We start from the raw sequence: 53,308 nt of genomic DNA on the forward strand, positions 1-53,308 counted from the left end.
CTTCATGATCCACGCGAACCGGCTCGGCCAGGCGAGCTTCGTCGGGCGCTACGGCCGATCGAAGTGATCCGGGGAAGCCCGGTGTAGCTCCACGGCGCGCGCGACCTCGCGTCGCCTTCCGCGTCGGGGCGCGGCGCGAACGCATCCGGGGCGGGGTCGCGCGCCGTGGGGTGCGGTTCAGCTCGACCGGCGATCGAAGCGGCCGAGCGTCCGCTCGACGATCGCCGCGTTCTGCGCCGCGATCGCGCGGAACGGATCCGAGACGCGGTCGTCGTTCGCTGCCGCGCGCCAGAAGTCCGCGGCCGCCGCGCCCGCCGACGACCAGACGGCTTCGTGCCCCGGCTGCGGAAGCGGAGCGTTGAAGCTTCGCGCCGGCACGTCGCCCGCGACAGGCGCATAGCCCATCGGCAGCATGCCGTAGACCGGCGCGAGGTCCAGCGTGTCGTCGTCGCGCGGCAGGAACGACAGGTTGCCGAGGTGCATGTCGGCGTTCGCGATGAACCGGCCGAAGGCGTCGAGCCAGCGCACGCGCTCCACGATATCGGGCGAGATCCATCGCAGCGCCGCGAGGCGTTGCGCGGCTTCGACCCAGCGACCCGCGCCGGCGGGGAGGCTCAGGTATTCGGCGTTGAGCGCGGCGAGCGAGACGACCGCGCGCCGTCCGCGCGCTCCGATGCGATCGAACCGGACGACTTCGAGGAACACGCGGGAGCCGCCTTCGACGATCTCCGACGCCGCGGCGTCGATCCCGCGCGCGCGGAGCGTCTCGAGCGCGAGGTGCTCGCACGCGAGGAGATCGCACCAGCGGCGCGCGCTCGGCGAAAACTCCGACGGCGAGAACTTCACCAGCGCGTGCCGCGCGGCGTCCGACGTTCCCACGAGCGCGCCGAACTTGGGCTCTGCCCCGCCGACGAGCGCGCCGGGCGTCACGCCGGCGATCGCATCGTTCGCGAGCATCGGATAGACGCGCGCGCGGTCGTCCCGGGGCACCGGTTCCCGGTCGCGCGCGAGCGACTCGTAGTTTCGGCGCGCGGACGCTTCGCCGAGGACGAGGTCGCCGGGAAGATCCTCGCCTGCGTGGAGGAGCGCCACGAGCGTGTCGTCGTCGGACCAGTCGTCCGGACGGTCGGGCAGCCGCAACTCGGCGTGGCGACGGGCGAACGATTGCCCGAGGAAGCCCTTGGGACGCGCGTCGAAGCACGGGAGCGGCAGGCCGGCGAAGACGCCGTCGCCGCGTCCACCACGCATCCACCGCGGCAGCGGGGCCGCATCGTGGACGCAGCAGCCGGCCGGCGCCAGCGCGGTCGCGCGTCCGAGGCGGACCATCGATCCGTCGGGCGCGACGCGGAAGAACGGGAACCCGGAACCCAGGTCGCGGATCGGGCGGGTCGCGGCGTAGCGTCGGGCGCGCGTCGCTCCGATGCGCACGATGCTGTCGCCGGCGCGCGCCACCAGCCGGGAGAAGCTCGCTTGCGACCCCACGCCCAGGGCCCGCATCAGCGGTGCGGCGGTCGAAAGCGGCGACCGGCGCAGTTCGGCCACGAGGGCGGACACGTCGCTGGCAGTCGTCACCGAAGGTGCGTCACCGGATCCAAAGTGGATGAATTGTCAGTCAGTGACCTATTTGCTGTCAATGATTTACATTGGCCAATCCGAGAAATTCAGAATGAATCGCTCGGACTGAACGCAACCGAGCCGCTCGGCTCGCTGACTCTGCGTGCTCATCTTGGGTCAAGTCGAAATGGTTGAATCACTGGATGAAATAGCCACGGCAGTGCATGATGTATGTGCTTGAATATCAGTGAATTGCGCACATGCAAGCGCCTGGATGAATGAATCCACCGCCCGGCAGGAGGTCAGTCGTCCTGCGCCGCCACCCGAACCGCGTACCCGCCCGACTTCTCGTCGCGCTCCAGCGTCAGTGCCCCCGCGTCGCGGGCCGCCTCGAGCATGGCGTTGAACGACCGGAAGCCGTAGTAGCTCTCGGCGAACCCCGGCCGGACCCGCTTCAGCGCCTGCTTCACCATCGACCCCCAGACCTTGTCGTCGCCGCCACGCTCGGAGGCGAGCGCCTCCACGGTCCCGACGATGAGGTCGATCGCCTCCCCCCGTCGCGCGTCGTCGGACTTCGCGGCCGGCGGCGGCGCGGGGTCGTCCGCCGGGGGCTCGGCCTTCGCGGCCTTCGCCCCGCTCGCCGCGGCCTTCGCGGGCGCCTTGGCCCGCGGGGTCCCGGCCTTCTTCGCCGCGCGCTTCCTCTGCTCGCGCACGAGGTCGTCGTAGTAGATGAACTCGTCGCAGTTCGCGATCAGGAGGTCCGAGGTCGAGTTCTTGACGCCGACGCCGATGACCGTCTTGTCGTTCTCGCGCAGCTTCGACACCAGCGGCGAGAAGTCCGAGTCGCCGCTGATGATGACGAAGGTGTCGACGTGCTCCTTGGTGTAGCAGAGGTCGAGCGCGTCGACGACCATCCGGATGTCGGCGGAGTTCTTGCCCGACTGGCGCACGTGCGGGATCTCGATCAGCTCGAAGCTCGCCTCGTGCATCGGCGCCTTGAACGCCTTGTAGCGCTCCCAGTCGCAGTACGCCTTCTTGACGACGATCGAGCCCTTGAGCAGCAGGCGCTCGAGCACCTTCTTGATGTCGAACTTCTCGTAGTTCGCGTCGCGCACGCCGAGCGCGACGTTCTCGAAGTCGCAGAACAGCGCCATGTTGGAAGTGTCGCTCTCGCGGGCCATCATGGCCTCCAGGGTTCGGCGGGTGCGCCACGATACCACCCGCCTGTGGGAAACTGGGGTCGGACTCGACTTCCCAAGCGCGCGGGAAACCAGGGTCAGACTCGACTTCCCGGACGCGTTTCGTTCAGAGCACCCTGTTCCGGAAGAGTCGAGTCTGACCCTGCTTTCCCTGCCTTCCCCCGAACGATGAACGCTCCGCCCCGTCCGCTGTCCGCCGTCGAGGCCCGCGTGCTCGGCGTCCTCGTCGAGAAGGAACGCACGGTGCCCGACAGCTACCCGCTGTCGCTCAACGCGATCGTGCTGGGCGCCAACCAGAAGACGAGCCGCTCGCCGACGATGGAGCTGGCGGAAACCGACGCGCAGGCGGCGCTCGACGCATTGAAGGGCCTGTCGCTCGTCGTCGAGACCTCCGGCGGACGCGTGATGCGCTACGCCCACAACCTGCCGCGCGCGCTCGCGATTCCCTCGGAGTCGGCGGCGATCGTCGCCACGCTGATGCTCCGCGGCCCGCAGACACCCGGCGAGCTGCGCATCAACTCCGAGCGCCTCCATCGTTTCGCCGACGTCTCGTCGGTCGAGGCCTGCCTCGCCGAACTCGCCGCGCGTCCGGCGGGCGCGCTGGTCGTCGAGCTGCCGCGCGCGAGCGGCGCGCGTGAACGCCGCTGGGCGCACCTCTTGTCCGGAGCGCCTGCGGCGGTCGCGGACGCACCTTCGCCGGCCGATCGCGCGCACGACGGCGATCGCCTCGCCGCGCTGGAGGCCCGCGTCGAGCGGCTGGAGCGCGCGCTCTCCGAGATCCGCGGCTCGCGCGACGCGTAGCCTGCGCGGCGCCAGCATTGCCCGATCCCAGTCGCGCGGGCACAATCGCAACCCCGGCGCGCACCGCCAGCCCCTTCCCCGAACCGGACATGGACATCCAGACGTTCTACGAAGCCAGCAAGCCCATCGTGATCGCCTTCGCGCTCAAGGTCGCGGGCGCGCTCGCGATCTACATCGTCGGCCGCTGGCTGATCGGCTTCGCGACCGGGCTCATCACGCGCGCGCTGGAACGCCACAAGACCGAACCCACGATCATCCGCTACATCGCGAACGTGATCGCGGTGGCGCTGAACGTGCTGCTGGTGATCGGCATCCTCGGCTACTTCGGGGTCGAGACGACGTCGTTCGCGGCGCTCATCGCCGCCCTGGGCATCGCGATCGGCGCGGCGTGGGGCGGGCTCCTGTCGAACTTCGCGGCCGGCGCGTTCATCCTGGTGCTGCGTCCGTTCAAGGTCGGCGATTACGTGAACGCCGGCGACGTCGAAGGCACGGTCCGCGCGATCGGATTGTTCTCGACCGCGATCGACACGCCCGACAACGTGCAGACCTACGTCGGCAACGCGAAGATCATGGGCGGCAACATCCGCAACTTCTCGGTGAACCCCCATCGCCGCGTCGAACTCACCGCGCAGCTCGACCACACCGTCGACCCGATGGACGCGATCGCCCGCCTGAAGGAGGTGCTGCCGTCGATCGCCAACGTCGAGCAGTCGCCCGCACCCGACGTCGAGATCCTGGGATTCAACGAGCGCGGTACGCAGCTCGCGGTGCGACCCTACACGCACACCAACCACTACTGGCAGGTGTACTTCGACACCAACAAGGCGATCCGCCAGACGTTCGCGGCCGCGGGCTACCCGGTGCCCGAGGAGTACACGCGCGAACGCGAAGTCTGAACCGATCTTCCGCAGGAGAACGCGATGGGCATGCTCGACGGTTTGCTGGGACAGATCCTTTCGGGAGCGATGCAGCCGGGAGCGGCCGACGACGGCGGCCTGCCCGGGATGAGCGGCATGGGACGCGCGTCCGGCGGCATGGGCGGTCTGGGCGGCCTGGAATCGATCCTGGGCGGTGGTGGCGGCGGCGCGGGCATGGCGGGCGCCGCGGGAGCCGGCGGCCTGATGGCGGTGCTGCTCCAGATGCTGCAGCAGAACGGCGGAATCGGCGGAGTGCTCTCGCAGTTCCAGCAGGCCGGCTACGGCAAGCAGGCGGACTCCTGGGTGGCGAACGGGCAGAACATGCCGATCAACGGCGACATCCTCTCGAAGGTGCTGGGTTCGGGGCAGCTCGACCAGATCGCGCAGCAGCTCGGCATGTCGCGCGGCCAGGCCGCCGACCAGATGGCTTCCGCGCTCCCCGACGTGGTCAACCACATGACGCCGAAGGGAAGCGTGCCGTCGAACGGCGACGACCTCGTCAATCGCGCGCTCGAGATGCTGCAGCGCGGAGGACGGTAGCGTCGGAACTCGGCAGGCACGGTGCTTGCCTTCCCCGAGGCGGGGAATATTCCGCTGGACCGGACGAGGCTCGCGCCGCGACGATACTCCGTGCACCACGCGGACGCACCCGCTGTCCGTATCCATCGGAGGTTTCATGCGCACGCTCGCCACTCTCGTTCTCGCCGCTTCGATCGCTTTCCCCGCCTGGGCGCAGCCGGGCGGCGGCATGCACGGCGAGTCCCTGCCCGCATCCGTGATCGTCGAGGCGTCGACCGACGCGATGAAGACCAACGTCACGACCGACATCACCGACATCTGGTGGCTCGAGTCCGAGTCCGGCTGGGGCATCCAGTTCGTCCACAACCGCAACATCCTCTTCGCCACATTGTTCGTGTACGGCGCGGGCAACGTGCCGACCTTCCTGGTCGCCGTGCTGGAGAGCACGACCTTCGGCGGCGGCACCTTCACCGGACCCCTCTACGCGACGACGGGTTCGCCCTACGGCGCGCCGTGGAATCCAGCCGCGGTGTCCGATGCCGTGGTCGGCACGATGACCTTCCAGCTCACCGGCATCGGGACCGGCAACCTCAGCTACAACGTCGGCGCGACCAACGTCTCGAAGGTGATCAGCCGCCAGACGCTGCGGTTCGAGGACAATTCCGGCGACTACCTCCTCACCGACACGTACAGCGGCACGGGCTCCGGCGGCTGCGGGACCGGCGCGGAACAGGGCACGCTGAACGTCGTGCAGTCCGGCGCCTCCGCCACGCTCACGATCAACTGGGACGGCAACCTCTGCACGTTCCCGACCACCTACTCGCAGACCGGCCGGTTCGGGCAATACCAGGGAACGATGTCGTGCTCGAACGGCACGACCGGGACCGCGAACTTCTTCGAGGTGCACAACCGGGTGAAGATGCTGACCGGTCGCTATTCGATCTCGAACAGCCTCGGCTGCAGCTACCAGGGCCGGTTCGCCGCGATCGCGCCGACGCCGTAGCGGTCGGTCGCAGCTCAGCGGCGGTTACGCGCGAAGCGGCGGCATCGCCTTCGCGCCCGGCCGGCCCAGGCGCTCGCGCACGAGGTCGATCGCCGCGCGCAGGGCATAGACCTGGCCCGCCGCCGAACCGGGGAAGGCCGCCTCGTTCAACTGCGCCTCGAGTTCGTCGAGCCGGGGCAGGAAACCGGCGATCCGCTCCGGCGACGGCGAATCGCCGATTTCGTCCTCGAGTTCCCCCAGGCGCGCGTACCAGCGCCCGATGCGCGCGTTGATCCGGTACTCGTAGAGCACCGGCATGAACCGCAGCACCGGCAGCAGCACGGCGAAGATCGGAATGAGGAGCAGGATCAGTCGATCGGCGAGGTTCGCGAGCCAGTACGGCAGGTAGCGCTTGAGGAACGGCTTGCCCGAACGGTAGAAGCGCTCGGCTTCGTCGGCGAGCGGCACGTCCTGGTTGCGCGCGTTCGGAAACTGCCCGGCGTCCGCGACGATCGAATGCGCGCCGTGGATCGAACTCGCGGCGTCGAGCAGCAGGTACATGAGCGCCGGATGCAGGTCGCTTCGCACCAGAAGGTTCGCGTTGACGGCGATCGTGTGCACGTCCGCGCGCGGCAGGTCGCGCGCGAGGTCCGACACGCCGCGCGGCACCACGAAGTTCGAGATCGCCCCGGACCGCCGCGCGTACGCGTCGCCGCGGACGAACGGCAGCACATGCACCTGCGGCATCGCGAGCAGGCGGACGATGACCGGCGACGCCGGCCCGGCGATGAAGAACGCCGCGTCGATCTCGCCGCGCTCCAGCGCGTCGGCGGCCTCGGCGCCGGTCGTCAGGACCAGCGTCGCGCCGTTGGCCGGGATGCCGCTCGCGTCGAGCAACCAGCGCGCGAGCGGGCGCAGGCCGCTGCCCTGCGGGCCGATCGCGATGCGGCGGCCCTCGAGGTCGCGCAGCATCTTCGCGCCGATGCCGTCGCGCACGAACACCCACACGACCTCGGGGTAGAGGGCGCCGAGCGAGGCGACCGGAGACTCGGCGCCTTCGGGCACCGGCGGGAGCGTGCCGCCCTGCACGAACGCCGCGTCCGCCTGCCCGCTCGCGAGGCGTTCGGCGTTCTGGACCGAGCCGTTCGAGTTCAGGAGTTCGATCGTGACGCCGTTCGCGCGGAAGAATTCGCGGTAGCGTTCGCCGTAGCGGGCGTAGTCGCCCCCCGCCGCGCCCGACGACAGGACGAGATGGTCGGGCGGCGCGGGCTGCACGAAGCGCAGCGTGAACCAGAACGCCAAGGCGACCAGCGCCGCCATCGGCACGCCGATCACCACCGCATCGCGCCACGAGATGTGGTTGACGTCGATGCGGCGTCGCGCGTTCGGTTGCCCGGGCGTCATGGCGGCGGTAGCGTAGCAGAGGCCGGCGCCGTCGTCCGCGCGTGCGACAATCCGCCCTCGTCCCGCAAGCCGACCCCGCCTTGAATGCCCCGTCGCTGGTGGTCGCCCTCGTGCTCGGCGTCGTCGAGGGCCTGACCGAGTTCCTGCCGGTGTCCTCGACCGGCCACCTGATCGTCGCGGGGTCGCTCCTCGACTACACCGGCGAGCGCGCCAAGGTGTTCGAGATCGCGATCCAGTCGGGCGCGATGCTCGCCGTCGTCTGGGAATACCGCAGGCGCTTCCGGGGCGCCATCACGGGCATCGCGACCGACCGCGCCGCGCAGCGCTTCGCCCTCCATCTCGCGATCGCGTTCGTTCCCGCGGCCGCGCTCGGGCTGGCGATGGGCCACGCCATCAAGGCGGCGCTGTTCGCGCCGGTGCCGGTCGCCATCGCGTTCATCGCCGGCGCGTTCGTGATCCTGTGGGCCGAGCGTCGCGTGAAGGCGAATCCGGCGAGCGTGCGCGTCGCCGAGGTCGACCAGATGACCGCGGCCGATGCGCTCAAGGTCGGCATCGCGCAGGCCTTCGCGCTGATTCCGGGCACGTCGCGCTCGGGCGCGACGATCATCGGCGGCATGCTGTTCGGGCTCTCGCGCAAGGCGGCGACCGAGTTTTCGTTCTTCCTCGCGGTCCCGACGCTCCTCGCCGCCGGCGCGTACTCGCTGTGGAAGAGCCGCGACCTCCTCTCCGCCGCCGACGTTCCGGCGTTCTCGGTCGGATTCGTCGCTTCGTTCGTCTCGGCGTTCGCCTGCATCCGCTGGTTCCTGCGCTACGTCAGCCGGAACGACTTCGTGCCCTTCGCGTGGTACCGCATCGCGTTCGGCGTCCTGATCCTCGCGACCGCGTGGAGCGGCACCGTGCGCTGGTCGTGAGTTCCGTCCCCGACGACGCCGCTCGCCGTGTCGCATCCCGTGCGGGCGCGGACCCGTGGATCGGCCCCGCGTGCGCGATGCTCGGCACGCTCGGATTCTCGTTCAAGGCGATCCTGATCAAGCTCGCGTACGCGGCGGCGCCGGTCGACGCGATCACGCTGCTCGCGCTGCGCATGCTCTATTCGGCGCCGCTGTTCGTCGTCATGGCGTGGTGGGCCGGCCGGAACGCCGGGCCGATCGAGCGGCGCGACCTCCTCGCGCTCCTCGGGCTCGGCTTCCTCGGCTACTACCTCGCGAGCCTGCTCGACTTCATCGGGCTGCGCTACATCACGGCCTCGCTCGAACGGCTGATCCTCTACCTGTATCCGACGATGGTGGTGATCCTGTCGGCGCTCTTCCTGCGCAAGCCGGTCACGCGGCGCGCGGCCGGCGCGCTCGCGCTGTCCTACGCGGGCATCGCGCTCGTGTTCCGCCACGACGCCACCGTAGGCGACGCGACCGGCACATTGGTGGGCGGAGGGCTCGTCTTCGCGGGCGCGCTCGCCTACGCCGTCTACCTCGTGACCGCGGGCGGCGTGATCGGCCGCATCGGCTCGATGCGGTTCACCGCGCTCGCGATGCTCGCCTCGACGGCGTTCGTGCTCGCGCACTTCGCCATCGCGCAGCCGCTCTCCGCGCTCGACGTGGCGCCGCGCATCCACCTGCTCTCGCTCGCGATGGCGGTGTTCTCGACCGTCGTTCCCACCTGGCTCGTCGCCGAGGCGATCCGCCGGCTCGGCGCGAACGGCACGTCGCTCGTCGGCTCGCTGGGGCCGGTGTTCACGATCGCGTTGGGCGCGATGCTCCTCGACGAACCCATCGAAGCGATCCAGATCGCCGGCGCCGCGCTCGTGCTGGCCGGCGTCGCGCTCGTCAGCGCGAAACCGCCCGGTCAGGTCGAGCCGCGCTGAATCCCGCGCGGCGCCGCGATGGCGGCGCCCGAAGCGTAGAATGTCGGCGAGTCCCGTTTCGCCGCATCGTCAGGAGTCGACCATGTCCCCCGATACCATCGACCGCGCGTCCCCGGCGCTCGCGGATGCTTCGCTGTTCCGGCAGCAATGCTACGTCGACGGCCGCTGGCACGACGCGAAGAGCGGCAGGACCTTCGACGTCGTCGATCCGGCGACCGGCCGCAGGATCGGCACCGTGCCGGACTGCGGCGCCGCCGAGACGCGCAGCGCGATCGGCGCGGCGACGCGGGCTTTTCCCGGCTGGGCGGCGAAGACAGCGAAGGAGCGCAGCAACATCCTGCGCCGCTGGTTCGACCTCATCACCGCGAACGCCGGCGACCTCGCGCTCCTCCTGACCACCGAGCAGGGCAAGCCCCTCGCCGAGTCGAAGGGCGAGGTGGGAATCGCCGCGGCCTACGTCGAGTGGTTCTCCGAGGAGGCGCGCCGCGTCTACGGCGAGGTGATCCCGACCGCGTGGCCGGACCGGCGCCTCGTCGTGATCAAGCAGCCGGTCGGCGTGTGCGCGGCGATCACGCCGTGGAACTTCCCCTGCTCGATGGTCGCGCGCAAGGTCGCGCCGGCCCTCGCGGCGGGCTGCACCGTCGTGATCAAGCCAGCGGAGGCGACGCCGTACTCCGCGTTCGCGCTCGCGGAACTCGCGCACCGCGCGGGCTTCCCGCCCGGCGTGCTGAACGTGGTCACCGGCGACGCGCCGGCGATCGGCGGCGAGCTGTGCGCGAACCCCGACGTGCGCAAGCTCTCGTTCACCGGATCGACCGAGGTCGGCCGCCTCCTGATGGCGCAGGTCGCGCCGACGATCAAGAAGCTCTCGCTCGAACTCGGCGGCAATGCGCCGTTCATCGTCTTCGACGACGCCGACCTCGACGCCGCGGCCGACGGCGCGATCGTCTCGAAGTACCGCAACGCCGGCCAGACCTGCGTGTGCGCGAACCGGTTCTTCGTCCACGAGAAGGTCTACGACGCGTTCGCGGCGAAGCTCGCCGAGCGCGTCCGCAGGATCGAGGTCGGTCCGGGCACGAAGGCCGGCGTCGCGCAGGGCCCGCTCATCAACGCCGAGGCGATCGCGAAGGTCGAGGACCACGTCGCCGACGCGACCGCGCAGGGCGCGAGCGTGCTCACCGGCGGGCGCCGTCACGCGCTCGGCGGGACGTTCTTCGAGCCGACGGTCCTCGCCGGGGTGACGCCGGCGATGAAGATCTTCCGCGAGGAGACCTTCGGCCCGGTCGCGCCGCTGATCTCCTTCTCGCGCGACGACGAGGTGGTCGAACTCGCGAACCGCACCGAGTTCGGACTCGCCTGCTACTTCTTCGCACGCGACGTCGGGCGCGCCTGGCGCGTCGCCGAGGCGCTCGACTACGGCATGGTGGGCGTCAACACCGGCCTCATCACGACCGAGGTTGCCCCGTTCGGCGGCGTCAAGCAGTCGGGCCTCGGGCGCGAAGGCTCGAAGCACGGCATCGAGGAGTACGTCGAGATCAAGTACATCGCCTTCGGCGGGCTCGGGCAGTAGCCGGGGGTCAGCCCCCTCGCGTCGCCGCTACCATCCGGTCGGCAGCTTCCGCTCGATGGTGATCGTGCGGTCCTCGATCGAGAGGTAGCCGCCGGCGGTCAGGTCCTTGAACAGCTTGCCGATCATGTCGCGCGACGCGCCGACGCGCTCGGCGATCGCCTGCTGCGTCAGCTTCTCGGGCACGACGTGGCGCCCGTCGTCGGTCGGAACGGCGAGCGCGTTCAGCAGGCGCACGAGGCGGCCGTAGACGTCGGTGAGCGCGAGGCTCTTCACGTCCTCGGTCGTCTGCCGCACGCGCATGATCAGCTTCTCGATCAGGTGCAGCGCGAAGTCGGGGTTCTTCAGGATGAACTCGCGGAACTGCTCGCGGTGCACGACGGCGCACACGGTCGGCTCGATGGTCACGACCGATGCCGAGCGCACGCCGCCGTCGAGCGTCATCTCGCCCACGTACTCGCCCGCGCCGTGGAACGCGATCGCGAACTCGCGCCCCTGCGCGTTGCTCGCGTAGACCTTCACCCGCCCGGACAGCACGATGTAGAGCGCGTCGCCCGAGTCGCCCTCGTGGATGAGGACGGTGTTCTTCGGGAACGTGCGCACGACGCCGGTCTCGGCGATCGCGCGCAGCGTCGCCTCCTCGAGGGGCGCGAACGGATCCTGCGGAATCGGCGGCGCGGGCACGTGGGACGGCGTCGTGGGCGGCGTGGCGACGCCGGATGCTAGCACGCGTCAGAAGTCAGTTGACAGTTGGCAGTTGACAGTGGCGCCGGAGTCTCCGGTGGCGGCGCATCGAGCGGCTTTCGCTGTCCTGGTGGGTCGGGCTTCAGCCCGACGGGGTTCGCCGCATCGAAGCGAAAGGCGTCCGACTGAAGTCGGACCCACAATCGTCCGGCTTCAAGCCGGACCCACGAGCGATCCGCGGCTTTCGCCTTCCTGGTGGGTCGGGCTTCAGCCCGACGGGGTTCGTGCGCATGGGCAGCATCGCGTCGGCCTGAAGGCCGACCCACAACGGTGGCGCGCTTGTCGGCCTGAAGGCCGACCCACCACTCTCCCCCGTAGGTCGGGCTTCAGCCCGACGGGGTTCGCCGCGTCGAAGCGAAAGGCATCCGACCGAAGTCGCACCTGTGGCGAGCCCTCCGCAGCCGGAATCCCGTGGTCCTGCGGTCAATCGATCTTGCGCCGGTCCTCGATGACCTTGCCGTCGTTCGCGAGCGCGCCGGGCGGGTGGAACGCCACTTCGCCGCGCAGCTTGGTGACGTCGCGGATCGACGCGACGATGGCTTCCGCGTGCGACGACGCGTGGTCGGCGACCTCGACGTGCAGTGTCATGCGGTCCTGCGCGTCGGGGTTGTCGACGACGAGACGGGCACGCAGGATCTCGGAGTGGCGCCGCGCGATCGCGTCGACCTGCGCCGGATGCACGAACATGCCCTTGACCTTCGTGGTCTGGTCCGCGCGTCCCATCCAGCCGCGGATGCGGAGATTGGTGCGGCCGCAGGGCGAGCGGCCGGGCAGCACCGCGGAGAGATCGCCGGTCCCGAAGCGCACCATCGGATAGTCGGCGTTCACGAGTTCGGTGACGACGACTTCGCCGACCTCGCCGTCGGGCACCGGGTCGCCGGTACCGGGACGCACGATCTCGACCAGCACGCCCTCGTCGACGATGAGGCCCTCGCGCGCGGGCGACTCGTAGGCGATGCTGCCCAGATCGGCCGTCGCGTAGCACTGGTAGGCCGCGATCCCGCGCGCGGCGAACAGCTCGCGCAACGCCGCCGGGAACGCCTCGCCCGACACGAGCGCCTTCTTCAGGCTCCGCAGCGCGACGCCGGCTTCGTCGGCCTTCTCGAGCAGGATGCGCAGGAACGACGGCGTGCCGCCGTAGCCGTCGGGCGCGAGATCGGCCATCGCCTGCACCTGCAACTCGGTGTTGCCGGTGCCGGCGGGAAACACGGTGCAGCCGAGCGCGTGCGCGCCGGTCTCGAACATCGAGCCGGCCGGCGTCAGGTGGTAGGCGAAGGTGTTGTGCAGGAGGTCCCCGGCGCGAAAGCCTGCTGCGTGGAACGCGCGCGCGAGCCGCCAGTAGTCGGGCGCGCCGCCTTCCGGCTCGTAGATCGGGCCGGGCGATGCGAACACCCGCTTCACGCCCGCGCGTCCGCCGCCCCACCCGGTCGCGGCGAACCCGCCGAACGGGCGCGCGGCCTTCTGCAACTCGACCAGCTCCGACTTGCGCGTGACCGGCACCTTCGCGAGCGCCGCACGCGTCGTGAGCGCCGCAGGGTCCACGTCGGCCAGTCGCCGTGCGAATGCAGGTGCGTGCGCCTTCGCGTGCGCGACCTGCTTCGGCAGCCGCTCCAGGATCGCGCGTTCGCGCGCCTCCGGGTCGCGCGTCTCGAGCGCGTCGTAGTGGTCCGTCATCGCGATCCGGTCGCCTCCGTGCGTCATGCCAGCCAACGCTTGCGCCGCCGGTAGTGCTTGACGTCGCGGAAGCTCTTGCGGCCCGCCGTCGACAAGCCGAGGTAGAACTCCTTCACGTCCTCGTTGCTCGCGAGCCCCTTCGCGTCGCCGTCCATCACGACGCGCCCGTTCTCGAGGATGTAGCCGTAGTTCGCGTAGCGCAGCGCCACCATCGTGTTCTGCTCGGCGAGCAGGAACGAGACGCGCTCCTTGGCGTTGAGATCGCGCACGATCTCGAAGATCTCCTCGACGATCTGCGGCGCGAGGCCCATCGACGGCTCGTCCAGCAGGACCGTCTTCGGGCGCGCCATCAGCGCGCGGCCGATCGCGGTCATCTGCTGTTCGCCGCCCGACGTGTATCCGGACTGGCTCGAGCGCCGCTCCTTCAGCCGCGGGAAGTAGTGGTAGACGCGCTCCAGTGCTTCAGCGAGCTCGCCGCGCCCGCCCTTGCGCGTGAACGCGCCGGTCAGGAGGTTCTCCTCGACCGTCAGGTGCTGGAAGCAGTGGCGACCCTCCATCACCTGGCACACGCCCATCTTCACCAGCTGGTTCACGGTGAGCCGGTCGACGCGCTTGCCCTGGTACTCGATCGATCCCTTGGTGACTTCGCCGCGCTCCGCACGCAGGAGGTTCGAGATCGCCTTCAGCGTGGTGCTCTTGCCCGCGCCGTTCGCCCCGAGCAGCGCGACCACCGAGCCTTCGGGCACCTCGAGCGACACGCCCTTCAGCACGAGGATCACGTGGTCGTAGATCACCTCGATGTTGTTGACCGAGAGGTAGGGCGCGGACGCGCGTTCTGCGGCGGTGGTCGTGGACATGGGCTGTGGCAGCCTGGTTCGGTCCGGCGGCGGCCGGGGCGAAGGCGGGCCCGAAGGCCTCCCTCGCCGCGGCCCTCTCCCGCGCGCAGGCGGGAGAGGACCCGGTCAGTCGCGCAGCGCGATCAATTCACCTTCGAGCAGTCGCGCGGCGTGATCTTCTTCTCGGCGGCGTACTTCGCCGCGCTCTCGTCGACCATCTTGCGCACGAGCGCCTTGTCGCCCGACATGAACGGCGTCAGCGGCTTGAAGCCGTTGCCGTCCCACTGCTGGAACCGGACCATGCCCGAGCCCTCGTGGTCGGCGCAGGAGGTCTTGATCGGCGGGAACAGGCCGCTGGCGCCCAGTTCCTTGAGGCGCGCCTCGGAAAGGTTCAGGTTCTCGAGGCCCCAGCGCACCTGCTCGCCGGTCATCACCTTCCCCTTGCCGAACTTCTCCTGTGCCTTGCGGATCGCCTCGACGATGATGATCCCGTAGCTCACGCCGCGCGTGTGGTAGATCGAGCCGATGCGCGCCTTGTCCTCGAGGTTGCCCTTGCCCGCGCCGTAGACCTTCTTCTGGATGTCCTGCATCACCGGGAAGTTCGTGCCCGGCGCCGAGAACGCGGCCGTGATGTAGCCCTTGGCGGCGTCGCCCGCGGGAATCACGTCCTCTTCGGAGCCGGCCCACCAGACGCCGATGACCTTGTCGCGCGGGAAGCCGACCTTGGCGGCCGACTTGAGCGCAGTCGGATTCATCACGCCCCAGCCCCACAGGATCACGTAGTCGGGCTGCGCCTGCCGGATCTGCAGCCACTGCGACTGCTGCGTGTTGCCCGGGTGCGCGACCGCGATCTTCATGAGCTCGAAGCCGTGCTTCGCCGCGAGCGCCTCGAACACCGGGATCGGCTCCTTGCCGAACGCGGAGTCGTGGTACAGGTGGACGATCTTCTTGCCCTTGAGCTTGTCGAGCCCGCCCGCCTTCTGGCCGAGGTAGGCGATCATCGCCGCCGCCTGGTCCCAGTAGGTCGTGCCGACCGGGAACACCCACTCGAACACCTTCCCGTCCGCGGCGTTGGCGCTGCCGTAGCCGAAGGTGGTCATCGGAATCTTGTCGTGGGCGACGCGGTCGAGGAGGCCGTAGGCGATGCCGGTCGACAGCGGCTCGACGGTCGAGGCGCCGCCGTGGCGCTTCTTCAGGCGCTCGTAGCACTCGACGCCGCGCGCGGCGTTGTACTCGGTCTCGCACTCCTCCCACACGAGCTTCACCCCGTTGATGCCCCCTGTCATGTTGACCAGGTTGAAATAGTCGATCGTGCCGCCGAAGTACCCGGAGCCGCCCGCCGCATAGGGGCCCACGCGGTAGGACAGGATCGGGATGAACTGCTCGGTCTGCGCGAGGGCGCCCGACGCGGCGCCCAGGAGCGCGACGCCGAGCAGAGCGGACTTCATGTTCAGCTTCATGGTTCTCCTCCTTGCGTGCCTTCGCGAAATCGCGGCGGCGTGGGGTAGTGCGACGGCATGGAACACGCGACAGCGCGGTGCGCCGTCAATGGGGGAACGGCCACAACCGCAGTTTCTCCTTGGCGATCTGCCAGAGCCGGGCCAGTCCGTGCGGCTCGACGATCAGGAAGAAGATGATGAGCCCGCCGAACACCATCAGCTCGAGGTTCGAGGTGAGACTCTTGGACACGTCGAGGTGGACGGTGGTTTCGAGAAAGCCCACGAACACGTTCAGGAAGATCGGCAGCAGCGCGATGAACGCGCTCCCGAGGAACGACCCGAGGATCGTGCCGACGCCGCCGATGATGATCATGAACAGGATGCGGAACGACAGGTCGAGGTTGTAGGCCTCCGGCTCGACCGTTCCGAGGTACGCGTAGGCGAACAGCGCGCCGGCGACGCCGCAGTAGAACGAGCTGATCGCGAAGGCGAGGAGCTTGGTCGGCATGAGCCGGATGCCGATGACCTCGGCCGCCACGTCCATGTCGCGCACCGCCATCCACGAGCGCCCGACGTTGCTCCGCGCGAGGTTCTTCGCCGCGAGCGCCATGACCGACACGATCGAGAGCACGAGCAGGTACTTCGACTGCGGCGACTCGAACGCGTACCCGAGGATCTCGATCTGCTGCGCGGTGATGACGCCCGACGAGCTGTAGTTCGAGAACCAGCCGACTTTCGACAGGCACCAGACGATGAAGAACTGCGCCGCGAGCGTCGCCACCGCGAGGTAGAAGCCGCGGATGCGCAGGCTCGGCAGGCCGAACAGGACGCCGACCAACGCGGCGATCAGGCCGCCGCCGGCGAACGCGACCAGGATCGGCATCCCCGGCACGCGCAGCATGAAGTTGTAGGAGGCGAACGCACCGATCGCCATGAACGCCGCCGTCCCGAGCGAGAGCTGTCCGCAGTAGCCGGTCAGGATGTTGAGCCCGATCGCGGCGAGCGCGAGGATCAGGAACGGGATCAGGATCGCCGAGAACAGGTACGGCGTCGCCACGAACGGGACGACCGCGAACGCGACGATGAGGATCACGGCGATGCCGATGCGGTCCTGCCGCAGCGGGAAGATCGCCGAGTCCTCGATGTAGTTGGCCTTGAACTGGCCGGCTTCGCGGTAGAGCATTCGGATCTGCCGTCAGATTCGCCGGATGATCTTCTCGCCGAACAGCCCCTCGGGCCGCACCAGCAGGAACAGGAGGGCGAGCACGTACGGGAACCACCCTTCGATGCCCCCGCCCACGTACGGGCCGAGATAGACCTCGGCGAGCTTCTCGGACGCGCCGATGATGAGCCCGCCGACGATGGCCCCGACGATCGACTCGAATCCGCCGAGCATCAGCACCGGCAGCGCCTTCAGCGCGACGAAGGTCAGCGCGAACTGCACGCCGTTGCGCGCGCCCCACAGCAGTCCCGCGACCAGCGCGACGAAACCGGCGACGCCCCAGACGATGCCCCAGATCTGCTGCAACGGAATGCCGACGGCGAGCGCCGCCTGGTGGTCGTCGGCGACCGCGCGCAGCGCCCGGCCGATGCGCGTGCGGTTGAAGAACACCGCGAGCGCGGCCACGAGGACCGCGGCGATGCCGGCGGCCGCGAGATCGAACTTCGAGATGCTCATGCCGTACCGCTCCATCAGCCAGTCGATCGGCACGTCCTCGAGGCCGATGTCCAGCCCTCGGACGGCCGCGCCCCAGGACATCTGGGCGAGACCCTCGATGAAGAAGGTGAGGCCGATCGTCGCCATGAACAGCGTGATCTGCGGCTGGTTCACGAGCGGGCGCAGCACCACGCGCTCGGTCGCGAGCCCGAGCACGATCATCACGGCCAGCGTGACCGGGAACGCGAGCCACGGCGACAGCCCGAGTTCCATCACGCCGACGAAGGTGAGGGCGGCGAAGAACACCATCGCGCCCTGCGCGAAGTTGAACACGCCCGACGCCTTGTAGATCAGCACGAAGCCCAGCGCGACGAGCGAGTACATCACGCCCGAGAGCAGGCCGCCGATCAGGACTTCGAAGAAGAAGGTCATGGGGTCAGAGCCGTAATATTTCGGAGTTGCCGTGTGCGTTCGAGAATTCGTGTCGAGAAATATTACGGCTCTGACCCCATCAGTGGGCGACGCCCAGGTACGCGTCGATCACCGCTTTGCTCGCGCGCACTTCCTCGGGCGGGCCGTCGCCGATCTTGCGGCCGTAGTCCAGCACGACGACCCGGTCGGAGATGTCCATCACGACGCCCATGTCGTGCTCGATCAGCACGATCGTCGTGCCGTACTGCTCGTTGACGTCGAGCACGAAGCGGCACATGTCCTGCTTCTCCTCGACGTTCATGCCGGCCATCGGCTCGTCGAGGAGCAGGAGTTGCGGCTCCGCCGCGAGCGCGCGCGCGAGTTCGACGCGCTTCTGCAATCCGTACGGCAGTCGGCCGACCGGCGTCTTGCGGATGTGCTGGATCTCGAGGAAGTCGATGATCTCCTCGACGCGCGCGCGATGGGTGAGTTCCTCGCGCCGCGCCCGGCCGACCCAGATCGCCTGCTCGACGAACCCGGTCTTGATCTGCAGGTTGCGGCCGGTCATGATGTTGTCGAGCACCGTCATGCCCTTGAACAGCGCGATGTTCTGGAACGTGCGCGCGATGCCCTGCGACGCGGCGTCGTGCGGCTTCATGTCGCGCCGCTCGCGGCCCCGAAAGGTGATCGTGCCCTGCTGCGGGTGGTAGACGCCGTTGATGACGTTCAGCATCGAGCTCTTGCCCGCGCCGTTCGGGCCGATGATCGCGCGGACCTCGTGCTCGCGGACGTCGAAGCTGATGTCGGTCAGCGCCTTCACCCCGCCGAAGGCGAGCGAGATGCGGTCGAGCTTCAGGATGACGTCGCCGATGACCCGCTCGGCCATGATCAGGCGGCCCGGCGCGCCGCGCCCGGCGCGAAGGTCTTCGCGTCGACGATCGCGAGGTCGGCGGCGACCTTGCCGGTGCGCCCGTCCTCGAACTTGACCTGCGTCTCGATGTGCTGGATCTCGCGCCCGCCGTAGAGCGCGTCGATCAGCACCTTGTACTTGTCGGCGACGAAGCCGCGGCGCACCTTGCGCGTGCGCGTGAGCTCGTCGTCGTCGGGGTCGAGTTCCTTGTGCAGCACGAGGAAGCGGCGGATCTGCGAGTCCGAGAGTCCCGGCTCGCCCGCCAGTTCCGCGTTGACGTCCTCGACCACCTGGCGCACGAGTTCGATCACCTCGGATTTGCCGGCGAGGTCCGCGTAGCCCGAGTAGGCGAGCCCGCGGCGCTCGGCCCAGTTGCCGACCGAGCCCAGGTCGATGTTGACGAACGCGCAGACCTGGTCGCGGCCGTGGCCGAACGCGACCGCCTCCTTCACGTGCGGCGAGAACTTGAGCTTGTTCTCGATGTAATTGGGCGCGAACATCGCGCCGTTCGCGAGCTTGCCGACGTCCTTCGCGCGGTCGATGATGCGAAGCTGCCCGTCGGAGTCGAAGAGCCCGGCGTCGCCGGTGCGGAAGTAGCCGTCGGGGTCGATCGATTCCGCCGTCGCGTCGGGCCGGTGGTAGTACTCGGTCAGGAGCATCGGTCCTCGCACCAGGACCTCGCCGTCGGGCGCGACCTTGATCTCGACGTTGGGCGCCGGCGTGCCGACGGTGTCGAGCCGCACCGCGTCGTCGGGCTGCAGGCAGACGTAGGCGCAGGTCTCGGTCGAGCCGTAGAGCTGTTTCATGTTGATGCCGATCGAGCGGTAGAACCGGAAGAGGTCCGGCCCGATCGCCGCGCCCGCCGTGTACGCGACGCGGATGCGGCTCATGCCGAGCACGTTGCGGAGCGGCCCGTACACGAGGACGTTGCCGACCGCGTAGGCGAGGCGGTCGGCGAAGGCGACCGGCTTGCCGTCGAGGAGCTCCATCCCGCAGCGTCGGGCGACGCCGATCGCCCAGTGGAACATCGCGCGCTTGAGCGCGCCGGCGTCCTCCATCCGGATCATCACCTGCGTGCGCAGGTTCTCGAAGATCGCGGGCGGCGCGAAATAGTAGGTCGGCCCGATCTCGCGCAGGTCGATGCGCACGGTGTCGCCGGACTCCGGGCAGTTGATCGTGAACCCGGCGACGAGCCACTGCGCGAAGCTGAACAGGTGGTCGCCGACCCAGGCCATCGGCAGGTACGAGAGCACGCTGTCGTCGGGACCGAGTTTGTCGAAGCCGACGCCGCCTTCGGCCGCCGTGAGGAACGCGGCGTGACTCTGCCGCACGCCCTTGGGCTTGCCGGTCGTGCCGGAGGTGTAGAGCATGATCGAGACGTCGGTGGTCCCGCCCTTCGCCACCTCGCCGTCGAAGAACCCGGGATGCGCGCGGTCGTACTCGCGGCCCGCGGCGACGAGCGCGTCGTACCCGGTGACGCCCTCGAACCCGGCGCCGACGTAGTTGCGCAGGCCGCGCGGGTCGTCGTAGACCATGTGTTCGAGCGTCGGCACCTGCGGCCGCGCCTCGAGCAGCTTGTCGAGCTGCTCCTGGTCCTCGACGATCGCGTAGCGGATGCCCGCGTCGTTCAGGACAAAGATGAATTCGTTCGCCGGCGCGTCCTGGTACATCGGAACCGGCACGCCGCCCAGGCACTGCGCGGCGAGCATCGACCAGTAGAGCCGGGGCCGGTTGTCGCCGACGATCGCGAGGTGGTCGCCGCGCGAAAATCCGATCGACGCGAGACCGCAGGCGAGCGCGCGCACTTCGGCGGCGACTTCCGCCCAGCTCCAGGTCTGCCAGATGCCGAGGTCCTTCTCGCGCGTCGCCGGATGGCGCGGACGGACGGCGGCCTGGTGCAGCAGCCGGCGCGGAAACGTGTCGAGGGCCTGCTCCATCGTTCTCCTCCTCGCGCGGGCCGGGAGGGCCCTTCGCCCGGGCGCCGCCCTCGTCCCGGACGGTCATCCCACCGCTCGCGTCGCTCAGGTTCTCGGCGTCGAACCTGCCATGTTAGGTCCTGCGATCCGTGCAGGCAACGCAGGCCCCCGGCCCGGGCGTCGCCCGCGAGGGCGGCCCGACCCAGTAGAATCACCGACGGCGGCCCGCGAACGTTAAGCCGCGCACCGCGTCCCGCGCTGTCGCCGGGCCGACATTTGGCACCTCCCGGCGCCCGCCACCCATGCCCCACGCCCTCCTCCGCCTGCGCGCCATGCTCGAATCGAGCGCCTGGGCCCGCGCGCTCTCGCGCGAGGACTTCGACCGGGTCGCCGCCGAGACGGCCGTGCGCACCTGCCCCGCGGGCGGACTCGTCTGCCACAAGGGCGAGCGCGTCGAGCACTGGATCGGCATCGTCGACGGCCTCGTGAAGATGGCGAACGTGTCGGCCGAGGGCAAGTCGACGAGCTACACCGGGATCGGCACCGGCGGCTGGTTCGGCGAGGGCTCGCTCCTCAAGGACGAACGCAGGCGCTACGACATCGTGGCGCTGCGCGAGTCGATCGTGGCCTACATGCCGCGCGCGACCTTCCTGCGCCTGCTCGACAGCAACCTCGCGTTCAACCGGTTCCTGATCGTGCAATTGAACGAGCGGCTCGGACAGTTCATCGCGCTCGTCGAGCACGGCCGGCTGCACGGACCGGAGTCCCGGCTCGCGCGCTCGCTCGCGGGACTCTTCAATCCGGTGCTCTATCCGGGGGTCGGCACGTCGCTGCCGGTGTCGCAGGAGGAACTCGGCCAGCTCGTCGGACTGTCGCGCCAGCGCGTGAACCAGGCGTTGCAACGGCTCGCCGCCGACGGCCTGCTGCGGGTCGACTACGGCAGCGTGACCGTGCTCGACCTCGACGGCCTGCGGCGCTACGGCGAGTAGCCGCGGCGTCCGCGGCCGGCTCGCTCGCTACAATCGCGCATCCCTTCACGGAAACATCCATGGTGTCCACGGTCGAAACGATGGTCCACGCGCTCGCCTCCGCGCATCGCAGCGGCCGGGTCGCGAACGCGTCCGAGCTCGATGCGCTCGACGTCTCGATCGGGGAGGCCTATGCGGTGCAGGCGGGCACGGCGATCGCCCTCGCCGAGGCGGTCGGCGGCTGGAAGACCGGCTTCGGCCCCGACGGCGAGCCGGTGGCCGCGCCGATGTTCGCGAGCACGGTCGCGATGCGCGGTGCGAGCGTCGCGCTGCCGCCCGACCGGGGCGTGATCCTCGAGATCGAGATCGCGTTTCGCCTCGGGCGCGACCTGCCGTCGCGGCCGGACCGGCCCTACACGCGCGGCGAGGTCGAGGACGCGGTCGACGTCGTGCTCGCGGGCGCCGAGATCCTCGCACCGCGCGGCGGCATGCCGACGACCGGAACGCCGTATCCGCGCTTCGTCGCGGACCTGCAGGGCAACGCCGGCTACGTGTGCGGCGGCGAGACGCGCAGTTTCCGCTCGCTCGACCTCGCTGAGCGTCGCGTGCAGCTCTGGGTCGACGACGCGCTCGTGCACGACGCGGTCGGCGGACACCCGCAGGGCGATCCCTGGGCGCCGCTCACCGCCTGGGCGGGGGCGCAGCGCGACCGCCTGGGCGGATTGAAACGCGGGCAGGTGGTCACCACCGGCAGCCTCAACAAGCCGCTCGTCGTCGAAGCGCCCTGCCGCGTGCGTGCCGTGGTCGAAGGCGTCGGCGAGGTCGCGTTCGCGTTCGTCGCACCGGCGCGCTGACCGCTCGCGCGGCGACCGCGTCGCGCGAGGCGTTCGCGCCGCGTGCCCGGACGGACCTGCCGTCAGCGCGCGACTTCCGACGTAGCGAAGGTCGAGATCGCCTGACCGAGCATCGCCGCCGTCCGGTCGACGTTGCGAAGCTTCTCCAGCCCGAAGAGTCCGATCCGGAACGTGCGGAAATCGGCGGGCTCGTCGCATTGCAGCGGCACGCCGGCCGCGGCTTGCAGGCCGGCCGCGATGAAGCGCTTGCCGGACTGGATGTCGGGGTCGTCGGTGTAGCTCACCACCACACCCGGCGCCTCGAAACCCTCGGCCGCCACGCTCGGGAAGCCGGCGCGCGCGAGGAGCGAGCGGACCTTCCGCCCGAGTTCCCACTGCGCCTCGCGCAACTGCTCGAAGCCGGCGGCCTCGGTCTCCTTCATCGTGTCGCGGAGCCGCAGCAGCGAATCGGTGGGCATCGTCGCATGGTACGCGTGGCCGCCCTTGTCGTAGGCGTCCGCCATCGCGAGCCACTTCTTCAGGTCGAGCGAGAAGCTCGTGCTGGTCGTCCGCTCGACCGCCTCGCGTGCGCGTGCCGAGAGCATCACCATCCCGGCCCCGGGCGAACTCGTCCACCCCTTCTGCGGCGCGCTCAGGAGCACGTCGACACCGCAGGCCTCGCAGTCGACCCAGATCGCGCCCGACGCGACGCAGTCGAGCACGAAGAGTCCGCCTGCAGCGTGCGTCGCCTGCGCGACCGCGCGCAGGTAGTCGTCGGGCAGCAGGATCCCCGACGCGGTCTCGACGTGCGCCGCGAACACGATGTCGGGCCGGCCGCTTTCGATCGCTGCGATCGCTTCGTCGATCGGCGGCGGCGCGAACGGCGCCTGGCGTCCGGTGCGCACCTGACGCGCCTTGAGCACGGTCGTGCGCGCGGGAATGGCGCCGGCCTCGAAGATCTGGGTCCAGCGGTAGCTGAACCAGCCGTTGCGGATGACGAGCGCGTGGCGGCCGGTCGCGAGCTGGCGCGCGACCGATTCCATCGCGTAGGTCCCGCCGCCGGGAACGAGCACGGCCGTCGGCGCACGGTACGCGCGCTTCAGGATCCCCGCGATGTCGCGCATCGCGCCCTGGAAGCGCTGCGACATGTGGTTGAGCGAGCGGTCGGTGAAGACGACCGAGAATTCGAGCAGGCCGTCCGGATCGACGGCGGGGAGGAGGCCGGGCACGTGAGCTCCCGTGGCGGGTCAGCGGGAGGATGAGCCTAGCACGCCCGGCCATCGGAGGCAGAACCGTAATACTCGCGCATCGAAGATTCGAATACGCTCGGGGAAAACAGGGGTCAGGCTCGATTTCCCCCGGACGGGAATGCCGAATGCAGCGCGCGAGTGTGAAAAGTCGAGTCTGACCCTACTTTCCCGCCGGATAGTCGTAGAAACCCTTGCCGCTCTTGCGGCCGAGCCACCCCGCCGCGACCATCTCCTTCAGGAGCGGCGCGGGCCGGTACTTCGGGTCGTTGAAGTCGGCGTAGAAAACGTTCATCACCGCGAGCAGCACGTCGAGCCCGATCATGTCGGCGAGCGCGAGCGGCCCGATCGGGTGGTTGCAGCCGAGCTTCATCCCCTCGTCGATCGCCTGCGCGCTCGCGAGGCCCTCCTGCAGCGCGAACACCGCCTCGTTCAGCATCGGGCACAGGATCCGGTTGACGACGAAGCCGGGGCTGTTCTTCACCACGATCGGCGTCTTGCCGAGCCGCTTCGCGAGTTCGCCCGCGACCGCGACTGTCGCATCCGAGGTCTGCAGGCCGCGGATCAGTTCGACCAGCGCCATCATCGGCACCGGATTGAAGAAGTGCATGCCGATGAAGCGCTCGCCGCGCTTCGTGACCGCCGCGAGGGTCGTGATCGAGATCGACGAGGTGTTCGACGCGATCACCGCGCCGGGCTTCGCGATCGCGTCGACCTTGCGCAGGATCTCGATCTTGATCGCCGGATTCTCGGTCGCCGCCTCGATGACGAGATCCGCCGCGCCGAGATCCTCGTAGCGCGTCGTCGCACGCACGCGCGCGAGCGCGGCGTCGCGCTCGGCGGCGGCGAGCTTCTCCTTCTTGACCAGCCGGTCGAGGCTGCCGGCGATCGCCGAGCGTCCGCGCTCGAGCGCGGCGTCGGACACGTCGATCATCACCGCGCCGATCCCGGCGACCGCGCAGGCCTGCGCGATGCCGTTGCCCATCGTGCCGGCGCCGATCACGCCGACCGTCTTCAGTTCGCCCATGCCGCGCTCCGTCGTCCGATGCCCGAAAGACGCCGATTATGCAGGAGCGCGCGACCGTCGCTCGGCGTGAGCCTCAGGCATGCTCGCGTCCGGCGAGGCGAAGTCCGACGTCCGCGGCAGCGGCTGCCGGCACCGCTTTCGCGCCGGCGGCGAGGCGCGGCGGATTCGCGGCGATGCCCGCGATGAGCGTGTCGACGAGCGCGGGCGCGAGCGCGCCCAGGTCGCGGACGCCCGGCTCGAGCGTCCACTCGTGCATGAGCCCGGTGACGTAGGCGTACATCGCGAAGGTCGCGAGCGCGGTGTCGGTGTCGGGCGGCAGTTCGCCCGCGGCGACCGCGCGGCGGAACACCGTCTCGACGCACGCGCGTGCGTGCGCGCAATCGCGGTCGTGGCGGTCGGCCACCCCGGCGAGTTCGCCGGCGAGTTCGCTCTTGTGGAACATGATCTCGAACACCGCGTGCGTGCGGGGGTCGCAGGAGAGGTGCGCGAGCGCATCGACGCAGAGCGCTCGCAGCGCGGCGAGCGGCGAGCCCTCCTGCCGCGCGTTCGCCTGCTCGACCAGCGCGTCCATCGGGCTCGTCGCCCGTTCGCACATGGCGACGAACAAATCGGCCTTGTCTCGGAAGTGCCAGTAGACCGCACCGCGCGTCACGCCGGCCTCGGCGGCGACCTCCGAAAGCGAGGTGCGGGTCACCCCCCGGTCGCGGAACACGCGCTCGGCGGCGTCGAGCAGGCGCTCGCGCGTGGCGGCGGCAGCCTCACGGGTTCGTCGGACCATCGGCGTCGGGCAGGTCGATCAAATCGGGTGGAAATACCGGTTGCAAACGTTCATGAATGTATGTAATTTGACCGGCCCGGTCAAGTTGCGCCGCAGCAGCCCCTTTCCCGAGACCTCCATGTCCCCTGCCCCGATCCGCCCGTCGCACCGCCTGCCGTCGCTCGCCGCCATGGCCGTCCTCGCCGCCGCGCTCACCGGCTGCGGCCAGGGCGGACAGCCGGGCGGACACATGGGATTTCCCCCCGCGCAGGTGGCGACCGTGACGCTCGCCCCGCGCACGCTGCCGGTGTCGTGGGAGTACGTCGGACAGACGACCGGCTCGAAGGACGTCGAGGTCCGGGCCCGGGTCACCGGGATCCTCGAGAAGAAATTGTTCCAGGAAGGCGGACAGGTGAAGGCCGGGCAGCCGCTCTTCACCATCGACCCCAAGCCGCTCGAGGCGCAGGCCGCGGCCGCGCGGGCCGACGTCGCTCGCGCGGAGGCGCAGCTCGCGCAGGCCGAGCGCGAAGCCGCGCGCCTCGTGCCGCTCGCCGAGCGCCGCGCGGTCGGCCGGAAGGAAGCCGATGATGCCCTTTCCGCCGTCGATCTCGCGCGCGCGACGCTCGCGGCGGCGAAGGCGCGCTACGCCGAAGTCGAGCTGAACCTCGGCTACACGCGCGTCGTCGCGCCGGTGACCGGCCTCACGTCGCGCGCGATGAAGTCGGAGGGAAGCCTCGTCAACGCGAACGAGACGCTGCTCACCGTGATCTCGCAGGTCGATCCGATCTGGGTGCCGTTCAACATCTCGGAGAACGAGCAGCTCGCGATCAACCGTTCGGTCGCCGCGGGACTGCTCGAGCTGCCGAAGGACAACGGCTTCGAGGTCACGATCCGGCTCGCCGACGGCACGGTCTTCCCGCGCAGCGGGAAGATCAACTTCGCCGACACGCGCGTGAATCCGGCGACCGGCAGCTACGAGATGCGCGCCGAGGTCGCCAACCGCGACCGCGCGCTGAAGCCGGGACAGTTCGTGCGCGTCACGCTCAAGGGCGCGATGCGCCGGAACGCGATCGCGGTGCCGCAGGTCGCGGTGCTCGACGGGCCGCAGGGCAAGTTCGTCTACGTGCCGGGCAAGGACAAGGACGGCAAGGACGTCGCGTTGCCGCGGCCGGTCGTGCTCGGGCCGTGGGTCGAGGCCGACGGCGTCAACCTGTGGGTCGTCGAGTCGGGACTGAAGGCGGGCGAGACGGTCATCGTCGACGGTGTCGCGCGGATCATGGCGCCGGGTTCGCCGATCATGCTCGGGCCGCCGCCGGGCGCACCCGGTGCCGCGCCGGGAGGTCCAGGCGCGCCGCCCGCGAAGGGCGACGCGAAGTCCGCGCCGGCCAAGTCGTAACGCGAGCGCGCCGCCATGCTCTCGCGCTTCTTCATCGACCGCCCGGTGTTCGCGGCGGTCATCTCGATCTTCCTCATCCTCGCGGGCCTTGCCGCGATGCGGGTGCTTCCGATCGCCCAGTATCCGGAGATCGCCCCGCCGGTGGTCACGGTCCAGGCGATCTACCCGGGCGCGTCCGCCGAGGTCGTCGAACAGACCGTCGCCGCGCCGCTCGAGAACGCCATCAACGGCGTGCCCGGCATGATCTACATGAACTCGAACTCGTCGTCGAACGGGCTCGTGCAGATCCAGGTCACCTTCGACATCGGCACCAGCGTCGACGAGGCGACGATCAACGTCAGCAACCGGGTCAAGCAGGTCGAGGCGCGGCTGCCGCTCGAGGTGCGCCGCCAGGGCGTGACGGTCGAGCGCGGTTCCTCGTCGTTCCTGCAGGTCCTCGCGTTCTACTCGCCCGACGGCAGCCACGACGACCTGTTCATCTCGAACTACGTGACGCTCAACGTGCTGGACGAGCTGAAGCGGCTCCCCGGCACGACCAACGTGCAGATCTTCGGCGCGAAGGACTACGCGATGCGGATCTGGCTCAGGCCCGACCGCCTCGCGCAACTGAAGCTCACGCCCGGCGACGTGGTCGCCGCGATCAACGAGCAGAACGCGCAGTTCGCGGCCGGCAAGATCGGCGCGGCGCCGATCGGCCCGAAGCAGGACCTGGTCTACACGATCACGACCAAGGGCCGGCTCGCCGACGAGAAGGAGTTCGGCGAGATCATCGTGCGCGCCGGCGCGGACGGTTCGACCGTCCGGCTCGCCGACGTCGCGCGCGTCGAGCTCGGCAGCAAGGACTACGACTTCATCGGCCGCATCAACGGCAAGCCGGCGACGCTCGTCGGGGTCTTCCTCGCCCCGGGCGCGAACGCGCTCGAGGTCGCGAAGAGCGTCACCACGCGCGTGGAAGAACTCGCGCAGCGCTTCCCCGAGGGCGTCGCCTGGGCGGCGCCCTACGACACCACGCGCTTCGTCGAGGTGTCGATCCGCGAGGTCGTCAAGACGCTCGCCGAGGCGATGCTGCTCGTGTTCCTCGTCGTCTACCTGTTCCTGCAGAGCTGGCGCGCCGCGGTGATCCCGTTCCTCGCGGTGCCGGTCTCGCTGATCGGCACCTTCGCGGGCCTGCAGGTCCTCGGCTACTCGATCAACACGCTGACGCTGTTCGGCATGGTGCTCGCGATCGGCATCGTCGTCGACGACGCGATCGTGGTGCTGGAGAACGTCGAGCGGATCATGCGCGAGGACCAGGTGCCGCCGCGCGAGGCCGCGATCAAGGCGATGCGCGAGGTCACCGGGCCGATCATCGCGATCGTGCTGACGCTCACCGCGGTGTTCGTGCCGATCGCGTTCCTCGGCGGGCTGACCGGCGAGCTCTACCGGCAGTTCGCGGTGACGATCGCGATCTCGGTCGTGATCTCGGGCCTGATGGCGCTGACGCTCTCGCCCGCGCTGTGCGTGCTGATGCTCTCGCACTCGCACCGGCCGCCGGGACGCTTCTTCCGGGCGTTCAACCGCTTCTTCGCGAAGGTCACGCACGGGTACGTCGACGGCGTCGTCTTCCTGATCCGCCGCGGCGTGCTGGGCGCGATCCTGTTCCTCGGCATGGTCGCGATCACCGCCCAGCTGTGGCGGATGACGCCGGGGAGCCTCGTGCCCGACGAGGACCAGGGCTTCTACATCAGCGCGGTGATCCTGCCCGACGGAGCCTCGCTCGAGCGCACCGACAAGGTCGTCGCGCAGGTCACCGAGGCGATCCGCGCGAACCCGGCCAACAAGGACATCGTGGCGTTCACCGGCTTCGACTTCATCGGCGGCGGCTTCCGCAACAACGCCGCGACGATCTTCGTCACCCAGGTCCCCTGGGACGAGCGGCAGGTGAACACGCAGCAGCTCGTGGGCGAGCTGTTCGGGCGCACGATGGGCATCAAGGACGCGCTCGTGCTCGCGTTCGGGCCGCCGGCGATCTTCGGACTGGGCACCGCGGGCGGCTTCGAGTTCTACATCCAGAACCGCGGCGACGGCGGCGCGAAGCGGCTGCAGGAGGTGACCTACGCGTTCCTCGGCCGCGCGAACGCCGACCCGATGCTGGGCGGCGCGCAGACGCTGTGGCGCGCCACCGTGCCGCAGGTGCGCGTCGACGTCGACCGCGAGAAGGCGAAGAAGCTCGGCGTCTCGCTGGACGATCTGTTCAGCGCGCTCGCCGGGACGCTCGGGTCCTACTACGTGAACGACTTCAACAAGTACGGCCGGACCTGGCAGGTCCTGATGTCGGCCGAGCCTTCGTTCCGCAAGCGACCCGACGACATCGGCGGCGTGTACGTGCGCGCGCGCGACGGCTCGATGGTCCCGATCAGCTCGCTCGCCGACGTGAAGTTCACCTCGGGGCCGGACTCGCTCGACCGCTTCAACAACCTGCCGGCGGTGAAGATCATCGGCCAGGGCGCCCCCGGCGTGTCCTCGGGCCAGGCGATCGCCCGCGTCGAGGCGATCGCGCGCGAGGTCCTGCCGCCCGACTTCAGCTTCGACTGGGGCGGCACGAGCTTCCAGGAGAAGCGCTCGTCCGGAGCGTCGACTTTCGCACTCGCGCTCGCGGTGATCATGGTGTTCCTGATCCTCGCCGCGCAGTACGAGCGCTGGTCGCTGCCGCTCTCCGTGCTGTTCGCGCTGCCGTTCGGCACCTTCGGCGCGCTGGCGGCGGTGTGGCTGCGGGGGCTCACCAACGACGTCTACTTCCAGATCGGCCTGGTGACGCTGCTCGGACTCGCCGCGAAGAACGCGATCCTGATCGTCGAGTACGCGGTGCTGAAGCACGAGGAAGGGTTGTCCGCGTCCGCCGCCGCGATCGAGGCGGCGCGGCTGCGCTTCCGCCCGATCCTGATGACTTCGCTCGCGTTCATCCTCGGGGTGCTGCCGCTCGCGATCTCGGTGGGCGCGGGCGCCGGCGCGCGCCATTCGGTCGGCACCGGCGTCATGGGCGGGATGCTCGCGGCGACCTTCCTCGCGATCTTCTTCGTGCCGCTGTTCTTCAAGGTCATCTTCGAGCGGCGGCTGACCGAGCATCGCTCGCACGACGATCTCATCGCGGAGATCGACCATGCGCGCGCGATGCACGCGCGGCCTCCGGCGCAGACGCCGGGCCACCCGCCGATCTCCGAACCGCGAGGCGACCATGCGTAAGCCCCTGTCGCGAACCCTCATCGCGATCGCCCTGGGCGCGGCGATCGGCGGCTGCGCCGTGACGCAGCCGAAGCCGCCGGCGTCCGACCTGCCGGCGTCGACACCGCCCACGGCCGCCGAACTCGCGCTCCTCGAGCACTGGTGGACCGCGTTCGGCGACCCGCGGTTGACCGCGCTCGTCGAAGAGGCGATGGCGAACAACCTCGACGTCGCCTCGGCGTTCGCGCGCGTCGAACTCGCCCGGGCGCAGGTGCTGCTCGCGTCGTCGTACCTGTATCCGTACGGCAACCTCGCGGTCGGCGCATCGCGATCGCGCATCAGCGGCGTCGGCTCGCAGCCGATGCCCGCGGGGACGCCGCTCATCTCCAACGACTTCTCGGTGAGTCTCGAACTCGGCTACGAGCTCGACCTGTGGGGCAAGTACCGCAGCGGCACGCTCGCCGCGCGGAACGAACTCGCGGCGTCGCGCTACTTCCGCGAGTCGGTGCGCGCCGCGGTCGCGGCCGACACCGCGACCACCTACTTCCGGCTGCGGGCCGCCGATGCCCAGTTGAAGCTGCAGCAGGAAACGCTCGTCACCCGCGAGGGCACGGTGCGGCTGCAGAAGGACCGTTTCGACGCCGGCATCATCGGCGAATACGATCTCAAGCAGGCCGAGGCCGAGCGCTCCAACGTCATCGCCAACATCGCGCGCGCGAAGCAGGGCATCGGGCTCCTCGAAGGCGCGCTCGCCTCGCTCACCGGCCGTTCGCCGCGCGAGGTCTTCACGCCGGACATCGCGCGCGCCGCGCCGGACGCCGCGATCCTCAAGGTGCCGGAGCTGCCGCAGGGACTCCCGTCGGGATTGATGGAGCGCCGGCCGGACATCCGCCGCGCGGAAGCACTGCTCGCCGCGTCCGACCTCCGCATCCAGCAGGCGAAGGCCGCCTACTACCCGTCGATCTCGCTCACCGCCGCGTACGGCTCGGAATCGGCCGCGCTGGCCGACCTGTTCACCTCGCCCGCGTCGATCTGGCGCTTCGGCGCGGCGCTGCTGCAGCCGCTCTTCGGCCTGAAGGCCATCGAGGCGAACGTCCAGGCGTCGGAGGCCCGCCGTGCCGAAGCGGTCGTGCTCTACGGCCAGACGGTGCAGGCGGCGTTCCGCGACGTTCACGACGCGCTCGTCGTCCACAAGACCGCGCGCGAGATCCTCGCGGCCGAATCGATGCGCCGCGACCAGCTCGCCGCGGCGCTCGACGTCGCGAAGCTGCGCTACGACGCCGGCAGGACGTCGTTCCTCGAAGTGCTCGACGCGCAGCGCACGCTGCTCCTCGCGGACACCGAGCGCATCGTCGCCGCGCGCGACACGCAGATCGCCATCGTGGCCTTCGCGAAGGCGCTGGGCGGCGGCTGGGAGCCGGTGCCGTTCGACGCCGCGATGCAATGACACTCCGGCGCGGGCGGATGCGTACGGTCACGACGGGCGCGAGCGCCGCCGCGCGGCGTCGCCGGCGAATGACGTAGACTGGCGCCGTCATGCGCTACCTCCGGCTGCTGCTGCTCGCCCTGTCCGTTTCGACCCCGGCTGCCGCATTCGCGCAGGCCGCGGCGCAGCCGGTGATCCCGCAGCAGCTCTCGTGCCGCGGCGAGGAACCGTTCTGGAACCTCGAGGCCGGGCGCACCTCCGGCGTCATGCAGACGCTGGGCGGATCGAAGGCCCGCCAGGTGGTCGAGTACCGCGGCGAAATCCTGCCGCTGTCGTTCCTCGCGCCCGCGGCGATCGTGTGGCGCGGGACCTCGACGCACCTGCCGAGCCAGACCGTCGTCGCGACGCTGCGCGAGGAGTCCTGCGCATCGACGATGAAGGAAGGCCCGCCGCGAGCCTGGCGCGCGATCCTCACCTCGCGTCCCGGCGAGGCCGTGACCGGATGCTGCACGGTGAGAAGCGGCTTCGACGCGATGAAGGCGCCGCTCGCCGTGTTCGCGTCGAAGCCGGAGGGCGACTGGTCGCGCCGCTGGGCGGAGGTCGCCGCGGCGGTGCAGCGGTGCGCGAACGACCCCTCGGGCACCGTGCGCGAAGTCACGTCCGCCGCACCGGCCGCCGGTGGAACGGTCGCGGTTCGCGGAGTCGCCTCCGACGGCAAGGCGTGGACCTGCACCGTCGATGCCGCCGGGAAGTCGCAGCCGCGGTTCGCGCCGGCCACCGCCGAGGCTCCCGCGGGCGCGGGCGGTCCGGTGTTCTATCCATTCCGCGATCCGCCGCCGATCGTCGCCTGCGGCCGACTCGAGCGGATCGCGGGTCCGGGCGCGCGGGCGCGCACCGAGGGGTGGCTGCACTACGAGCGCTGCTGATTCAGTTGTCAGTTGGCAGTTGACAGTAGCGCCGGAGTCTCCCGGGGCGGCGCATTGAGCGCCGTTGCAGTCTCCGTGTGGGTCGGGTCTGATCCACAGAAAGTCGCGGTGACGCTAGGTGAGGTTGGCCTCGAAGAACGCGAGCGTTCGCTTCCACGCGAGGTCGGCCGCGGCGGCGTTGTAGCGGGCCCCCGCCGTGTCGTTGTTGAAACCGTGCTCGGTGCCCTCGTAGAAGAACGCGCGGTGCTCGACCTTCGCCGCCTTCAGCGCGGCGTCGTAGGCGGGCCAGGTCGCATTGACGCGCGGATCGTTGCCGGCGTAGTGGATGAGGAGCTTCGCGCGGATCTTCGCGACATCCGCGGACGCCGGCGCGGTCCCGTAGAACGGCACCGCGGCGACGAGCGTGGGCGACGCGACGGCCAGGTCGTTCGCCATCGCGCCTCCCCAGCAGAATCCGACCACGCCGACCTTGCCGTTCGCGTCGGCGCGCGAGCGCATCCACTCGACGACCGCGACCAGGTCGCGCACCGCGGCCGGGCGGTCGACGCGCGTGAACATTTCGCGCGCGCGGTCAGGGTCGGCGGGCGTGCCGCCCTGCGGATGGAGCATGTCCACCGCCAGCGCCGTGAATCCCGCCACCGCGAGGCGACGCGCGATGTCGCGGAGATGCGGGTTGAGGCCGCGGTTCTCGTGGATCACGATGATGCCGCCGCGGCGCGCCGGCCCCTGCTTCGGCGTCGCCAGGTACGCCGCCATCGTGCCGCCGGGGAGGTCGATCTTCACCGTGCTCGTGGCGATCTGCGGGTCGTCCGGCGCGACGACCGCCGCGACGGCGTAGTTGTTGTCGAGCAACGGCAGCAGCGCCGAGGCGGCCGCCGCTCCGCCTGCGAGCACCGCGAGGCGCTCGAGGAACACCCGGCGCGGCAGCGGGGCGTGCGTGTACTCGTCGTAGAGCGCGATGATTCTCGGATCCATGGGTTCTCCGTCTGGAGGTTCCGGACTCACTTCACCCCGTCGCGCGGCCGGCGGAATCGCAGCCAGCCGAACATGCAGGCGATCACGACGCCGGCGAGCACGTGCTTCAGGTTGTGGCCGCTCACCGTCGCCCCGGTGGCTTGGTAGATCTCGCGGTCGAAGCGCTCGGCCATCATCATCGCGACGGCGGTGACGAACGACGCCCACAGCCACGCGTCGCCGCGCGTGCCTCCCGGCCAGATGAGCAGCAGCACGGCGAGCAGCACCATCGTCCCGATGCGCACGACGCCGTAGAGCAGGAGGTCGCCGCGGCCGAGCGACTCGGTCACGCCCCACCACGCGACGCCGGCGATCCCGAGGACGACGAGCGGCGCGAGCGCGGCGCGCGCGTGGCGGCCGTCGATGCGGTCGGCGAGGAGCAGCGTGAGCAGCGCGGCCATCACGAGCGTCATCGGCAGCCGGTCCCAGACGAGCGTCGGGTTGGTCGGCGCCATGTGGTAGTACGCGGAGCCCAGCGCGGTCAGGATCGTGGCGCCGACGAGGAGCGCGAACGCGGGCCGCTCGTCCGCGGTGAGGTGCGCGCGCCGCCGGATCGACCCGCCCCACAGCCCCGCGGCCAGGATCGCGAGGTTGGTGAGCACGTCGCCCGCGCGCGGAATGCCGAGCCAGGTCCGCGTGTCGGCGAAGTCGTGATACGACGACCACTGCGGCATCGGGCCGAGGAAGAAGCGCAGCACGATCCACAGGCCGACCGCGATGGTGGCGAAGGTCCAGGCGTCGCGCCGCACGCGCGCGTACGACGGACGCCCGGTCGATTCGATCGGGGCGGGATGCGACGCCACGCTACTGCAGCCGCGGCCTGCGCAGCTGGCTCGCGCGATCGACCGTCGCGACGCCGACGCGGCGCGCGCTGCCGTCGCGCACGACGGTGAGCGGCACCGACACGCCGGCGGCGCCCTGCCGCCACAGCACGCGCCACGCGTGGCCGACCTGCACGATCGGCTGGTCGGCGATCGCGGCGATCTGGTCGCCGGCCTTGAGCCCCGCGTCCGCGGCAGGTCCGCCGGGCGCGACATCCTGCACCACGACGCGGCCGTCCTCGTCGTGCAGGTACACGCCGAGCCACGGACGCGGCGGCGAATCGCGCCGGCCGAGCCGCAGCAGGTCCGGCAGGATCGGTTCGAGGAGTTCGACCGGAACGAACATGTTGCCGCGCGTCGTGTCGCCGTCGATCACCTGCTGCACGAAGAGCGAGCCGATGCCGACGAGTCGTCCGCGGCCGTCGACGAGCGCCGCCCCGCTCCAGGCGGGATGCAGCGGCGCGGTGAAGATCGCCTCGTCGAGCAGGTATTCCCAGTAGCCGGCGAACTCGTGCTTCGCCGCGACGCGCGCCGCGAGCGCGTGCTTGCGGCCACCGTGCGAGATCGCGACGACCTCGTCGCCGGGTCCGAGCGACGCGATGCCGCCGCGCGGCAGCGCCGGCAGGTCGAGCGCTCCGAGCGGCTGGACGAGCCCGAAGCCGCTCTCGAAGTCGACCGCGATCGGGTGGGCCTCGACCACGTGGCCGGTATGCGTCGTGAGCCGCACGCTCGTCGCCTCGGTGACGAGGTAACCGATCGTCAGCGCGAGCCCGTCCTCGCGGATCACGACCGCGCTGCCGGTGCGTTCGGTCCCGAGGATCGAGGCGGTCATCGCGTCGGGCGGGACCTGCGCTTCCAGCGCCACCACCGCGGCGAGCGCGCGATCGACGTCGAAGCGGGCGGCTTCCGCGTCGGGCTGGAACTCGGGCGGGAACGCCCACTCTTCGTCGTCGCTCATCGCTGGTTCCTGGTTTGCGCGGCGCCCGGCCAGGCCGCCGGTCCCCGGTCAGACATGCCGGCGCGGCAATCGTTCGGACCAAAGGGGTCAGACTCGGTTGCCCACCGGTCGCCCGTTGGCGATCCTCGACGGCACGCTTTCAATCGAGTCTGACCCTTTTGGTCCCTTTGGTCAGACCGCCGGCGTGCCATGGTGGCGCACCACGATCGCCGGGTCCACGTGGAGCGCGAACCCCAGCCGGCGCAGGCTCGCCGACGCCCAGGCGTCTTCGGACCGGTAGGCGCCGTCGACGACTCCGACGCGAAAGACATCGTAGTGTACGCGGGCGGCGGAGTCGGCGGCGGCCGAGCGCGGCGGCTCGTAGACCCGGCCGTCGGACTTCGCGTCGTCGACGAGCGCATCGACTGCCCGCCGCGACAGCAGGAGCACGCCGGCGCCCACCGCATCGACGGTGACGAGCGGTCCCGCCTCGCCGACCGCGCGCCCTATGTCGAAGGACCGGGACGCGGTGCGCTCGGCGCCCGCGAGCGGCACCGGCGCGCCGACCACGTCGCGGGCGTGCGCGAGCAGGCGCTCGATCGCGCCGGCCGCGAGGCCGAGGTCGGCGTCGAGGAAGAGCAGGTGCGTGAACCGGCGTTCCGCGTGGAACGACGCGACGAGCGCATTGCGCGCGCGCGGCGCCAGGCGCTCGTGCCGCGCGTCGACGAGCGTGAACGCGACGCCCGCGGCGCGAAGCTCGATGAGCGTCGCGGCGAAGTCGAGGTGCACCGATCCGCCGTGCGCCGGCGTGGCGACCATCAGGTTCGCGGCCTGCGCGGAGGTCATCGCGCGTCCGGCGCGTACTTGTCGCGCCGCCCGTGGAGCTGCCGGGCGACCGCTGCGACCCGCGCGCGCGCCGCGTCGTCGCAGCGGGCGTAGGCGTCGAGGAGCGCGGCGTCAGAGGCCGCATCCCCGCGCGCGGACGCCGTCTGCTGCGGACGCGAGCCGCACAGGCGCAGCGCCGGCCGGTCGTCGAGCGCGCAGGTGGAAAGCCGCGCGAGTTCCACCTTCAACGACACCGACTCGTCCTGTGCGAGCGAACCGGCGATGCGCTCGTCGAACCCGCCGATCGCCTCGAACGCGTCGCGCCGGATCGCGAACCAGCCTTCGCACAACACCTGTCGGCCTCCGGGGTCCTCGCCTCGACCGCGCGAACCGCCTCCGTCCGGTCGAGTCCCGTCCGGGCCATGCTCCCGGACATGGGCGGTCTCCTCGGGCGTCAGCGCGACCAGTCGACCGTGCGGCTTCACGACCTCGTAGCGCGCCGAGCATTGCGCCGCGGCGTTCGCGAGCCCTCCGGGCACGATCACGTCGGCGTCGCCGAACAGCAGCACGTCGCCGCTCGCGTGCCGCGCCCCGACGTTCCGGCCCCATCCCTTGCGCAGCGGCCCCTCGCGAAAGGCGAACACGACGCGCGCATCCGGATGCGCGGCCGGCGCGACGAGCCGCGGACGATCGCCCTGCTCGACGACGATCGTCTCGAGGTCGCGCTGGCCGGCGAGCCAGCGCAGCACCGCGTCGAGGTTCCCGCGGTCCCCGTCGCCCTGGCCGCCGCAATAGGTGAGAATGGCGCTCGCGCGCACGTCGATCGATCTCCGCTCCCGTTCGATCTGCGCAGGCATCTTACCCTCGCGACGACCCTGCCGCCCCGAGCCGCCTGCCGATGCTGATCAGCGCACTGATGGTGACCCGCCCCGCGTCGCTGCCGCGGCTCGCGGCGGCGATGCGCGATCTCGCGCACCAGCGCGGCGTCGCCTGCGAACTCGTCGCCGTGCACGACGGCGACGCCGCGTTCCACGCCGCGGTCGAGGAGACCGCCGCGCGCGAGGGCGTCGCGGCGACGGTCGACCGCGCACCGGCCGGGACGCCCCTCGGCGAACTCCGCAACCGCTCGGTGGCGCTCGCGCGCGGGGAGTTCGTCGCGCAATGGGACGACGACGACCGCCATCATCCGGAACGCCTCGCACGGCAGGTCGCGGCGCTGGTCGAGCGCGATGCGGCGTTCGCGTTCCTCACCGGACAGCTCCACTGGTTCCCGAAGCGCGGCACGCTCTACTGGGAGGACTGGTCGGCCGAGGCGTATCCGCTCGACTTCGTGCAGGGGACGCTCGTCGGGCGGCGCGAGCGGATGCCGGCCTACCCGCCGCTCGCGCGCGGCGAGGACACCGCGCTGTGCCGGCGCATCCTCGACGCGGGCGCGCCGATCGCGCGCGTCCGCGACGCGGCGTGGAGCTACGTCTACACGTTCCACGGCGGCAACGCGTTCGCCGAAGCCCATCACCTCGCGATCGCGCGCGCCAAGCACCTGTCCGACGCGCGCATCCTCGCGCGCGAGCGCGAACTGCGCGAGCGCCTGGCCGAATACTCGCCGCCGCTCGCGCCGGTCCGCGTTCCCTGCGGTGCCGCCGCGATCGAGATCGCGCCGTCCGCGTAGCCGCACCGCGACCTACGCGGGCGGGAGGAACCGCTGCGCGATCGCGGCCACCGTGGACGCGCCGCGCGCCACCCACTCGGGGGTGAACGCGCCGGCGTGAAAGCGCGTGAAGTCGGTCCGCGAGGCGTCCCACCACAGATGCGCCCACAGGTGCAGGCTCGCGACGCCCTCGAGGCGATCGTCGCACTCCTCGAAGAGCGAGGCGATGCCCGCGCGCGAAGGACCGTGGAGGTAGAACGCCCGCTGCGGCAGCACGTGGAGCGCATCGCCCGCTTCGCTCCACAATCGCCCCGCGGCCGCGCAGGAGTGCCGGCTCCAGGTTCCGTCGAACGACCGTCGCGCATCGTCCTGCCAGCGCTCGGGAAACCACGCGCCCCGGCGCGCGAGGATCACCGCGTTGCACAGCGACGGCCGCAGGACGCCGTCGTCGCCGGCGATCGGCGGCTCCTCGCCGACGACGCACTCGCGTTCGAACCAGTCGTCCGGATAGCGGGCGACGAACAGCGTGTCGATGTCCGCGTAGGCGCCCCCGCCCTCGCGCAGGATCTCGAGTCGCAGGAAGTCGGCCTCGTGCGCGTAGTCGAAGCCCCGCGCGGCGATGTTCCGGCCTTCGCCCGTCTGCGCGTAGCGCGTCCGGTCGAAGCCGCGCGGCTCCGCGCCGACCCGATGCAGCGTGAGGTGCGGAGCGATGCGCTCCCACCACGGCCCCCACAGATCGTGCCGGTGGTGCAGGTGGATCGCGCCGGGCGTCTGCGTGCGCCGGCAGGATTCGAGCGCGAGGTAGTGCGCGAGGTGGAACGCCTCGCGCTGCGGGCGCAGCCCGAAGAGGAAATGGAACTCGCGCACCGGCCCGCGTCGCGTGGCGTCAGTCATCACGCAACGATCGCGGCGAGGAACTCGCGCGCGACGACCGGCTCGGCGTACCGGTTCGCGATGCGCTCCGCGATCGCGGACGCCGCGCGGCGCGCCGGCGCGGGATCGTCGACGAGCGCGCGCATCGCGGCGATCGCGGCGTGGGGGTCGGGCGCCGCCCAGCGCTGGGAAGGCCAGTACGACGGCCGCGACGGCGGCCACACCGGCACGCCCGTCATGCGGACAGGGACCGCGCCGGGCCAGTCCGCACCGAGGAAGTCGAGATGGCCGCCGAAGCAGGGGGCGATGACCGGCGTGCCGCGCGCGGCCGCGTCGAACATCCCGAGGCCCCAACCCTCGCCGTGCGAGAGCGTGACCCAGGCGTCGGAGAGTTCATGCACGAGATCGATGCCGCGGCCGTCGAGATCGAACGGCAGCACGCAGATCGGCGGAGCGTCGCGATCGAGTTCGTCGGTTACGGCGTCGACCACGCGCTGCGCCATCGGGAGCGTGGGCTCGTGGTCGTAGAACGGCGGCGGGCCGACCCCCACCGGCCCGGTCTTCAGCACGAGCGCGACCCGATCCTCGTCGCGGAACGCACGCACGAACGCCTCGAGCAGCGCGGGGAGCGCCTTGCGCGACTCCCAGGCGTTGATCGTCGCGAAGACGAACCGCGCGCCGTCGAGACCGAATCGTCCGCGTGCCGCAGCGCGTTCCGCGGGCGTGAACGCGTTCCACGCGTGGCGGCGCACGTGCGGCACGACATGAATCGGAACGCGCACGCCGCCCGCCTCGAAGACCGCGCGATTCATCGCGCAGGGCACGAGGATGCGGTCCGCGCGGTCGAGGAGGGTGCGCCAGTGCGCCGGAATGCGGTCGGTCTCCCACACCGTGCAGCCGACGTTGCGCTTGCCCGGCTCGAAGAGCGCGGGCCAGTGCTCGGGCACCGTGTGCGCGACGATCGTGTCGCAGAAGATCGGCGCCGACGTCGCGGCAAGCAGCGCGGGCAGGTCGGCGAGCGAGGCGTCCCCGGTCGAGCGCAGCGCGAGCGGCAGCGCGTCGCCGGGCCCGAGCGGCCGGACACCGTCGCCGTCGTGGACGATCGGCACCCAGTGGATCGGCACGCCGGCGTTCACCAGCGCGCGGACGTAGGCGATCGCGGCGAGCCCGTAGCCGGAAGGCTCGACGAACGAGCAGTAGCGCAGGCCGTGCGGCAACGTCGAGGTCCGATTCTGCGGGGCGGCCGGCGAGTCTAGCGACAAAGCCGCTGCCCCGCCAACCGCCGTGCCAGAATCGCGCATGCGCCGACCCGTCCTCGCCTGCGCCTTCGTTCTCGCCCTCGGCGGCCCGGCCTCGACGCTCGCGCAGGTGCCGCCCTCGCCCGCCGAGCGTGCCGCCTACACCGGCCTCTTCGCGGCAGCGGCGACCGGCGACGCCGCGTCGATCCGCGCGCAGGTCGCCGCCGGCGCGAAGGTCGACGCGCGCGACGCCCACGGCCGCACGCCGTTCCACGTGGCGGCCTTCGAGCGAGGGCACGACGCGATGAAGGCGCTCGTCGCGGCGGGCGCGAATCCGAACGCGCTCGAGAACGACCGCTACGACGCGGTCACGATCGCCGCCGTCGCCGACGACACCGCGACGCTCGAAGTCGCGCTCGCGCTCGGCAACAGCGCGAAGAACGTCACCAGCCGCTACGACGGCACCGCGCTGATCGCCGCCGCGCACCTCGGCCACGACGGCGTCGTGCGGATGCTGATCGCCGCCGGCGCGCCGCTCGACCACGTCAACAACCTCGGCTGGACCGCGCTGATCGAGTCGATCGTGCTGGGCCAGGGTGGGCCGCGTCACGTCGCGACGCTGAAGGCGCTCGTCGATGCGGGCGCGAACGTGAATCTCGCCGACCGCAGCGGCACGACACCGCTCGGTCTCGCGCGGGCGCGCGGCTTCCGCGCGATGGTCGCGATCCTGGAACGCGCCGGCGGGCGCTGACGCCCGCCTCCGGCACCGCGCGCCGCACCGCCGGATCGTTTGCTACAGTTCGCGCTGCCCCCCGACCACCGCCCCGATGTTCGACTGGATCGCCGACCCGAACGCCTGGATCGCGCTCGCGACGCTCACCGCGCTCGAGATCGTGCTGGGCGTCGACAACATCATCTTCATCTCGATCCTGGTCGGGCGCATCGAGCCCAGGCGCCGCGAACTCGCGCGGCGCCTCGGCCTCGGCCTCGCGATGGGCACGCGCATCCTGCTGCTCCTCGCGCTCGCGTGGATGATGCGGCTGACCGAGCCGCTGTTCACGCTCTACCAGTCGTTTTCCGGCCGTGACCTGATCCTGATCGCGGGCGGGCTCTTCCTGCTGTGGAAGAGCGTCCACGAGATCCACAATTCGCTCGAAGGGTTCGAGGAGGGGCACGGCGAGGTCGCCGCCGCCGCGAGCTTCGCCGGCGTGCTGGTGCAGATCGCGCTCATCGACATCGTGTTCTCGCTCGACTCGGTGATCACCGCGGTCGGCATGGCCGACCAGATCCCGGTGATGGTGCTCGCGATCGTGGCGTCGGTCGGCGTGATGATGTTCGCCGCGCGCCCGATCGGCGAGTTCGTCGAGTCGCACCCGACGATCAAGATGCTCGCGCTCTCGTTCCTCGTGCTGGTCGGCGTCACGCTGATCGCCGAGGGCTTCGAGACGCACGTCCCGAAGGGGTACGTCTATTTCGCGATGGCGTTCTCGGTCGCGGTCGAGATGCTGAACCTGCGCATGCGCGCGCGTCGCGAAGCGCGCAATCCCGTGAAGCTCCGCAAGCAGGCTCCCGGGACGACCGCCGTGCCGCGCGACCGGCAGGATGGATAGCGCGCGCGGAGCCCGGTGGGCCCGATCCCCTCGGTCACGCCGGCCGCCGTTCGCGCTGTAAGTATCCCGCGACCATCGCCGACAGATCGGTGCCGCACCGCTGGCCGGGTCGCGTACCCGCCGGTCGATCCCCCACCCATCGCAAGGAGTCGAACATGCCGAACCGCACCCCCGCCACCCTCGTCCTCGCGCTCGCCGCCCTCGCCTCGGGCGCCGCCCTCGCCCAGGGCATGGCCGCGGACAACAAGGACGCGATGAAAGCCAAGCCGGAGATGGAGAAGTGCTACGGCGTGTCGATGGCAGGCAAGAACGACTGCGCCGCCGGTCCGGGCACCACCTGCGCCGGTACCTCCAAGGTCGACTACCAGGGCAACGCGTGGAAGTACGTTCCGAAGGGCACGTGCACGACGATGAAGACGTCGAAGGGCATGGGGTCGCTGCAGCCGATCAAGTCCTGACCGGCGCGCGGGTGACGATGGGCCTCGAGCGCCACGCCGGGCTCTCGCTCAAGCCGGCGCATTACGCCGAAGCACTGGCGGCGCCGGCGGACGGGCGCTGGTTCGAGGTCCATCCGGAGAACTACACGGTCGCGGGCGGGCCGCGCCTGGCCTGGCTCGAGGCGATCCGCTCGCGTCACCCGCTGTCGCTGCACGGCGTGTCGCTCTCGCTCGCGTCCGACGCGCCGCCCGACCGCACACGGCTCGCGCGCCTCGCTGCCCTGGTCGGTCGCTTCGAGCCCGCGCTCGTGTCCGAGCACCTCGCGTGGTCGACCTGGCGCGGCGCGTACCTGCCCGACCTCCTGCCGTTCCCGCGCACCCGGGCCGCGCTCGACCGCATTGCCGCGAACGTGTCGATCGTGCAGGACACGCTCGGGCGAACGATCGCGATCGAGAATCCGGCGCACTACCTCGCGCTCGACGGCCACGAATTCGACGAGATCGCGTTCCTCCGCGAACTCGCGCGCCGCACCGGCTGCCGGCTGCTCCTCGACGTGAACAACGTGTACGTGGGTTCGCGCAACCTCGGATACGACGCGGCCGCGTACCTCGACGCGTTCCCCGCGGGAGTCGTCGCCGAAATCCATCTCGCCGGCCACCACGAGGATCCGGCGATGGGCTCGCGGCTCCTCGTCGATTCGCACGACGCGGCCGTCGCGCCCGAAGTGTGGTCGCTCTACGAGCGGCTGGTGGCGCGCATCGGGCCGCGCCCGACGCTCGTCGAGCGCGACGACCTGCTGCCCGCGTACGACGTGCTCGACGCCGAGCGCGCGCGCGCCGGGAGCGTGCTCGCCCGGGCGGCGTCCCGTCGCGTGGAGGCGTACGCGTGAGCGCGCTCGCCGCGTTCCAGGACCGCTTCGGCGCCGCGCTCCTCGCGGGCGACGCCGCGTCGGCGGCTGCTCACTTCCCGCTCGCGTCGCATCCCGCGTTCGCGGTCTACCGCAACACGGTCACGCGCGGACTCGTCGACGCGATCGTCGCCAACCATCCGACGGCCGCCCGGCTGGTCGGCGACGAATGGCTGCGGGCCGCCGCCACCGTGTTCGCGCGCGCGCATCCGCCACAGGATCCGTCGCTCGCGAGCTACGGCGCGGCGTTCGGCGACTTCCTCGCTTCGTTTCCGCCCGCCGCGGAACTGCCCTGGCTCGTTCCCGTCGCGCGCGTCGACCGCGCCTGGACCGAGGCGCACGGCGCGCGCGACGAGCCCTCGCTCGACCCTTCGGCGCTCGCGTCGATGCCGCCCGATCGTCTCGCCGACGCGCGGCTGATGCCGCATGCCGCCGCGCGCTGGTTCGTCTCCGACGACACGCCGGTGCACACGTTGTGGTTGCGCAGCCGCGAAGGCGACGGGGACCTGTCGGACCTCGAGTGGCGCGGGGAAGGCGTGCTCGCCGCGCGACCCGTGGACACGGTCGAGGTCGTCGCGATCGACCGCGCGGCGGCCGCGTTCCTCGACGCCTGCGCGGCGGGCGGCACGGTGGAACGCGCCACCTCCGCAGCCCTCACCGTCGAGGGCACCTGCGATCTCGCCCGGATGATGGCAACGCTCCTTCGTGCCGGCGCGTTCACTCGCCTCGAACCGCACGTGCCACTCCGACCGGAATGACGGAACCCGCGATGTCGACACCGACCGCACCCTCACCGCTCGTTCGCATCCGCGACGCCTGGAACGCGATCGCCGGGCGCCTCGACGCCGCGATCGGCGACGGCCTGCTCTCGCTCGTCGCGCGCATCGCGATCGCCGCGATCTTCCTGCAATCGGGGCGCACCAAGGTCGAGGGCTTCCTGACGGTGACGCCTTCGGCGGTCGAACTCTTTCGCGAGGAGTACAAGTTGCCGATCCTCTCCCCCGAAGTCGCCGCACACCTCGCGGCCTGGGCCGAGCACCTGTTTCCTGCACTGCTCATCGTGGGACTCCTGTCGCGCCCCTCCGCGCTCGCGCTCCTCGCGATGACCGCGGTCATCGAGATCTTCGTCTACCCGCTCGCCTGGCCGACGCACCTCGCGTGGGCGGGCCTCCTCCTCGTCGTGATCGCGCGCGGCGCAGGTCCGGTCTCGCTCGACCGCGCGTTCGGATTGCGCTGACGCTCGCCGCGCCACGCGCCCGCCGCGCGCGCGGCATCGGCCCGGGATCGAGCGCCCCTCCCCGCGCCGGCGGATAATCCCGCCGATGCGAGAGCACCCCCCCGACGACCCCGGCCGCCGCGGCTTCCTCGCACTCGCGCTCGCCGCGGGCGTCGCGCCCGGCCTCCTCGCCTGCGCGAATCGCGACCGGCCCGGCGGCGATCCGTTCGCGCTCGGCGTCGCGTCGGGCTGCCCGCGCCCCGACAGCGTCGTGCTGTGGACGCGTCTCGCGCCCGCCTCCGCGCCCGCCGCGTCGCAGGCGATCGCCTGGGAGATCGCCGACGACGAGCGCTTCTCGCGCGTCGTGCGTTCAGGCACCGAGGTCGTCGACGCGTCGAGCGCGCACAGCCTGCACCTGCAAGTCGACGGCCTTTCGCCTTCGCGCTGGTACTGGTACCGCTTCACCTCCGGCGGGGCGCGCAGCGAACCTGCCCGCACGCGCACCGCGCCCCCGCCCGATCGCGAGGAACCGTTCAGGTTCGCGATCGCGTCCTGCCAGCGCTTCGACGACGGCCACTACGCGGCGTGGCGCCATCTCGCCGACGAGTCGCCCGACCTCGTCGTGTTCCTCGGCGACTACATCTACGAGAGCGCGCCGCGCGCGGGCCGCGTGCGCACGCACGTCGGAGCGGGCGCGGCGAGGACGCTCGCCGACTACCGCGCGCGCTACGAGCAGTACCGCTCGGATCCCGCGCTGCGAGGCATCCACGCGACCGCGCCGTGGATCGTTACCTGGGACGACCACGAGGTGCAGAACGACTACGCGGCCGACCGGGGCCCGGACCTCGCGCAAGACTTCCTCGCGCGGCGCGCGGCGGCGTACCGGGCCTGGTGGGAGCACATGCCGCTGCCGCCGTCGATGCGCCCGGTCGACGCGAACCTCCGCGTGTACGACCGCTATCCGTGGGGCACGCTCGCGCGCTTCCACGTCCTCGACGACCGCCAGTACCGCGACCATCAGGCGTGCCCGCCGCCTGGGCGCGGCGGCTCGACCACGGTGAACGACGCCGACTGCCCCGAACTCGTCGCGCCGAAGCGCTCGATCCTCGGTCCCGCGCAGGAGGCGTGGCTCGCCGACGGGCTCGCGCAGCCCGGCGCGCGCTGGAACCTCGTTGCGCAGCAGACGCTGGTGGCGCCGTTCACGTGGTCGAAGGCGGGTCGCCACTGGACCGACGGCTGGTCGGGTTACCCGGCCGCACGCGATCGCCTGATGGACGCGATCGTCGAGCGCCGCGTGTCGAACGTCGTCGCGTTGTCCGGCGACGTCCACTGCAACTACGTGGCCGATCTCCGGCGCCGCCCCGACGATCCGCCCGAAGCGACGATCGCCACCGAGTTCTGCGGCACGTCGATCGCGAGCGCGGGCCTGCCGCAGGAGCGCATCGCCGCGGCGCTGCCGCTCAATCCGCACATCCGCTACGCGCGCTCCGACGAGCGCGGCTACGTGGCGCTCGCGGTGTCCGGTGCGCGCGTCGATGCGCGGCTGCGCGTGGTGTCGGACGTGAACGATCCACAGGCCTCGATCCGCACGGCGGCCGCGTATGCGGTCGAGGCGGGCCGGCCCGGGGCGCAGGAGGCGTGAGCCGGCACGAGTCCACGCGCGCGTTCCCGCGCGCGGAAGGACGGCGGACGCAGCGGCACCGGCGCCGCCGCGCAAGGGTTGCGGCCGCGCGCTGCGTCGTCGTCACGGTTTCCTCCGCGGCTTCGATGCGCCTTTCGCCCTGACGAAGGCGGGACGGAGCTCGCGCATCGACCGGTCGAGTTCGTCGCGCAGCCAGTCGCGGAACGCGGCGAGCGGCGGCCATTCGCGCAGGTTCGGCGGATAGCAGAGGTGGTAGGGCTGCGCGTCGGCGTGCACGATCGAGATCGGCGAGAGGCGCACGAGCCGGCCGTCGCGCAGCGCGTCCGCGGCGAGGATCTCGCGCGTGAGGGCGAGGCCGAGGCTCTGTTCGGCGGCCTGCAGCATCAATCCGGCGTCGTTGAACACCGCCACGGAGCGCACCGCGGCCTTGCAGTTCGCCGCGGCGAACCAGTCGCGCCACAGGTCCTCGTCGCCGAGCAGCGGCTCGCGCGCGAGCGCCTCGGGCTGCGCGCCGTCGAGCCGGCGCGCGGCCGACGCGGAGCCGACCACGATGATCGGCGGCTGGTCGAACAGGCGCTCCGATTCGAGGCCCGGCCACGGGCCCACGCCCTGCCTCACCGCGGCATGGAAGCCCTCGCGCACGAGGTCGACCGCGCGAAACGACGTCTCGATCTCCAGCGGCATCGCCGGGAAGCGCTCGCGCCAGCGGCCGATGCGCGGCAGGAGCCACCGCTGCGCGAACGAAGGCAGCACGGTGACGCGCAGCCGCGGCGACTCGCCCTTCGCGGCGGCGAGCGCCGCCTGCACGCTGTCGTCGAGCATCGCGAGCGCGCCCTGGACGCTGCGCAACAGCGCCGCGCCGGCCGGATTGAGCACGACGCGCCGACCGCGCCGCTCGAACAGCTCGAAACCGAGCTGGTCCTCCAGCCCGCGGATCTGCTGGCTCACCGCGCTGTGCGTGAGGTGCAGCCGATCGGCCGCCGCACGCAGGTTCTGCAGTTCCGCGACCGCGCGGAACGCGGTGATCGTGTTCAACGGCAGGCGGGTGGTCGGCATGGCTTCTGGTAAGCGGTTCTGTCCAGAACGGTCAGAACTTCGCGTTTCCCCCGGGCGTACTGGATCAATAGGATGACCAGCGTATCCGAACCCCCGGGAGAACGCCATGCCCCACGTCGATGAATTCTTCGCCCCGGCGACGCTCGCCGCCGCCGGCCTCGTCATCGCGATCGCGCTGCAGCCGGCGCCCGTTCCTGCACTCACCCGAGTGCCGGTCCCGATGGCAGGCGCCCAAGCAGTGCCGGAACTCGCGTCGGTGGTCCGGCTGCCGACGGTCGAGGTGGTCGCGCAGCGTCGCGACGCCCTCGCCGAACGTCCGCGCCCGGAGCGCGCGGTCCGCAAGGCCGCGTGACCGCGTCCGACCTTCGAAGCTATCGCAACAGGAGACCATGATGGCAACATCGATCGCAAGTCCCCGCCTCCCTTCCGGTGGCGCAGGCGCTCCCGCGCGGCTCGCCGCCTTCGTCGCCGCGGTGCGGGCCGGGCTCGAACGCCTCGACGCGTGGCTCGCCGCACGCCGCCGGGCCGCGCAGGATCGCGCCTACCTCGCCGCGATGAGCGAGCGCGAACTCGCCGACATCGGGCTGCCGCGCGCGAGCGTCGAACCCGCCGCGCGAGGTGCGTGGTCGCGCGATCCGTGGGCGCAGTGAACCGCGCATGACCCGGCGGCCGGCGCGGCCGGTTGTGGCACGATCGCGGTGCAGCGGCGTTACCTCCCGGCGCGGGTCGCGGCCCTGGCACGCGGCCGCGCCCGCGCATCCGACCCCATGCCCACGATCGTCCGGACCACCTGCCGTGTCTATCGCGCGCCGATCGCCGACGCGGTCGCCACCTCGTTCGGCGCGATGGCTGATCGCCCGGCGGTGTTCCTGCGGCTCGACGCGAGCGACGGCGCGCACGGCTGGGGCGAAGTGTTCAGCAACTTCCCGCAGGTCGGCGCCGAGCACCGCAAGCGGCTGGTCGACAGCCTGTTCGCGCCGCTCCTCGCCGGAGCGGGCGCCGACGATCCCTCGGCCGTGCGCGCGATGCTCGAACGCCGCACGCGCACGATCGCGATCCAGAGCGGCGAGCCCGGTCCGTTCGCGCAGATCACCGGCGCGGTCGACCAGGCGCTTCATGACATGGCGGCGCGACGCGCCGGCGTCCCGCTGTGGAAGCATCTGGGCGGCGCCTCGCCGCAGGTGCGCGTCTACGCGAGCGGCATCGGCCCCGAGCGCGTCGTCGACCTCGCGCTTGCGCGGCGACGCGACGGCCATCGCGCGTTCAAGCTGAAGGTGGGTTTCGGCCCGGAGCGCGACCGCGCGAACTTCGCGGCGCTGCGCGAGGCGCTCGGCGACGACGCGACGATCATGCTCGACGCGAACCAGGCGTGGTCGCCGGACGACGCGCCCGCGCGCATCGCCGAACTCGCCGCGTTCCGCGCGCACTGGATCGAGGAGCCGATCCTCGCGGAAGAACCGATCGACGCCTGGCGCACCCTCGCGCGCGCGAGCCCGGTCCCGCTCGCGGCCGGCGAGAACCTGCGCGGCGCCGAAGCGTTCCGTGCCGCGATCGACGCGGGCTTCCTCGCGTTCGTGCAGCCCGACGTCGGCAAGTGGGGCGGCATCTCCGGCGGCCTCGAGGTCGCCCGGCACGCGGCCTCGCGCGGCGTCGCGCTGTGCCCGCACTGGCTCGCCGGCGGCATCGGGCTCGCCGCGTCGATGCACCTCACCGCCGCGGCCGGGTCCGCCGGCAGCGTGGTCGAAGTCGACGCGAATCCCAATCCGCTGCGCGAGCGGGTGTTCCCGCTGCAGATTCGCGACGGCATCGCGACGCTCTCGAACGCGCCCGGGCTCGGAATCGAGCCCGACCTCGCGGCGCTCGAGCCCTTCGCCGTCGCGTGACGCGAGCCGGCGCGGGCACGAGGCGCGCCGGACGCGCGACCGGTCAGGCAGTTAGACTTCCGCTTCCCGGCCGCCCGCGCGGCCACGACGCGAGCGGAGGCGTGCCTTGCACTACATGCTGCTGATCCTCGAGCCGCACGGCCAGCGCGCGGAGCGCACCGAAGCGGAGGGCCGCGCCGCCTACGACGCGATGCTGCGCCACGCGGATGCGCTGAAGGCGCGCGGCGTGCTGCGCGCGGCGCAGTCGCTTCGCACCGACACTGAAGGCGTCCGAGTCAACGTGCGCGGTGGCCGGCGCACACTGGTCGACGGCCCGTTCTCCGAATCGAAGGAGATGATCGGCGGCTATTTCCTCGTCGAGTGCGCGTCGCGCGACGAAGCCGTCGAGATCGCCGCCGGCATCCCGGCGGCCGCGTGGGCGACCGTCGAGGTGCGCGAGTTCGGACCGTGCTTCCTGTGACAGGGGCCCGGGTCCGATCCTCCTGCGCGGTCGGCGGGCCGTGACGACCGTTCGCCGGTCCGAGGGGCCGCTGACCGACGGCGAGATCAGCGAGCTCGAGGACCTGCTCGCCGCGCTGCGCGGCGACCGGGACACCTTCGACGTGTCGATGCTCGACGGCTTCCTCGTCGGCGTGCTGCTGCAGCCGGAAGCGGTGATGCCGTCGGCGTGGCTGCCGGTCGTGTTCGACGCGCGCGAGGGCGAGCCGATGATCTCCGGCGATCCCGACCGCGCGCAGCGCGTGGTCGACCTCGTCATGCGCCACCACGACAACCTCGCGGCGCACATCGCCTCGCGCGAGCCGTTCGACCTGATCGTCTTCGAAGCCGCCGACGCCGAGGGCGATGCCGCCGAGCCGGCCGACCCGTTCCTGCCGCTGTGGCCGTGGGCGGCCGGGTTCGCCGACGCGCTCGCCGCGTTCCCGGCGCTCCTCGACCAGTACGGGGACGACGAGGACGTCGACGCCGCGCTGGTCAACGTCACGCGCCACCTTCGCACCCTTCCGGACGACACGAGCGAAGCGGCGTTGCAGCAGACGCGCGAGCGCGAGGAGATCGACCGCGAAGTGCCGCTCGACGACCTCGACGACGCGATCGAGCAGCTCGTGCTCGGCGTCCTGGACATCGCCGACATGACGCGCCCGAATCGCCCGATCGAGCGCGCGCAACCGAAGATCGGCCGCAACGAACCCTGTCCCTGCGGCAGCGGACGCAAGTACAAGCAGTGTCATGGGCGCGGGGGTTCCTGACGCCGCCGATGGGGTCAGACTCGATTGATCCAGATCGCCTTCGGGCTCGGCCGTATCGATCGGATCAATCGAGTCTGACCCCATCGATCGACGACTACCCAGCCGAAGCGCGACGAGGGTGATCGAGAAAGCGACGCGCCCTTGCGATCCAGCGATCGTTCCTGAGCTGGCACTCCCATACGATCATCGAGCGCCAGCCCATGCCTCTCAGTTCCCGCGATTTTCTGCGATCCCTGGCGCGATTCGCGACGGACTTCGCGTTCCAGTAGGCGACATTCGTGGACGGGCGTTGCCTGCCGTGCTTGCAGGAATGCGTGTGCCAGAAGCATCCGTGCACGAATATCGCCGCCTTGCGCCGGGGAAACGCGAGGTCTGGCCGCCCCGGAAGGTTCCCCGGATGGAGCGTGTAACGGTATCCCAAGGCGTGAAGCGCCCGACGGACGGCCGTTTCCGGCGCCGTATCCTTCTGGCGTATCCTCCGCATCAGCGCGCTGCGCTTCTGTCGTTCCGACTCGTGCTTCGACGTCGACATTGGAAAGCCGGGAGATGAACCGCGGTCTGGGTATTCTCGTTAGATCGATGTCCGTACCCACGTCCGGGTTCGCCTACGGGAACGTCTGGCAGTATCACCCGCGCTCGGACAGGCACTCCAAGATCCTCTGCTGGGCCATCCTGTTCGACCTGCTTCGACGGGACAGTCCTATCGCCAGGCACATACGCGCAGGCAAGGCATCGTTCGGGATCAATCATACGATGCGAGATTTCCAGCACGATCGGAAGAAGGATCTCGATTTCGTGGTCTGCCGGCGAGGCCCGGACCGCACCTACCTGACGAGTCGGCGCAATCCGATCACCGGGTTCAGCGACATGGTCGGAGCATACGACATCCATCTGGATGACGACGATCGGTCCGACCTTCGCGCGCTGCCGCGGATTCCGTTGACGGGCGTGCAATCCGCGCTCGTGGCTATGGAGGCCAAGGCCGCCATGACGGAGTTCGCCAAAGCGCGCCCGCGCCTGTACGACGAACTCAATTCATCGCACCTGACGATCCACGGCGACACCGATAGCGCCGTCGCGGCGGCGTTCGTCCTGGTCAACGCATCGACGACGTTCATATCTCCTCTGCGGGCGCCGTTCCACATCGACGCCGCGCGCCCCGCTCCCGTCACGAAGCACAAGCAGCCGCAGGCCGCTGTCAGTGTGATCGAGAAGATCGAGCAGCTACCGCGCCGCGCCCAGCCCGGAGTGCCGGGTTTCGACGCTGTCGGCCTTGCGACGATCGCATGCGCCAACGACGGGACGCCGGTACGGCTGATCTCGGGTGCGCCGTCGCCCCAGATCGGCGACGCCTTCCACTACGATTCGTTCATCGAACGAATCGAGACGATCTACGCTGCCAGATTCTCCGGCATCTGATCGAGCATGCGATCGCGGTGCGTTCGCACCGCGTCGAGGAATCCGGGCTCGAATCGCAAGCGCGTGCGCGAATCCGTCGCGCGGGCGTAGAAGCCTGCGGTCGCCTTCGCGCTGAGCGGCTTCGCGGGCCTCTCCAGAAACGTCGCCAGGCGAGGGCCACGAGTCCCGACCGGGTCGGAACTGATCTGCACCGACCATCGACCGATGCCCGGCCCGCCGAGGGCGGCGCGAGGCAGCTTTCCGGCCGCAGGGAAGTCACTCACGTCGACCGCCTCGAATTCGCCCGGCCCGCTCAGGCGGTGACCGATCCACTCGGCGACCGGCACGCTGACCGCGCTGCCGATCAGGCTCCACCGCGCGGAAGCGCGCTCGACCGCCTCCGCCGGCGCGGTCCACCCACGCTCGAAGCCCTGCATCGCCTCGGCGTCGCGAATGCTGGGCGTGACGACGCTGAGGTCCGGCAGGAGAACCGCCGGTGGCGACGCGATTCCGATCGTGCTTCCGTTTTTCAGCGTCGGCACCGCGTCCACTGCCCAGCCGAGGCCGCCGCGCCCTTCCGTCCAGTAAAACCCGTGGGCGAGCGACCCGATGGCCGAAGAAGGGCGGTCTAGCGGCGCGTCGTCGACAAGCAGCACGTCCTCCGGCCGCAGATCCAACGACGCAACGAGGAACACCCGCTCGCGACGCTGCGGCAGGCCGAACGAGAACGAATCGACTACGCGATATGCCCAGCTGTAGCCCAAGTCCTCCAGGTTGTCGACGATGGCGCGCATGGCTGCGCCGCCGTGCAACTGCAGCATGAAGGGTACGTTCTCGATGAGCAACGTCGGGCGGATCCTCCTGTTGCGGAGAACTTCGAACACCGTGCGGATGAGTCCGGACTGTTCACCGCCGAGGCCGCTGGTTCTGCCAGCCTGACTCAAATCCTGGCAAGGAAAGCCGGCACAAATCAGATCGACGCCGCGCGGGATCGGGCCGAGCGCCCGAACGTCCGCATCGATTCGAATTCCCGGGAAAGACCGCTCGAGTACCGCCTGCGCACCCGGCCGGATCTCGCACAGGAGGCTCGTCCGATGGCCGGCCCGGTGCAGGCCGAGCTCGAACCCTCCTATGCCGGCGAATAATCCTGCCACTTCCATGTTCAACGCTTTCTGAATGCTCTATCGGATACGAGGGCGCATGGACTCACGCGGATTGCCCTCGATTTCAGCTGCCGAAAGAATACCTCGTTTGAGGGACGGCACCAGCTACTACTGCCACCCCCGGGCCGGTCGCGGCCATCGTCGATTCGATCGATTGGATAGTTCTAGTATATACTTTGTATATCCTATGCTGAGCGATGCCCAAATGACCAGAATCTCCGCTTGGGGCAACAGCCATGGCGTCCGCCTGCCGCGCGACGTGCTCGAGGAGGCCGGCATTCCCCCGAATGCCGACGTGACTATCCGCGCGGAATCGGGCCGGATCCTGATCGAGCCCGTCAAGCGCAAGCCGACGCTCGACGAGCTCCTCGCCCGTATCGAGCCGGGCGCAGCGACCCGGGAAGTCGACTTCGGTCCGCCGATCGGGCGCGAGGTGCTGTGAGCGGCAAGTCGCGCACTGGCAGGCCGCCGCAGCCGGGGAGGCGACCGCCTCGCTGGGCGCCGGAGCGCGGCGACATGATCTGGATCGACCATTCGCCGCATTCCGGCCGCGAAATGGCCGGCTCGCACCCGTTTCTCGTGCTCTCGCCGCGGGCCTTCAACGAGAAGACCGGCCTCGTCATCGGATGCGCGATGACCAGCAGGCAGGCGCACAACCCGTTCGCGGTGCCCAATCCCCGGGATCCGGAGCAGGCGAGCTACATCCTCGCGGATCAGCCGAAGTCGTTCGACTGGCGCCGGAGAAACGCGCGGAAGCATCCGTGGCGGAACGTCGCGCCCGAGCTGCTCACGGAGGTCTGCGACAGGCTGGAGGCGATCGTGCAACTCTGTCGGTAGCGCGGGGCTCTCGCCCAATGGCTCGCCAATGGGGTCAGACTCGAATGATCCAGATCGCCTTCGGGTCCGGCCGTATCGATCGGATCAATCGAGTCTGACCCCATTGATACGAGACTCGGGCTTTCGGCCACTGGCCCCGGGTTGATCGCTCGGCGCTACATGCTCCTCCGGTACTGCCCCCCCACCTCGAACAACGCACTCGTGATCTGACCCAGCGAACACACCCTCACGGCATTCATCAGCTCCGCGAAGACATTTCCGTTCTCGATCACGGTCTTCTTGAGCCGTGCGAGCGTCGCCGGCGCCTCGTTGGCGTGCCGGCGATGGAAGTCCGCCAGCCGCTTCAACTGGGACTCCTTCTCCTCGGTCGTCGAGCGTGCGAG

Annotated in this window: 55 protein-coding genes (1 of these 55 cut by a window edge); 30 read left to right on the forward strand and 25 right to left on the reverse strand. The window is 70.6% G+C overall.

Features of this window, described 5'->3' with window-relative positions; all coding sequences use genetic code 11:
• A protein-coding gene (locus tag HS109_17430; GenBank protein ID MBE7524151.1) for a YbhB/YbcL family Raf kinase inhibitor-like protein crosses the window boundary here: on the forward strand, positions 1-67 show its 3' portion. 494 nt of this gene lie to the left of the window's left edge; 67 of the gene's 561 nt are visible here — the last part of the coding sequence; its start codon lies beyond the left edge, outside the window; the stop codon is at positions 65-67.
• Between the two features lie 110 nt (positions 68-177).
• Here the strand turns inward: HS109_17430 and yjjJ are convergent, their stop codons facing one another.
• Both yjjJ and HS109_17440 read right to left on the reverse strand, forming a co-directional pair.
• A complete protein-coding gene (gene yjjJ / locus HS109_17435; protein ID MBE7524152.1) occupies positions 178-1,572 on the reverse strand; it encodes a type II toxin-antitoxin system HipA family toxin YjjJ in 1,395 nt (464 codons plus the stop codon).
• 284 nt (positions 1,573-1,856) lie between these two features.
• Positions 1,857-2,735, reverse strand: a complete 879-nt coding sequence (locus HS109_17440) for an NYN domain-containing protein (protein ID MBE7524153.1) — start codon at positions 2,733-2,735, stop codon at positions 1,857-1,859.
• Positions 2,736-2,921: 186 nt separating this feature from the next.
• Here HS109_17440 and HS109_17445 point away from each other — a divergent pair, with 186 nt between their 5' ends.
• The 4 genes from HS109_17445 (at position 2,922) to HS109_17460 (ending at position 5,993) form a co-directional block, all read left to right on the forward strand.
• The gene (locus HS109_17445; protein ID MBE7524154.1) at positions 2,922-3,554 is read left to right on the forward strand and encodes a YceH family protein; all 633 of its coding nucleotides are present in this window, start codon (positions 2,922-2,924) and stop codon (positions 3,552-3,554) included.
• Between the two features lie 89 nt (positions 3,555-3,643).
• Positions 3,644-4,450, forward strand: coding sequence for a mechanosensitive ion channel family protein (locus HS109_17450; GenBank protein ID MBE7524155.1), 807 nt, complete (start codon positions 3,644-3,646; stop codon positions 4,448-4,450).
• A gap of 24 nt (positions 4,451-4,474) precedes the next feature.
• Complete coding sequence (locus HS109_17455) at positions 4,475-5,011, forward strand: DUF937 domain-containing protein (GenBank protein ID MBE7524156.1); 537 nt, start codon at positions 4,475-4,477, stop codon at positions 5,009-5,011.
• A gap of 136 nt (positions 5,012-5,147) precedes the next feature.
• A complete protein-coding gene (locus tag HS109_17460; protein ID MBE7524157.1) occupies positions 5,148-5,993 on the forward strand; it encodes a hypothetical protein in 846 nt (281 codons plus the stop codon).
• A 24-nt stretch (positions 5,994-6,017) separates the two neighbouring features.
• On the opposite strand, the gene HS109_17465 is transcribed toward HS109_17460, so the two are convergent.
• On the reverse strand, positions 6,018-7,376 hold the full coding sequence (locus HS109_17465; protein MBE7524158.1) for a TAXI family TRAP transporter solute-binding subunit: 1,359 nt from the start codon (positions 7,374-7,376) through the stop codon (positions 6,018-6,020).
• A gap of 80 nt (positions 7,377-7,456) precedes the next feature.
• Between HS109_17465 and HS109_17470 the strand changes: the two genes are divergently transcribed.
• From HS109_17470 to HS109_17480, 3 genes are all read left to right on the forward strand, one after another.
• A complete protein-coding gene (locus HS109_17470; GenBank protein MBE7524159.1) occupies positions 7,457-8,287 on the forward strand; it encodes an undecaprenyl-diphosphate phosphatase in 831 nt (276 codons plus the stop codon).
• Between the two features lie 77 nt (positions 8,288-8,364).
• Positions 8,365-9,237 carry a DMT family transporter gene (locus HS109_17475; protein ID MBE7524160.1) on the forward strand — a complete coding sequence of 291 codons (873 nt, stop codon included), beginning with the start codon at positions 8,365-8,367 and terminating at the stop codon, positions 9,235-9,237.
• 40 nt (positions 9,238-9,277) lie between these two features.
• Complete coding sequence (locus tag HS109_17480; GenBank protein MBE7524161.1) at positions 9,278-10,807, forward strand: NAD-dependent succinate-semialdehyde dehydrogenase; 1,530 nt, start codon at positions 9,278-9,280, stop codon at positions 10,805-10,807.
• Positions 10,808-10,834: 27 nt separating this feature from the next.
• On the opposite strand, the gene HS109_17485 is transcribed toward HS109_17480, so the two are convergent.
• The 8 genes from HS109_17485 to HS109_17520 all read right to left on the reverse strand — a co-directional run bounded on the left by HS109_17485 (position 10,835) and on the right by HS109_17520 (position 20,412).
• Positions 10,835-11,533, reverse strand: a complete 699-nt coding sequence (locus HS109_17485; protein MBE7524162.1) for a Crp/Fnr family transcriptional regulator — start codon at positions 11,531-11,533, stop codon at positions 10,835-10,837.
• A gap of 438 nt (positions 11,534-11,971) precedes the next feature.
• The gene (locus tag HS109_17490) at positions 11,972-13,222 is read right to left on the reverse strand and encodes an AMP-binding protein (GenBank protein MBE7524163.1); all 1,251 of its coding nucleotides are present in this window, start codon (positions 13,220-13,222) and stop codon (positions 11,972-11,974) included.
• A gap of 23 nt (positions 13,223-13,245) precedes the next feature.
• Positions 13,246-14,079 (reverse strand): ABC transporter ATP-binding protein, encoded by an 834-nt coding sequence (locus tag HS109_17495; protein MBE7524164.1) that lies wholly within the window; start codon positions 14,077-14,079, stop codon positions 13,246-13,248.
• A 122-nt stretch (positions 14,080-14,201) separates the two neighbouring features.
• Entirely contained in the window at positions 14,202-15,518 is a 1,317-nt protein-coding gene (locus tag HS109_17500; GenBank protein MBE7524165.1) for an ABC transporter substrate-binding protein, read from the reverse strand.
• 85 nt (positions 15,519-15,603) lie between these two features.
• Entirely contained in the window at positions 15,604-16,680 is a 1,077-nt protein-coding gene (locus HS109_17505) for a branched-chain amino acid ABC transporter permease (protein MBE7524166.1), read from the reverse strand.
• Positions 16,681-16,692: 12 nt separating this feature from the next.
• Entirely contained in the window at positions 16,693-17,586 is an 894-nt protein-coding gene (locus HS109_17510) for a branched-chain amino acid ABC transporter permease (protein ID MBE7524167.1), read from the reverse strand.
• Positions 17,587-17,665: 79 nt separating this feature from the next.
• Complete coding sequence (locus HS109_17515; protein ID MBE7524168.1) at positions 17,666-18,451, reverse strand: ABC transporter ATP-binding protein; 786 nt, start codon at positions 18,449-18,451, stop codon at positions 17,666-17,668.
• Positions 18,452-18,453: 2 nt separating this feature from the next.
• The gene (locus HS109_17520) at positions 18,454-20,412 is read right to left on the reverse strand and encodes an AMP-binding protein (GenBank protein ID MBE7524169.1); all 1,959 of its coding nucleotides are present in this window, start codon (positions 20,410-20,412) and stop codon (positions 18,454-18,456) included.
• 311 nt (positions 20,413-20,723) lie between these two features.
• Here HS109_17520 and HS109_17525 point away from each other — a divergent pair, with 311 nt between their 5' ends.
• A complete protein-coding gene (locus HS109_17525) occupies positions 20,724-21,380 on the forward strand; it encodes a Crp/Fnr family transcriptional regulator (GenBank protein ID MBE7524170.1) in 657 nt (218 codons plus the stop codon).
• Positions 21,381-21,442: 62 nt separating this feature from the next.
• Positions 21,443-22,213, forward strand: a complete 771-nt coding sequence (locus tag HS109_17530) for a 2-keto-4-pentenoate hydratase (protein ID MBE7524171.1) — start codon at positions 21,443-21,445, stop codon at positions 22,211-22,213.
• Positions 22,214-22,275: 62 nt separating this feature from the next.
• Here HS109_17530 and HS109_17535 read toward each other — a convergent pair whose 3' ends face one another.
• The 3 genes from HS109_17535 to HS109_17545 all read right to left on the reverse strand — a co-directional run bounded on the left by HS109_17535 (position 22,276) and on the right by HS109_17545 (position 25,244).
• Entirely contained in the window at positions 22,276-23,421 is a 1,146-nt protein-coding gene (locus tag HS109_17535; protein MBE7524172.1) for an alanine--glyoxylate aminotransferase family protein, read from the reverse strand.
• Between the two features lie 181 nt (positions 23,422-23,602).
• Positions 23,603-24,466 (reverse strand): 3-hydroxybutyryl-CoA dehydrogenase, encoded by an 864-nt coding sequence (locus HS109_17540; protein MBE7524173.1) that lies wholly within the window; start codon positions 24,464-24,466, stop codon positions 23,603-23,605.
• Positions 24,467-24,539: 73 nt separating this feature from the next.
• Positions 24,540-25,244, reverse strand: a complete 705-nt coding sequence (locus HS109_17545; protein ID MBE7524174.1) for a TetR family transcriptional regulator — start codon at positions 25,242-25,244, stop codon at positions 24,540-24,542.
• A gap of 169 nt (positions 25,245-25,413) precedes the next feature.
• Between HS109_17545 and HS109_17550 the strand changes: the two genes are divergently transcribed.
• From HS109_17550 to HS109_17565, 4 genes are all read left to right on the forward strand, one after another.
• The gene (locus HS109_17550) at positions 25,414-26,619 is read left to right on the forward strand and encodes an efflux RND transporter periplasmic adaptor subunit (GenBank protein MBE7524175.1); all 1,206 of its coding nucleotides are present in this window, start codon (positions 25,414-25,416) and stop codon (positions 26,617-26,619) included.
• 15 nt (positions 26,620-26,634) lie between these two features.
• Positions 26,635-29,841, forward strand: coding sequence for a multidrug efflux RND transporter permease subunit (locus tag HS109_17555; protein ID MBE7524176.1), 3,207 nt, complete (start codon positions 26,635-26,637; stop codon positions 29,839-29,841).
• Positions 29,834-31,267 (forward strand): efflux transporter outer membrane subunit, encoded by a 1,434-nt coding sequence (locus tag HS109_17560; protein ID MBE7524177.1) that lies wholly within the window; start codon positions 29,834-29,836, stop codon positions 31,265-31,267. Before HS109_17555 ends, HS109_17560 begins: the two co-directional genes overlap by 8 nt.
• Before the next feature lie 89 nt (positions 31,268-31,356).
• The gene (locus HS109_17565) at positions 31,357-32,172 is read left to right on the forward strand and encodes a hypothetical protein (protein ID MBE7524178.1); all 816 of its coding nucleotides are present in this window, start codon (positions 31,357-31,359) and stop codon (positions 32,170-32,172) included.
• A 114-nt stretch (positions 32,173-32,286) separates the two neighbouring features.
• Here HS109_17565 and HS109_17570 read toward each other — a convergent pair whose 3' ends face one another.
• The 5 genes from HS109_17570 to HS109_17590 form a co-directional block, all read right to left on the reverse strand.
• On the reverse strand, positions 32,287-33,147 hold the full coding sequence (locus HS109_17570) for a dienelactone hydrolase family protein (GenBank protein ID MBE7524179.1): 861 nt from the start codon (positions 33,145-33,147) through the stop codon (positions 32,287-32,289).
• A gap of 26 nt (positions 33,148-33,173) precedes the next feature.
• On the reverse strand, positions 33,174-33,989 hold the full coding sequence (locus HS109_17575; protein MBE7524180.1) for a hypothetical protein: 816 nt from the start codon (positions 33,987-33,989) through the stop codon (positions 33,174-33,176).
• A gap of 1 nt (position 33,990) precedes the next feature.
• Positions 33,991-34,965 (reverse strand): serine protease, encoded by a 975-nt coding sequence (locus tag HS109_17580; protein ID MBE7524181.1) that lies wholly within the window; start codon positions 34,963-34,965, stop codon positions 33,991-33,993.
• 171 nt (positions 34,966-35,136) lie between these two features.
• Positions 35,137-35,790 carry a hypothetical protein gene (locus HS109_17585; protein MBE7524182.1) on the reverse strand — a complete coding sequence of 218 codons (654 nt, stop codon included), beginning with the start codon at positions 35,788-35,790 and terminating at the stop codon, positions 35,137-35,139.
• Positions 35,787-36,626 (reverse strand): glycosyltransferase, encoded by an 840-nt coding sequence (locus HS109_17590; protein ID MBE7524183.1) that lies wholly within the window; start codon positions 36,624-36,626, stop codon positions 35,787-35,789. Before HS109_17590 ends, HS109_17585 begins: the two co-directional genes overlap by 4 nt.
• Positions 36,627-36,667: 41 nt before the next feature.
• Between HS109_17590 and HS109_17595 the strand changes: the two genes are divergently transcribed.
• The gene (locus HS109_17595) at positions 36,668-37,438 is read left to right on the forward strand and encodes a glycosyltransferase family 2 protein (protein MBE7524184.1); all 771 of its coding nucleotides are present in this window, start codon (positions 36,668-36,670) and stop codon (positions 37,436-37,438) included.
• A gap of 12 nt (positions 37,439-37,450) precedes the next feature.
• Here the strand turns inward: HS109_17595 and HS109_17600 are convergent, their stop codons facing one another.
• Together HS109_17600 and HS109_17605 are read right to left on the reverse strand one after the other, a co-directional pair.
• Positions 37,451-38,311 (reverse strand): glycosyl transferase, encoded by an 861-nt coding sequence (locus HS109_17600; protein ID MBE7524185.1) that lies wholly within the window; start codon positions 38,309-38,311, stop codon positions 37,451-37,453.
• The gene (locus HS109_17605; protein ID MBE7524186.1) at positions 38,311-39,507 is read right to left on the reverse strand and encodes a hypothetical protein; all 1,197 of its coding nucleotides are present in this window, start codon (positions 39,505-39,507) and stop codon (positions 38,311-38,313) included. The genes HS109_17600 and HS109_17605 overlap by 1 nt, the downstream gene beginning before the upstream one ends.
• Positions 39,508-39,589: 82 nt before the next feature.
• Here HS109_17605 and HS109_17610 point away from each other — a divergent pair, with 82 nt between their 5' ends.
• The 7 genes from HS109_17610 to HS109_17640 all read left to right on the forward strand — a co-directional run bounded on the left by HS109_17610 (position 39,590) and on the right by HS109_17640 (position 45,341).
• Entirely contained in the window at positions 39,590-40,279 is a 690-nt protein-coding gene (locus HS109_17610; protein ID MBE7524187.1) for an ankyrin repeat domain-containing protein, read from the forward strand.
• Positions 40,280-40,355: 76 nt separating this feature from the next.
• Positions 40,356-41,138: a TerC family protein gene (locus tag HS109_17615; protein ID MBE7524188.1), complete on the forward strand. Its 783-nt coding sequence runs from the start codon at positions 40,356-40,358 to the stop codon at positions 41,136-41,138.
• A 155-nt stretch (positions 41,139-41,293) separates the two neighbouring features.
• On the forward strand, positions 41,294-41,596 hold the full coding sequence (locus tag HS109_17620) for a DUF2282 domain-containing protein (protein MBE7524189.1): 303 nt from the start codon (positions 41,294-41,296) through the stop codon (positions 41,594-41,596).
• Positions 41,597-41,613: 17 nt separating this feature from the next.
• Positions 41,614-42,465, forward strand: a complete 852-nt coding sequence (locus HS109_17625; GenBank protein MBE7524190.1) for a DUF692 domain-containing protein — start codon at positions 41,614-41,616, stop codon at positions 42,463-42,465.
• Positions 42,462-43,241: a putative DNA-binding domain-containing protein gene (locus HS109_17630; protein MBE7524191.1), complete on the forward strand. Its 780-nt coding sequence runs from the start codon at positions 42,462-42,464 to the stop codon at positions 43,239-43,241. Before HS109_17625 ends, HS109_17630 begins: the two co-directional genes overlap by 4 nt.
• 11 nt (positions 43,242-43,252) lie before the next feature.
• The gene (locus HS109_17635; protein MBE7524192.1) at positions 43,253-43,720 is read left to right on the forward strand and encodes a DoxX family protein; all 468 of its coding nucleotides are present in this window, start codon (positions 43,253-43,255) and stop codon (positions 43,718-43,720) included.
• 85 nt (positions 43,721-43,805) lie between these two features.
• Positions 43,806-45,341, forward strand: coding sequence for an alkaline phosphatase D family protein (locus HS109_17640; protein MBE7524193.1), 1,536 nt, complete (start codon positions 43,806-43,808; stop codon positions 45,339-45,341).
• 102 nt (positions 45,342-45,443) lie between these two features.
• On the opposite strand, the gene HS109_17645 is transcribed toward HS109_17640, so the two are convergent.
• Positions 45,444-46,397, reverse strand: coding sequence for a LysR family transcriptional regulator (locus tag HS109_17645; GenBank protein ID MBE7524194.1), 954 nt, complete (start codon positions 46,395-46,397; stop codon positions 45,444-45,446).
• Between the two features lie 106 nt (positions 46,398-46,503).
• On the opposite strand from HS109_17645, the gene HS109_17650 reads away from it, so the two are divergent.
• The 5 genes from HS109_17650 to HS109_17670 all read left to right on the forward strand — a co-directional run bounded on the left by HS109_17650 (position 46,504) and on the right by HS109_17670 (position 49,527).
• Positions 46,504-46,749 carry a hypothetical protein gene (locus tag HS109_17650; GenBank protein ID MBE7524195.1) on the forward strand — a complete coding sequence of 82 codons (246 nt, stop codon included), beginning with the start codon at positions 46,504-46,506 and terminating at the stop codon, positions 46,747-46,749.
• 40 nt (positions 46,750-46,789) lie between these two features.
• Positions 46,790-47,047, forward strand: coding sequence for a DUF1127 domain-containing protein (locus HS109_17655; GenBank protein MBE7524196.1), 258 nt, complete (start codon positions 46,790-46,792; stop codon positions 47,045-47,047).
• Positions 47,048-47,164: 117 nt separating this feature from the next.
• On the forward strand, positions 47,165-48,280 hold the full coding sequence (locus tag HS109_17660) for a mandelate racemase/muconate lactonizing enzyme family protein (protein MBE7524197.1): 1,116 nt from the start codon (positions 47,165-47,167) through the stop codon (positions 48,278-48,280).
• Between the two features lie 106 nt (positions 48,281-48,386).
• Entirely contained in the window at positions 48,387-48,740 is a 354-nt protein-coding gene (locus tag HS109_17665; GenBank protein MBE7524198.1) for a dehydrogenase, read from the forward strand.
• Positions 48,741-48,780: 40 nt separating this feature from the next.
• Complete coding sequence (locus HS109_17670; protein MBE7524199.1) at positions 48,781-49,527, forward strand: UPF0149 family protein; 747 nt, start codon at positions 48,781-48,783, stop codon at positions 49,525-49,527.
• A gap of 94 nt (positions 49,528-49,621) precedes the next feature.
• Here HS109_17670 and vsr read toward each other — a convergent pair whose 3' ends face one another.
• A complete protein-coding gene (vsr, locus tag HS109_17675; protein ID MBE7524200.1) occupies positions 49,622-50,059 on the reverse strand; it encodes a DNA mismatch endonuclease Vsr in 438 nt (145 codons plus the stop codon).
• 47 nt (positions 50,060-50,106) lie between these two features.
• Between vsr and HS109_17680 the strand changes: the two genes are divergently transcribed.
• Entirely contained in the window at positions 50,107-50,946 is an 840-nt protein-coding gene (locus HS109_17680) for a hypothetical protein (protein MBE7524201.1), read from the forward strand.
• On the opposite strand, the gene HS109_17685 is transcribed toward HS109_17680, so the two are convergent.
• Positions 50,919-52,085 (reverse strand): DNA cytosine methyltransferase, encoded by a 1,167-nt coding sequence (locus HS109_17685; GenBank protein MBE7524202.1) that lies wholly within the window; start codon positions 52,083-52,085, stop codon positions 50,919-50,921. The genes HS109_17680 and HS109_17685 overlap by 28 nt on opposite strands.
• 208 nt (positions 52,086-52,293) lie before the next feature.
• On the opposite strand from HS109_17685, the gene HS109_17690 reads away from it, so the two are divergent.
• Together HS109_17690 and HS109_17695 are read left to right on the forward strand one after the other, a co-directional pair.
• Positions 52,294-52,530: an AbrB/MazE/SpoVT family DNA-binding domain-containing protein gene (locus HS109_17690; protein MBE7524203.1), complete on the forward strand. Its 237-nt coding sequence runs from the start codon at positions 52,294-52,296 to the stop codon at positions 52,528-52,530.
• 74 nt (positions 52,531-52,604) lie between these two features.
• Positions 52,605-52,925 (forward strand): type II toxin-antitoxin system PemK/MazF family toxin, encoded by a 321-nt coding sequence (locus HS109_17695; protein ID MBE7524204.1) that lies wholly within the window; start codon positions 52,605-52,607, stop codon positions 52,923-52,925.
• A 155-nt stretch (positions 52,926-53,080) separates the two neighbouring features.
• Here HS109_17695 and HS109_17700 read toward each other — a convergent pair.
• Positions 53,081-53,308 (reverse strand): methylmalonyl-CoA mutase (locus HS109_17700; protein MBE7524205.1); only part of this gene is annotated, 228 nt, incomplete at its 5' end.

This window comes from Burkholderiales bacterium (assembly GCA_015075645.1).
Lineage (GTDB): Bacteria > Pseudomonadota > Gammaproteobacteria > Burkholderiales > Casimicrobiaceae > VBCG01.

Bases quoted from the DNA above. Each gene is read 5' to 3' on its own strand.
- HS109_17440 (MBE7524153.1), bottom strand. From the start codon at position 2,735: ATGGCCCGCGAGAGCGACACTTCCAACATGGCGCTGTTCTGCGACTTC.
- HS109_17445 (MBE7524154.1), top strand. From the start codon at position 2,922: ATGAACGCTCCGCCCCGTCCGCTGTCCGCCGTCGAGGCCCGCGTGCTC.
- HS109_17450 (MBE7524155.1), top strand. From the start codon at position 3,644: ATGGACATCCAGACGTTCTACGAAGCCAGCAAGCCCATCGTGATCGCC.
- HS109_17455 (MBE7524156.1), top strand. From the start codon at position 4,475: ATGGGCATGCTCGACGGTTTGCTGGGACAGATCCTTTCGGGAGCGATG.
- HS109_17460 (MBE7524157.1), top strand. From the start codon at position 5,148: ATGCGCACGCTCGCCACTCTCGTTCTCGCCGCTTCGATCGCTTTCCCC.
- HS109_17465 (MBE7524158.1), bottom strand. From the start codon at position 7,376: ATGACGCCCGGGCAACCGAACGCGCGACGCCGCATCGACGTCAACCAC.
- HS109_17475 (MBE7524160.1), top strand. From the start codon at position 8,365: ATGCTCGGCACGCTCGGATTCTCGTTCAAGGCGATCCTGATCAAGCTC.
- HS109_17480 (MBE7524161.1), top strand. From the start codon at position 9,278: ATGTCGGCGAGTCCCGTTTCGCCGCATCGTCAGGAGTCGACCATGTCC.
- HS109_17490 (MBE7524163.1), bottom strand. From the start codon at position 13,222: ATGACGGACCACTACGACGCGCTCGAGACGCGCGACCCGGAGGCGCGC.
- HS109_17495 (MBE7524164.1), bottom strand. From the start codon at position 14,079: ATGTCCACGACCACCGCCGCAGAACGCGCGTCCGCGCCCTACCTCTCG.
- HS109_17500 (MBE7524165.1), bottom strand. From the start codon at position 15,518: ATGAAGCTGAACATGAAGTCCGCTCTGCTCGGCGTCGCGCTCCTGGGC.
- HS109_17505 (MBE7524166.1), bottom strand. From the start codon at position 16,680: ATGCTCTACCGCGAAGCCGGCCAGTTCAAGGCCAACTACATCGAGGAC.
- HS109_17510 (MBE7524167.1), bottom strand. From the start codon at position 17,586: ATGACCTTCTTCTTCGAAGTCCTGATCGGCGGCCTGCTCTCGGGCGTG.
- HS109_17515 (MBE7524168.1), bottom strand. From the start codon at position 18,451: ATGGCCGAGCGGGTCATCGGCGACGTCATCCTGAAGCTCGACCGCATC.
- HS109_17520 (MBE7524169.1), bottom strand. From the start codon at position 20,412: ATGGAGCAGGCCCTCGACACGTTTCCGCGCCGGCTGCTGCACCAGGCC.
- HS109_17525 (MBE7524170.1), top strand. From the start codon at position 20,724: ATGCTCGAATCGAGCGCCTGGGCCCGCGCGCTCTCGCGCGAGGACTTC.
- HS109_17540 (MBE7524173.1), bottom strand. From the start codon at position 24,466: ATGGGCGAACTGAAGACGGTCGGCGTGATCGGCGCCGGCACGATGGGC.
- HS109_17545 (MBE7524174.1), bottom strand. From the start codon at position 25,244: ATGGTCCGACGAACCCGTGAGGCTGCCGCCGCCACGCGCGAGCGCCTG.
- HS109_17550 (MBE7524175.1), top strand. From the start codon at position 25,414: ATGGCCGTCCTCGCCGCCGCGCTCACCGGCTGCGGCCAGGGCGGACAG.
- HS109_17555 (MBE7524176.1), top strand. From the start codon at position 26,635: ATGCTCTCGCGCTTCTTCATCGACCGCCCGGTGTTCGCGGCGGTCATC.
- HS109_17560 (MBE7524177.1), top strand. From the start codon at position 29,834: ATGCGTAAGCCCCTGTCGCGAACCCTCATCGCGATCGCCCTGGGCGCG.
- HS109_17565 (MBE7524178.1), top strand. From the start codon at position 31,357: ATGCGCTACCTCCGGCTGCTGCTGCTCGCCCTGTCCGTTTCGACCCCG.
- HS109_17570 (MBE7524179.1), bottom strand. From the start codon at position 33,147: ATGGATCCGAGAATCATCGCGCTCTACGACGAGTACACGCACGCCCCG.
- HS109_17580 (MBE7524181.1), bottom strand. From the start codon at position 34,965: ATGAGCGACGACGAAGAGTGGGCGTTCCCGCCCGAGTTCCAGCCCGAC.
- HS109_17585 (MBE7524182.1), bottom strand. From the start codon at position 35,790: ATGACCTCCGCGCAGGCCGCGAACCTGATGGTCGCCACGCCGGCGCAC.
- HS109_17590 (MBE7524183.1), bottom strand. From the start codon at position 36,626: ATGCCTGCGCAGATCGAACGGGAGCGGAGATCGATCGACGTGCGCGCG.
- HS109_17595 (MBE7524184.1), top strand. From the start codon at position 36,668: ATGCTGATCAGCGCACTGATGGTGACCCGCCCCGCGTCGCTGCCGCGG.
- HS109_17600 (MBE7524185.1), bottom strand. From the start codon at position 38,311: ATGACTGACGCCACGCGACGCGGGCCGGTGCGCGAGTTCCATTTCCTC.
- HS109_17610 (MBE7524187.1), top strand. From the start codon at position 39,590: ATGCGCCGACCCGTCCTCGCCTGCGCCTTCGTTCTCGCCCTCGGCGGC.
- HS109_17615 (MBE7524188.1), top strand. From the start codon at position 40,356: ATGTTCGACTGGATCGCCGACCCGAACGCCTGGATCGCGCTCGCGACG.
- HS109_17620 (MBE7524189.1), top strand. From the start codon at position 41,294: ATGCCGAACCGCACCCCCGCCACCCTCGTCCTCGCGCTCGCCGCCCTC.
- HS109_17625 (MBE7524190.1), top strand. From the start codon at position 41,614: ATGGGCCTCGAGCGCCACGCCGGGCTCTCGCTCAAGCCGGCGCATTAC.
- HS109_17635 (MBE7524192.1), top strand. From the start codon at position 43,253: ATGTCGACACCGACCGCACCCTCACCGCTCGTTCGCATCCGCGACGCC.
- HS109_17640 (MBE7524193.1), top strand. From the start codon at position 43,806: ATGCGAGAGCACCCCCCCGACGACCCCGGCCGCCGCGGCTTCCTCGCA.
- HS109_17645 (MBE7524194.1), bottom strand. From the start codon at position 46,397: ATGCCGACCACCCGCCTGCCGTTGAACACGATCACCGCGTTCCGCGCG.
- HS109_17650 (MBE7524195.1), top strand. From the start codon at position 46,504: ATGCCCCACGTCGATGAATTCTTCGCCCCGGCGACGCTCGCCGCCGCC.
- HS109_17655 (MBE7524196.1), top strand. From the start codon at position 46,790: ATGGCAACATCGATCGCAAGTCCCCGCCTCCCTTCCGGTGGCGCAGGC.
- HS109_17660 (MBE7524197.1), top strand. From the start codon at position 47,165: ATGCCCACGATCGTCCGGACCACCTGCCGTGTCTATCGCGCGCCGATC.
- vsr (MBE7524200.1), bottom strand. From the start codon at position 50,059: ATGTCGACGTCGAAGCACGAGTCGGAACGACAGAAGCGCAGCGCGCTG.
- HS109_17680 (MBE7524201.1), top strand. From the start codon at position 50,107: ATGTCCGTACCCACGTCCGGGTTCGCCTACGGGAACGTCTGGCAGTAT.
- HS109_17685 (MBE7524202.1), bottom strand. From the start codon at position 52,085: ATGGAAGTGGCAGGATTATTCGCCGGCATAGGAGGGTTCGAGCTCGGC.
- HS109_17690 (MBE7524203.1), top strand. From the start codon at position 52,294: ATGACCAGAATCTCCGCTTGGGGCAACAGCCATGGCGTCCGCCTGCCG.
- HS109_17695 (MBE7524204.1), top strand. From the start codon at position 52,605: ATGATCTGGATCGACCATTCGCCGCATTCCGGCCGCGAAATGGCCGGC.